Source organism: Steroidobacter sp., from assembly GCF_036402275.1.
Taxonomy (GTDB): domain Bacteria; phylum Pseudomonadota; class Gammaproteobacteria; order Steroidobacterales; family Steroidobacteraceae; genus Steroidobacter.
Map to the genome: position 1 here is coordinate 1 of NZ_DASWTF010000002.1, position 57,671 is coordinate 57,671.

Consider the following 57,671-nt stretch of genomic DNA (forward strand, 5'->3'; position numbering starts at 1 on the left):
TTCGGCGGCTGGTGACGTGGGAACGCTGAGCTGACACCCGTGACGCCGAACCCTCCGGCGCGCAAGGATCGCCATTTATTTCGACCTGTCCTCAGGTCGAAATAAATGAAGCGCGGCCGCCCATGTCCGCCCACCCACCCCGACCGCGCAGAGCCAGGACCCCTGACAACGTGCCACTCCGAAAATCACGCGCGCCGATTCAAGAACGCGGTCACGTCGTGCCGCCCTCTCTCCGGTCGATACGCAACGTGAGAGGGCGCGACTATCGCGCCCTGCCTTCCTTCCACGCCTGCAGCAACTGCTCATAAGAAACCGTCTCGCCCTTAGGCTTCTCGTTCGCAAGCTTCGCCCACGGCGCTGCATTGTTCGACAACCACGTCTTCGGATCCTTCGGTGGATTCAACTTGGGGGCGCAGTTCTTCATCCCCGCGCGTTCGAGCCGACCGAGGATCCGATCCATCTGATCGGCGAGATTGTCCATTGCAGCCTGTGGCGTCCGCTCGCCGGTCACTGCAGTAGCAACGTTCTGCCACCACAGTTGCGCAAGCTTCGGATAATCCGGAACGTTATTCCCCGTCGGCGTCCAGGCCACACGCGCCGGGCTGCGGTAGAACTCGATCAGCCCGCCATACCTCGCCGCATTCTTCGTGAAGTACTCGTGCCGGATGTCGCTGTCCCGAATGAACGTGAGACCGACGATCGACTTCTTCAGCGAAACAGTTTTCGAAGTCACGAACTGCGCATAAAGCCAGGCCGCCGCCAGGCGGTTCGGATCGTGCCCACGAAAGAACGTCCACGAACCCACATCCTGATAACCGTTCTGCATCCCCTCCTTCCAGTAAGGCCCGTGCGGCGAAGGCGCCATGCGCCACTTCGGCGTGCCGTCGGCATTCACCACCGGCAAACCTTTCTTGGTCATATCCGCCGTGAACGCCGTATACCAAAAGATCTGCTGCGCAATCTCGCCCTGGGCGGGCACCGGGCCGGATTCAGAAAACGTCATGCCCATCGATTGGCTCGGCGCGTATTTCTTCATCCAATCGATGTACTTCGTGAGCGCATAAACCGCCGCAGGCGAGTTCGCAGCACCGCCGCGAGCTACCGACGCTCCGACGGGCGTGCACTTGTCCGCAGCGACGCGGATGCCCCACTCATCCACCGGCATCCCGTTTGGAATGCCTTTGTCCGCGGAACCGGCCATGGATAGCCAGGCGTCCGTGAAGCGCCAGCCGAGGGAAGGATCTTTCTTCCCGTAATCCATGTGACCGTACACGCGCTTGCCATCGATCTGCTTCACGTCGTTGGTGAAGAACTCGGCGATGTCCTCATACGCGCTCCAGTTCACCGGCACGCCAAGCTCGTAGCCATACTTCTTCTTGAACCGCTCCTGCAGATCCTTACGCGCGAACCAATCGGCGCGAAACCAGTAAACATTCGCGAACTGCTGATCCGGCAGCTGATACAGCTTGCCGTCCGCCGCGGTCGTGAACTTCCGGCCGATGAAATCGTTGAGATCGAGCCCCGGATTGGTGAACGCCTTACCGCTGGTCGCGATGAAATCGGACAGCGGCAGAATCGCGCCGTAACGGTAGTGCGTGCCGATCAAATCGGAATCCGTGACCCAGCCGTCGTAGATGGACTTGCCGGACTGCATCGAGGTCTGCAGCTTCTCGACCACGTCGCCTTCCTGGATCAGATCGTGCTTGACCCTGATGCCCGTGATTTCACTGAACGCTCTGGCCAGAGTCTTGGCCTCGTACTCGTGGGTCGTGATCGTTTCCGACACCACGCTGATCTCTTTGACGCCTTTGGATCGCAGCTGATTCGCGGCCCCGATGAACCACTTCAGCTCCGCCAGCTGCTGATCCTTGCTCAACGTCGACGGTTGAAATTCCTGATCGATCCATTTCTTGGCCGCCGCCTCATCGGCAACCGAGACCGCGGCAAAACACCAACCCATCGCCGCAATCGCGAGACCTGCTACATGCTTGTTCATGATCCCTCGCCAGACTGACTGAACCTACCCCCAACGCATCACGCCCACGAGCCCGATCGCACCGATGGCCACGCCCCACCATTGAGAAAGGTCGGTGACGCCTGTCCACGCAAGATTGATATACGCCGCCAGCAACAGCCCGATGAACAGGCGATCGCCGCGCGTCGTGACCAGCGGCAACAGCCCCTTGCGCGCCACTGTCGGCGATCGCAGCTCCCAAAGCGACATCACGATCAACATCACGGCGATGCAAGCGAAAAAGATCGCCACCGGTCGCGTCCAGGCCATCCACGTCAGCAGGTCCATCAGACCCTCCCCATCGCGAAACCCTTCGCGATGTAGTGACGAACGAAATAGATGACCAGCGCTCCCGGCACAATCGTCAGCGCTCCCGCCGCCGCCAAAGTTCCCCAATCCATGCCTGCGGCGGACACTGTTCGAGTCATCGTCGCCGCGATGGGCTTGGCATCCACCGAGGTAAGCGTGCGGGCGAGCAGCAGTTCGACCCACGAGAACATGAAACAGAAAAACGCCGTTACGCCGATACCGGCCTTGATCAGCGGCACGAAAATCCGCACGAAGAAACGCGGGAACGAATAACCGTCGATGTACGCGGTCTCGTCAATCTCACGCGGCACGGCCGATATGAAGCCTTCGAGAATCCATACCGCCAGTGGCACGTTGAAAACCATGTGCGCCAGCGCGACCGCGATGTGTGTATCGATCAGCCCGAGCGCCGTGTAGAGCTGAAAGAATGGCAGCAAAAAAACGGCCGGTGGCGTCATTCGATTGGTCAGCAGCCAGAAGAACAGGTGCTTATCGCCCAGAAACGAAAAACGCGAGAAGGCGTACGCCGCGGGCAACGCGATCGTCACGGATAGCACGGTGTTGATCGTCACGTAAGTGATCGAGTTGATGTAGCCGTCGTACCACGATGGATCGGTGAGGATGTCGAAGTAGTTCGCCAACGACAAGGATTCCGGGAACCATGCGAACGCGCCGGTGATGGCTTCGTTGGTTCGCAGGCTCATGTGCACCAGCCAGTAGATCGGCGCCAGCGTAAAAAGGAGATACGCGACGAGCAGGATCTGCCGGCCCGGAAAAGAACGCGCGCTCATGATGGCGTGCCTCGTCGATCGTGCGCCCCCACCTCTTTGATGAAGTTGTAGAGCACGAAACACAGCAGCAGGATGATGAGGAAATACACCAGCGAGAACGCCGCCGCCGGCCCGAGATCGAACTGACCCACCGCCTTCTGCGTCAGGTACTGCGACAGAAATGTCGTCGCCGTGCCCGGCCCGCCGCCGGTCAGCACGAACGGTTCGGTATAGATCATGAAGCTATCCATGAGCCGCAGCAGCACCGCGATCATGAGCACACTGCGCAGCTTGGGTAGCTGCACATGCCGAAACACCGCCCACCGTGAAGCGCCATCGATACGAGCGGCTTGATAGTACGCCTCGGGAATCGCTCGCAATCCCGCGTAGGCGAGCAACGCGACCAGCGGCGTCCAGTGCCAAACATCCATGACTAGCACCGTCACCCAAGCGTCCCAGGGATCTTGCGCATAGTTGTAATCGAAGCCCAATCGCGTCAGCACGTATCCGAGCAGGCCGATGTCGGCGCGCGCGAAGATCTGCCAGATCGTGCCGACTACATTCCATGGCACGAGCAAAGGCATCGCAAGCAACACCAACACGAGCGAGGAGCGCCATCCCTGCGTCGGCATCGACAGCGCGAGCGCGATGCCCAGTGGAATCTGAATCGCCAGCACGGCAGCAGAGAACAACAGCTGCCGGAGGAGCGCGCTGTGCAGTTCGGGATCGCGAAGGACCTCCTTGTACCACTCCCAACCCACGAACACGCGTTGCGACGGACTCAGAATGTCCTGCACCGAATAGTTGACGACCGTCATCAACGGAATCAGCGCGGAGAACGCCACGCTCACCAGCACCGGCAACACGAACAACCAAGCGCGCTGGTTGACCGGCTTGGTGGAATTCATGCGACTCTCCGGTCGTTCGCGTAGAGCGCGCATTTGTCGGGCGGCATGTATGCGAACGCGGGGCCTGTGCTAGGCAGTTCGCGCGCGTCTCGAATCTTGCTCCAGGCCGTCCGCTTACCGATCTGAAGTTGCACCATCCACTGCGTGCCTTGATCACGAGCCGCCGTGACGATGGCGGGCACTCGATTCGGACCGGGCGATGAGTGCACCTGCAGATATTCCGGGCGAATGCCGACGGCAAGCGACGCGGTTGAATCGGGCGGCTGAGTGCTCGATGTCTCGATGGGCATTCCTTCGACAATGGGCCTGTCCTGCCATTCGACATCGAGAAAATTCATTCCTGGGCTGCCGATGAAGTGTCCGACGAATCGGTGCGCCGGCGATTCGAACAATTCTTCGGGCGTGCCCACCTGCACAACCTCGCCCTCCGCCATCACCACCACCCGATCCGCGAACGTGAGCGCCTCGGTTTGATCGTGCGTCACATAGATGAGCGACAGATTGAGTTGTTGATGAAGCTGCTTGAGCTTGCGTCGCAGGAGCCATTTCACATGCGGATCGATCACCGTGAGCGGCTCATCGAACAGGACGGCAGCGACATCCGGTCGTACCAGCCCGCGACCGAGTGAGATCTTCTGCTTCACATCGGCGGACAGCCCCTTCGCGCGCATCGGCAGATCGCCCTGCAGTTCGAGGATTTCGGCAATCTCGATGACGCGTTTGCGCACGTCGCCCTCCTTCCATTTGCGATTACGTAGCGGAAACGCGAGATTGTCGAAGACCGACATCGTGTCGTAGATGACGGGGAACTGGAATACTTGCGCGATGTTACGTTGCTGTGGTTCGAGCGACGTAACGTCGCGTCCATCGAATAGCACCGTCCCCTGTGTCGGCGTGGTTAGTCCGGAAATGATGTTGAGTAACGTGGTTTTGCCGCAGCCCGAGGGACCGAGCAGCGCGTACGCGCCGCCGTCAGACCACGACAGCGTCATCTTCTTGAGCGCCCACGCGAGCTCACCTCGGCCTTGGCCATATGCGTGAGCGATATCGATGAGCTCGATTCGTGCCATGTTGTTCTAGTGAGGTGCGAAGATCAGCTGGCCGCTCGCGTCGAAGCAGTAGATGTGACCGGGCGCGACATGCAGTGTGAGTCGCTCGCCGATGGTCAGCTCGTGCACCCCTGGAAGCTGCGCGACCAACGACAGGCCGTCCTGCGAAACGTGCACGTACGTCTCGGATCCACTGATCTCCGCGAGATCGATGCGACCGGTGATCGATGCCGCACCCTCTTCAGCGCCGATCCCGAATTGGTGAGCCCTGACGCCAAGAATGATCTCGCTCGAATGATCTCGAAGCGCCGACAACGCTGGGGCCGCGAGCGGCAGCTTCAGATCGTCTCGAACGATCGCTACACCGAGGTTTGGATCGACGCGCGCACGAATCTCGTTCAACGGCGGGTCACTGAATGCGCGCGCGGCGGCCAGCGTTGCAGGACGCCGGAAAATGTCCAACGTCTTGCCGTGCTGAACGAGGCGACCGGCCTCGAGCACGAGCGTTTCATCGCCGAGCTGCAAAGCTTCCTGGGGCTCGGTCGTCGCATAGACGACTGTGGCGCGACCTTGCGTGAACAGATTCCGCAGCTCGTTCCGCAGGTCCTCGCGCAGTTTGTAATCGAGGTTCACGAGCGGCTCGTCGAGCAGCACCAGATCGGCATCCTTGGCCAGCGCCCTCGCCAGCGCGGTACGTTGTTGTTGACCGCCCGAGAGTTCTGCGGGACGACGGTCGAGAAATGGAGTGAGGCGCAGGGTCTCGGCGATCATCTGCACCCGCTGGCGGACCGAGGCTTCCGGCTGTCGGGCGAGCCGCAAAGGCGAGGCAATATTCTCGTAAACGCTGAGCGAGGGGTAATTGATGAACTGCTGATACACCATCGCGAGATTGCGTCTGCGAACGGGTATCCCGGTGACATCTTTGCCGCCGACGAGGATTCGCCCGCTGGCGGGCTGCTCGAGCCCCGCCATCAGTCGCATGAGGGTGGTTTTACCCGCCGACGTCGCGCCAAGCAGCACATTGATGCCGGGCTTCAACGACGCGCTCATCGGGTACAGCCAAGTCGCCGATCCGGCGCGAAAACTCACATCGACCAACTGCAAGGTTCGTCCTTCGAGTTCGTCGGGCGCTGACCATACTATAGCGCAAGACGCGCCTTCGCCTGCGGCGCCTTCGGATGAACAGACGTCGGTGGCTCGCGCCCGCCGGAAGACCCACTGAAAAAGGGCCTTGGCCTGCTTCGACTATCTCCGGCGTGACCGGCAGGCGCATCGATGCCAAAATTGTCTCACTCGATGCCGGTTGAGCATGACTCGACAACGGCCACGAACCCACGATGCACGCACTATGAAAATAGCCGCCCGACTTCTGCTACTCCTGCTCACGGTTCTGTTGAATCCGTTCCATGCGGCTGCGGCCGACAGCCCACCCGTCGCGAGCGCCGATCGCCAGAAGGTGATCGAGGCGATGAAGCGCGCCACTACCTTCATGACCGACAAGGTCGCGTACAAAGGCGGCTACGTCTGGACTTACCTCCCCGACATGTCGCGTCGCTGGGGCGAAATGGAAGCACGCGAGACGATGATCTGGCTGCAGCCTCCGGGCACCTCGAGCATGGGCCACGTGTTCCTCGATGCGTACCACGCCACGGGCGACGAGTTTTATTACCGTGCTGCCGAACAAGTCGGCGCGGCCTTGATCTGGGGCCAGCACCCGAGCGGCGGCTGGAACTACGTGGTGGATTTCGGCGGGGATCGCTCGCTGCGCGACTGGTACGCGACCATCGGTCGCAATGCCTGGCGACTCGAGGAATTCCAGCACTACTACGGCAACGCCACGTTCGATGACGAAGTGACTTCGGACGCGGCCAAGTTCCTGCTGCGACTGTATGTCGAAAAACACGATCCGCGCTACAAGCCCGCGCTCGATAAAGCCATTCAATTCGTGCTCGACAGCCAGTACCCGATCGGCGGCTGGCCGCAGCGTTATCCGTTGAGCGAGGAATTCTCCAAGCACGGCCGGCCGGATTACACCTCGTTTCTCACCTTCAACGACGACGTGGCGGCGCAGAATATTTATTTCCTGACCCTGTGTTACGAAGCGCTCGGCGAAGAACGGCTGCTCGATGCGATCACGCGCGGCATGAACTTCTTCTTGAGCTCGCAGCAAGGGCCGCCGCAGCCGGGCTGGTCTCTGCAATACACGTTGGATGTTCGTCCCGCCGGCGCGCGCAGCTACGAGCCGCAGTCGCTCTCAACGCACACCACCGCGAGCAACATCGCTCACATGATCTCGTTCTACGAAATGACGGGCGATTCGAAGTTCCTCGCTCGCGTGCCCGAATCGATCGAGTGGCTGCAGTCGCTGCGTTTGCCTTCGAGCGATAAGGACCCACGCACGCTGGTGCCGACGTTCATCGAACTGGGCACCAACAAGCCGCTGTACGTGCATCGACGCGGCTCGAACGTGGTCAACGGCGAGTACTACGTCGATAACGACTCACGCCGCACGCTCGGGCATTACTCCGCCACACGCCGCATCGACGTCGTGGGTCTGCGCAAACGTTACGAAGCCGCCAAGGCGAAAACTCCGCAGGAACTGGCGAAGCAATCTCCGCTGTTCCCCGGTGCTGGCGCCAAAGAGTTGCCGCGCTTGTTCGCGACGGTTTACGAGCCGGTGCCGGAGGGCAACATCCAGACGCTCACCACGACAGCGCTCGGGTCCCTCAATGCCGAAGGTTACTGGGCAGCGCCGTTGCGCATGACGAGTCACCCCTACAAAGCCGACGGCTCGAAACAGGTGGCGAAAGGCGACTTCGCCAGCACGCACGTGGGCGACGAGACTGACACCTCGCCCTTCCCCGATCCGAATCCGCCCATGGGCATCTCGACGGCCGAGTACATGAAAAACATGAACGTGCTGATTCAGTGGCTGGAGACCGCGCCAGGCCAATGAAACTTCTCGACCGACGGACCTTTCTCAGCGCCGGTGCGGCCACGGCGCTGAGTCTGCATCGCCCCCTCGCCTTCGCCGCCCCGGCTCAGCAGGTGTGGACCTTCGATAATCTGCAGCGGATCGGCGGTCGGCCCGTTACGCTCGAAGGGCAGCCCAAGCTGGTGCCCAGTCCTTGGGGAAACGCGGTGGCTTTCGACGGCCAGGCTGACGCGCTCTTTATAGATGAGCATCCTCTGGCGGGTGCGGCCACCTTCACTTTCGAAGCTCTGTTCCGCCCGGATGGCGGCGCGTTCGAACAGCGTTGGTTTCACCTGGAATCCGATGAGCAGCCACCGGTTGCGCCTGGCAAAGGCGGCACCCGGATCTTGTTCGAGATCCGCGTCGTGCGCGACGAGTGGTATCTGGATGCGTTCGCGAAGGGCCCTGGGTACGCCCATGCACTGGTCGTGCCGGAGAAACTGTTTCCGACGCGGCAGTGGTATCACGTCGCGCAAACCTATGACGGCGAACGGTACCGCTCTTATGTGAACGGCCAGCTGCAAACCGAGTTCGCGCTCCCGTTCAAGGCGCAGGGCGCGGGGCGGGCGTCGATTGGCGTGAGAATGAACCGGGTGAGTTACTTCCACGGGGCGGTGCGTGAAGCACGATTTACACACGCTCCATTGCCCCCTGCCGAATTCTCTCTTCCCTGAGATCGCCGCCCGGAATCCAATCGGCTCCCCGGCCGAATACATCGTGAATGAACGCGGAAGTGCGACAAACCCCGGATGCCGAGGTCTGGGCGCAATGGGAAGGCCAGGTCGTCGGCGGCCTCTTTCCCCTGCGCCGGCTGCTCGGCTGTTCGAGCCATAGCGCGGTATTCCTTACCGAATACAAGGCAAAAAGCATTGCCGACGCCGCGATCAAGTTCGTGCGCGCCGAGGGCCCGCCAGCGAAAGCGCTGCTTGCGCAATGGGAGGCGGCCGCCGCGCTCTCCCACCCTCACCTGGTCCGTCTTTTCAGAGGCGGCCGGGTGCAGTTCGATGGGCGCGAATATGCCTTCGTGGCGATGGAACATGCCGACCAGACGCTCGCCGGTATCCTTCGCCACCGCCCTTTGAGTGCCGAAGAAGTGCGGGAACTGCTGGTTCCCACGCTCGATGCCTTGACCTTCCTGCACCGGCGTAACCTGGTGCACGGCCAGTTGAAGCCGTCGAACTTTCTTGCTGTGGGCGATGAGCTGAAGCTGGCCAGCGACATGATCGGTCCCGCCGGCTATCGCGACGACCCCGAGAGGTCTTCCTACGATGCTCCCGAACGGCTCGAGCACGGAGCCACCACGGCTGGCGATATCTGGAGTCTCGGCACGACCCTGGTCGAGGCGCTCACCCAGCGGTCGCCGACCGATCAAAGATATGAAATGGACTTGCCGGCCAGTGTGCCGGCGACGCTGGTCGATACGGTGCGACGCTGCTTGAGCCCGGCTCCTGCCAGTCGTCCCAGCGTCGTCGAGCTCAGAGCCGAATACAAAGCCGCGCCATCCGCGGCCTCGACCCCGGAACCTCAGCCGCCAGCTCGCCCGACGCAGCCTGAGTCCCCCGCGCCACAAGCACAGAGTGTCTCGCGCCAAGCAGCGCCATCACCAGCGGCTACTGTGTCGCGACCAGCTACGCCCACGTCAACAGAGCCTCCTGCAACGATCGTTTCGCGAGAAGCTGCTCAATCGTCTCCAGCCACTGCGCCGTCGGCGCCAGAACCTACTGTTTTGCGGCCAGTTGCTACGTCGGTCCCAGAACCCACTGTCTTGCGACAAATAGCGCCGTCGTCACCAGCACCCACTAACTCGCGAGAAGCTGCGCCACACTCAACAGCGGCCACTGCCTCGCGAGTAACGCCGCCTGCAGCAACTAGCGTCTCACGCGAAGTTACGCCGCCGCCGGCGCCCAGCGTCTCGCGAGAAACCACGCCGCCGGCAGCGTCCGTTGTGTCGCGTGAAATCACGCCGCCGTCACCGGCGGCCATTGACTCGTGTGAGACTACGTTGCTGGAGAGTGTTCCTACGCGGCGTCTGCCGCTGCCGGCAATTGCAGCCGGCGGCCTGATATTGATCATCGTGTGGTCCGGCATAAGTTTGTTCATGAGCTCGCCGGAGGTTGATTCGCAGTCCGCAGTCGTACCTACACCCGTTCCCCCTCCCACGCCTGCTACTCCTTCCGCCGTCGCCAAACCAGCGACGCCGGCCACGCAGCTCTCGCGGCCGGTATCTCGTGAGCCAACTCAACCTTCCCTCCCGGCTGCGGAGACGTCGCCCGGAGTGCTCCACGAAGTCATGCCGGACGTCCCGCGAGACATCCAGGACAAGATTCAAGGCCGCATCTACGTCACGGTGCGAGTGCTCGTCGAGCCTTCCGGCAATGTGTTCGCCGCGCTCATGGAAAACCCCGGGCCGAGCAAATATTTCGCGCGCCTCGCGGACAATGCCTCGCGTGAGTGGCAGTTTGCTCCCACAGAGGAGCAAACCGATCGAGTCTGGTTATTAACCTTCAAGTTCACCCGCGACGAAGTCTCGGTCCGCGCAACCGAGCAATAGCTCGCTCGAAAAGTACCAAAAGATCTAGTCGGGCTCGCGATTGCGCACGACCCCGGCGTGCCGTTCAACCGGACGATGTGGGTAAAGACCGCGCCGACGCTGTCGCAATGAGCTCGTGGTCCTCAAGGACCCGATTTCGTCTCTGCCCGTGCCGTCATCTGGCGAGTACGGGCGACTCGGATCGCGTCGGCGAGCTCCAGAACGGCGGTGGCGTAAAACGTCGAACGGTTGTAACGCGTGACCGCTTCGAAGTTGCCGAAGCCGGCGACATATTTCGAGGGCTTGCCGGGCGCTGGCAGTTCGACGACCGAGCACAGACCTTCCGGCAATTTCGAACTGGAGAACTTCACGCCGCGCCCCTGCAACTCGGCGACATCGTGTGCACGTTCCAAGCCCGTGACCAGGTCTGCCTCGCTGCCGGCGGGCAGCTTCACCGTCACGGTCGCCGGCTCACCTTCGTTCCAGCCGTAAGCTTTGAGATAACTGGCGACGCTGCCGATCGCGTCGGCCGGGCTACCGATGAGATCGATGGCCTGGTCCTGGTCGAAGTCGACCGCATAGCGCCGATAGCTGGAGGGCATGAATTGCGGCAGGCCCATGGCGCCGGCGTAAGAACCCTTGATCGCCAGCGGGTCGATGTTCAAATCCCGCGCGAGCAGCAGCAGCTCCTTCAATTCGTCGCGGAAGTACTCCTGTCGTCGCGGCCCGTCGAACGCAATGGTCGCCAACGAATCGACGACCCGGAACGATCCGGTGTTCTGCCCGAACGCTGTCTCTACTCCCAAGATGCCGAGGATCACTTCGGCCGGCACGCCGAATTCCGCCTCCGCGCGACGCAGATACTCCTCGTGCCTGTCCCAGTACCTGGCGCCGGCGGCGATGCGGAGATTGGTTAGAAACTTTGCACGGTAGCGGGGATACGAACGGACTGGCGGCGTCGATGTCTTGGGCCGTTCCGGTCCAATCAATCGCACGACGGTGGGCTGATGCCGAGCCTCACCTAGAACACGCTCGAGTTCCGCAAGGTCCAAGGCGTGCTCGGTCTGCATGGCCTCGATGAAAGACCGCACGTCCGGACGCGACAGATATTCGCTGCCGGCCACGGCGCAAGGCGCGGACAGCGCCAGGCTCACGAATGCGGTTCCAGCGCCAAGCCAGGCTGCTGCATTCCTCAAAAAACTGATTCGCATCGCTGCTCTCTGGGGGCGATTTGTGCCGTTGTTTGGTCATCGGCCAGGGACAAGCAACATAATCAGCAGCAAGCTCGGACGAAGTGACGTTTTTCACAATCTGTATCGAGGGCACGGCCGGTCGCCCTGGCTTCGGTAATGAGCGTTTGGATGAGGAACAGATCAGACCTTTCGGTAGACCCACGCAAGCAACCGACCGAGGCACGAGTGGACGGAACTACCGCAGCCACTCAGTGCTTGTACGTCAGCACATCCACGGAGACGGATCATGCGCGCCAAACGAATGGCATTGCTGGCCATGCCGGTCCTGTTGCTGTCCGCCGCATTCGCCGCGGCCCAGACTCGAACCTTCATCGAAGACGCGATACTCACCCCGCTGGACGGCGCACCCGAAGGCAATTTCGGCCGCTCGGCGGATATCGACGGGGACATCGCCGTGGTCGGCGCCACTTGGGGATCCCCCACTCCCGAGAACGCACGCCGTGGCGCCGCCTATGTTTTCGAGCGGGACCCGTCCACCGGACGCTGGCTTCAGATCGCCAAATTGCTGCCGCTCTACGAGCCGCCGCCACCGGAAGGCTGGGGATCGAGCAACTTCGGCACGTCCGTGGCCATCGAAGGCAACACCCTGGTCGTCGGCTCGCATTACAGCGGCCAGACTGCAATCTTCGAAAGAGCCGGCGGCATCTGGAGCCGCGCCGCCACGCTCACCGACACCAACGGTTATTACGTCGATATCTCCAACGGCACGGTGATCGCCTCTCATGAAGACGGCGGCGATCTGTACCGTCGAGGGTCCTCGGGCTGGACCAGAGTCCAGCGCATTGCGAACGGCATCCCGATGGGAGACATCGATTACTCAGGCGCACGCGTGGCGATCTCGCCAACGACGGCCATTCATGGCAGTTACGGCTTCGATGGCGGCGGCCCGCCCTATGACGTTCCCGGCACGGCTTACATCTATCGATTGAATGCGAACGGGGTTTGGGACGGCAGCGCCGTCGCCGCGATCACCCGACCGGGCGGCGGCACCGGCGCCGACGGCTTCTCGAGTGTTGTCGCCATCGACGACGAGAGGGCCGTGATCGGCGGCGGCACCGGCACTTATATATACGAGCGCGAACAAGGCACGTGGTACCTCGGACCGCAGATTCCGAACGGCGCCGCCGATGTGGAGGACGGCACCGTGGCCGTCACCACGCCGGACGGCGAAGTGTTTGTATATAAACAAAACTCGCCGCGTCGCTGGTCGCACATGGCCACGCTGGTCGCAAGCACCGGCGACCGGCTCGGCCGGCCGAGGATCAGGGGCAATCGCATCGTTGCCGGGGCGTACGTGTTCACGCTGCCGGAGGCATTCCCGCATCGGCCGACGTCGCAAGAAAATTTCGAAGACGGTGTCGCGAACGACTGGGCGCCGCAGGTCAACAGCACGTTCACTGTTGCTAACGTCGGTGGCACGAACGTCTACCGCCAGACGAACGTCAGCAGCGGCGCTAGCGCCATCTACCAAGGCGTTGACTGGGACAGTCAATCCATTCAAGCCGATGTCACACCTCGCGCCTACGCGACGCCATCGGGAGATCGATGGTTCGGACTGATGGTCCGCTACACCGATCCACAGAACTATTACTATGTCACCGTGCGTAACTCGAATCTCGTCGAACTGAAACGCATGGTGAATGGCAGCTACACCACGATCGCCTCGGCGCCGCTCGCGGTGGTGCTCAATCGAACTTATGTGTTGAGACTGGAAGCGCACAGCACCCGGCTGCGCGTGTTCGTCGATGGCAATACGCTGATCGACGTCGTCGACGACCCGACGGTTGTCGGCCCCGTACCGATGCATGGCCGTGCGGGCCTCGCCATGTTCAAGACGCAAGCGGACTACGACAACATCGTCGTCAGCGCCAACCCCAGCCGCTTGTTGAGTCAGGACAACTTCAACGCGAGCCGCACGCAGGCGACCTGGACCAACGTGTCGGCAGCACCGCAACAGTGGGTCAAGGATCCGACGGCGTTCGCGCAACCCAGCACCACCGGCGGCGCTCATGCCTACACCGGCGCTAGCGTTGGCGATCAGATCATTCGCGCGCGAATGAGAGCGACAGCGTTCGATGGCGCCGATCGCTGGTTCGGCATCATCGGCCGTTTCGTCAATGCCTCGAACTACTACTATCTGACGGTCCGGAGCAACAACTCCGTCTCGCTCAGGAAGCTAGCGAACGGCACCATCACCACGCTGGATACCGCACCGATGACTGTATCGCTCAACACTTGGTACGACCTGCGGCTGGAAATCGTGGGCGCTTCGTTGCGGGCGTATGTGAACAACCAGTTGGTGCTCGAAGCGACCGATTCGACTCATGCGACGGGCAGGTTTGGCTTCGGCAGTTACAAGACTGCGGCAGAGGCGGATGACCTCAAGGTCATCCAGCCCTGAGCACCTTCCGTTACTTCCAAGTCGTCGTCGCGGCCGAGACCAGGCATTCGAGCTGCTTGATTGCCGTCCGCAACCGACAGGCAGCGGCGCGGGTGCCGCGCTTGGGGCACAGATTGACGTCGATGACGATGGGGTCATGATCCGAGGTGCGCGCGGCATTGGGCTCGTACAGATTATTGCCGGTGGGTTCGGCTTCGAACGACGACTCACCGGTGGTGCGAACGGTATCGTTGTAATCGAACACCGGAACTTCGTCGGCGTTGATGGGCCATGAGGCCAGACAGGCGACCTGCGACGCCATCGAGGAATTTCCCAGCGCATGGTCAAGGTAGCCGAGCTGGCCATCGAAGACATATGAATACGCCTTCGGTCCCTCGAACAGCTGATGCAGGTCGACATAGCCCGCCTTGCGAATGGCCGTGATGGGCGCTTCGCCTCGATACGCGTTCAAATCGCCGAGGATGAGCACATCCGAATCGCCCTGACCGGTGGGATCGGATGGAATCCAGGTGTTGACCATATACTCGGCCGCCGTCGTGCGCGTCGCGTTCCACGCTGACTGGCCATCGAGCTGATCGGCGTCCGCGCCCACCGCTCCGTCCGCACCCTTCGACTTCAGATGGTTCACGACGATGGTGAACGCTTCGCGCTCGCGGCCGCTCGTTGTCTCGAACGTCTGCGCGATGGCCGGTCGATTGCGTTGCAGACCGGTGTTGTTTGGATCGGTGAACGCGGCTTCGGCCAGAATCGCGGCCGCGCCCTTGGGCTGCACTACCGCTGGCTTGTAGATGATGGCGACCGTAATCGCATCGGTCCCGACCACGCCTACGTCGATGTATCGATACGTCTCGCTACCGAGCGAGTTGTTCAGTCGAGTCACGAGCTCCGCAAGAGCGGTCGTGTTGTTCTCGATTTCCACGAGTCCGAGGACGTCGGCGTCGATCTTGGTGAGCGCCGCGATCAACTTCTCATTCTGACGGTCGAACTCGGCATCGCTATCGGCCCCGCGGCAATCGAGCGTACCCGTCGGGCCGCAGGGGCCGGTGGTGCTGCTCGATGTGGTGTCGATCGTCGAAAAATAATTGAGCACGTTGAACGTGGCGACACGAATGTCTCCACGTGAGGTTGGAGCCTTCGTGGGGCGCTCATTCTTGACCGTGAACTTCACGGGCGACGCTTGCGTCGGCCGCACGCGCCACGCGTCGGTGCCCGACTGTCCCGCGAACGACCAGTGCAACACGCCCGTCAGATTCTCGACAACGTCGCCGCCGCGGAAGTAATTCACGCCTTGGACACCGGTCGAGAGACCGCCCGGCTGCGGATGAAAGAAAGCGCCGCTCGGCAGCGGGGCGTTCTGCACGTTGTCGGCGTCATCGAGAATGATCCGACGCCGCTTCAGAGCGTCTTGAAAACCCGCATACTCCGCCGCCGTGGGCGTCGAATCGAGATGAGTGTATTGAAACGGCCGCCCGCCTTGCGTGAGAACGATCTGGCCGTAACGCGCCACTTCGAAGTACTCCGACACGGACAGCGGATCCTTGAACTGCACCCGCATGCCTTCGTACTTCTCATAAGAGTCGTCGATATCGCCCACGATGGGCAGATCGATCGTCGCGGCCGGCGGCAGCGGAGCCTCCGCGGCCACCAGCGTCAGGCTGCCGGCGGTCGTGGCGGTCAATTGAGTCATGCCGAAAAATTCGCTGACGCGGCCCGAGATGCAGACCTTCTGCCCTTCCTGCACGTCCAGCACCGGAGCGTTGCCGGTGAAGATGAAGAGACCTTCGGAGGTGCTCGGATCGGCATCCTGATCGCCCGCCTCTTCCTCTACAAAGAAACCGCGCAGCTCGCCAGAGCGGGTCGCCTGCGGAATCGATTGAAAATCGCCAACGACCACGCCCTCGATGACGACGGACTGGCCATTGAGCGGACTCACGTCGTCGTGAGCGCCGCCGGCAAGCTGGGTCGCGCCGTTACCTTGAATCGCGCCGATCGTGTGGGTCGGCGAGCAAGTCGTTTGTGCCGATGCCGAGAGTGAGAAGCCGAGACCCAAGGCCGTGAGTACTGCCGCGTTCACTGCCATCGCCTGCGCCATGCCCTTTTTCATTCTTTGCTTCCCGTTTGAATGCACCGATCCGGGGAGCTTGGGGCGAGCGTATTGTCACATTGATGAAAGACGTATGAAGGTTTCATGATTGGATATACTCGCGGCCCCGCGGATCCAACTCCAAAGAACATGGCTGTTTCCAAATCGATGTCGATGCTGGCAATCGCAACCCTGGGCCTGTTGGCAAGCTCGGGTGCGGTGGCCGAGGCTTCCTACTCGGAGACCATTCGCCTGGTGCGCTCGATGCGCGAAGACGAAATGATCATGGCGGGCCTGCAGGCGAAGTTCGCCCAGGAAATCAAGGCGGGAAACGGGCCTCAGCACGCCTCCTGCGTGGCGCAGCTCAAATATCCCATGCTCACCGGCTTGATCGCCTCGGGCATCTCCCCACGGCTCAGCGACGCCGAGGTGGCCGAAGCCATTCAGTTCTATCGCAGCCCGGTGGGCCGCAAGTTTCTGGAGCGGGGCTACCAGGAGCTCGCACAGAATTTGCCGCCCGATCCGGACCACCTCTCCACGGAGGAAAAAGTGGCGCTCGGCAAGTTCGGCAAACGGCCCGTCGGACGCAAGCTCCTGCAGGATCGCATCACCCTGAGCGAGCCGATCATGCAAAAAGCCATGATGCGCTTGAAGATGGCGTTCGACGATTGCGTAACCGAGATCGAAGGGATCGAAGGCGTCATCGTTACCAAGACCTGCACGACCGCCCCGGTCGTGACCTCCGACAACGCATGCTACGTCGAGCAAGTGCTCGAGGGCTATCCCAAACGGCCCGCGGAGGACGAGACTTCGATCAGAGCAAGATGCTCTGGCGATGGCCGAGGCCACAGCTATCCCATCGCTCGCTATCAGGGACACGTCAAGAACATCGACCTGCGATGGCTGGATGCACGCACCGTTGAGGTGACGGCGCCCACTGGGGCGAAGCCCGTCGGCGACGTTCGCCCAGGCGAAGTTCGAGCGCAGTTCAAACAACTGCCAGCCGCGAAGATCAAGCCACAGCAGTGTTGGAACGACGTTTCCTCGCTCCATCTCACCCGCATCGACATGGACGAGCTGCTGTCGCAGACCTACTGGATGTCCTACGGTGAAGCGGGCCGCTGCCTGCTCAGCAAGCGCATCGAGATGGCGCAGTTGCCCGGGGCGAATCGCAATTCGGTGGTGCAATTCCGCCGCGTGAAATCGCCCGAGTATCCCTATGCCACCGACCAGCTGGTGTTCTTCGAAACGTTCAGCACGCAGGTCAATACCCGCTCGGTACGCGTTCGCGGCGCCGGTATCGACGACGTCGAGCTCAAGCCTGGCGGCCGCATCGCCGGATTCCAGCTGGTCGGCGCGCATGCCGAGACGGTGTTGAAGCAGCTCGCTTCCGGGACCAAGCTCACCTTGGAAGTGCAGCCCGCCGCCGGAGCGGCATTCACGATCCCGCTGGACACAAACGATCTGGCGTGGGCGCACCAGGACTTCGCCACCTGCTTGAACACGTTGTGAGCCGCAGCAGGCGTTAACCTAGGTGGATCCGCCCGCTCTACCGTGAAAGTTCTACGCACAATCCCTGATCTTTCGGCACTCCCGATTCGATACATCTAGGACACTCAGCAAATCCAACGAAAACCTGGCCCGATCGCGTTTGCCGTTGAAGTGCCATGACTGCGCGCATCCTGCTCGTGGAAGACGAATTGCTCGTCGCGCTCTCGATACGGGAAGCGCTGATCGAAGCAGGCTTCGAGGTGGACTGCGCGCATAGCGGCAGCACGGTGCTCGAAGACAGGGCCGGCGTCCAATGGGCTGCCGCGCTGGTCGACATCGGCTTACCCGACCAGAGCGGCGCGGCGGTGGTCCGCCACCTGCGCCAGCGGCAACCTCTGTTGCCCGTCATCCTCACGACCGGCCTGGAAACACCGGAAACTCGCCAGTTCGCCTCCGATCTCGAGCTGACCATCCTGCCCAAGCCGTTCGACGAAACGACCCTCATCGAGCTCCTGAAATCGATGCTGGTCGCCCACGAGATTGCCGAGCGCATCACCCAACCGGGGACTGCTGCTCCGCATTCTTGATTCATTCCCTGCGCGCACATCACGGAAGGTTGTGACAGTCACTTGAGGTTCTTCATCGTCGCAAGCAGTCGCACGAGCCCATGCAACGCGTCCATGTTTGGCGTGGCCACGCCAAGCCTGAGTGCGATCTCGCGCGGTGCGGCGACCAGTGCGTCGATCTCGAGTGCTCGCCCCGCTTCAACATCCTGCAGCATGGATGTTTTGAACGCGCCCAGTTTGCGCGTGACCCTGGTGCGATCTTCGGGGCTTTCGGCGATGGGACAACCGAACCGCGCGCCGATGTCGGCGGCTTCAGCCATCACGCGCAGCATGAATGACTTCACGAGTGGATCATCCAGGATCTTGTCACTGGTCGCGCCCGTGAGCGCGGAGATGGGATTCATGGTCATGTTGCCCCATAACTTGTACCAGATGTCCTGCTGAATGCGCGGGCTGACCGTGACGTCGAAGTGTGCGTTCCGTAACGCTGCGACTACGGCATCGAGCCTGCTCGACGCGCTTCCATCCGGCTCACCGACAATCAGCCCGTTGCCGCTCTTGTGAATCGAACATCCTGGCTCGGCCACGGAGCATGCGGCATGCACGACACAGCCCAAGACCCGCGACGGTGGACACGAGCGGCTGATGACGCCCTCCTCATCGACACTCTGAAGGGTTGCGTTCTCCAACTCACCCTTGAGGCCATGAAAGAACCACCAGGGAATGCCATTCATCGCTGTGAGCACAACGCCGTCCGTGTCCAGCAGTGCTGACACTGCCGGAGCGACACTCGATAACGCATGACCTTTGACGGCCAGGATGACGAGATCGTGAACACCCAGTTCAGCCGCGCGATCACTGGCCTTGACGTTCGCGATGCGAGTCTTGCCATCGACCACAAGGCGCAATCCGTGCTGCTTGATAGCCGCGAGCGTTTGCCCGCGCGCCAGCACGCTCACCTCGAAGCCCGCGTCAGCGAGACGAACGCCGAGCCAGGCGCCAATCGCTCCCGCGCCAACAATCGCGATCCGCATCGTGCGCTCTCCTGAAGACATCACGTCGCCGCAACCATCGCCTGACGGATGGCTTCCGCCGCAGTGGACAGCTGCTGATCAGTACGCGTTATCAATCCGACCGCCTTTCGGATTGAAGGCCGCGACAACGGCACGCTGCGCGCACCCAACGCAATCATTTGCTTCTCGCACAGATGAGGAACCGCGCTCACGCCCAGCGACGACGCGACGAACTGCCCGATCGTGACGAGCTGATGACATTCGACTCCGACCCGCAACTCCATGTTCCTCTCGGCCAATGACGCCTCCAACAGACTTCTGACCGTCGACGGCCTTTGCAAAGCGATGAAGTTGTTGTCCAACAACTGCGCCCAGGTGATCGAGCGCGCCTCGGCGAGCGGCGATTGCGGCGGGACAATCGCCACGAAGCGGTCGGTGAAGAGCGGCTCGAAGCGCAGTTGATTCGCGCCGTCGGGCTCGAAACCGAATCCCAACTCGACCCGGCCCGTCGCCACCATCCGCACGACATCTTCGTGGATCACGTCGTGCACGCTGATTTCGATGTTCGGAAAGCGCCCCCGAAACTCCTGCAGGATCTTTGGCAGCACGTTACCCGCGAAGGACGGCATGGCCGCTATCGTCACGTGCCCTCGCCGCAGAGTGAACTGCTGGCGCGAGCGTTCGCGGACGTTGTCCCAGTCGGCCAACAGTTGCAGCGCCTGGGGCAGCAGCGCGGCGCCTTCCGGTGTCAGTTGGACCTGACGGGTTGTTCGGGACAACAAGCGCCCCCCCAGCGAGTCCTCCAGACTGCGGATCGCGAGGCTGAGCGCCGGCTGCGACATGTGCAGCCGTTCACAGGCGCGGGCGAAGCTCAGCGTCTGAGCCACGGCCACGAAGGCATGCAGTTGTCGGGGCGTCATGGATTCATTTACCCAGCAAAACAATCCTCAGGTTTTTCAAACTTAACAACTGAAATGCTCCGCGCCAAGCTGCACCGGTCCGGACAGCCCAGTCAGACAGCGGAGAACACAGCGGTGGCAGGCTTCGATAAACGGGTCGACAGTTACGAGGCGGCGCTGGCCGGCCTCCAGGACAACATGACGGTGATCGCCGGCGGCTTCGGCCTGTGCGGCATCCCCGAAAACCTCATCGCCCAGATCCGGCGCATGGGGGTCAAGGGACTCACGGTGGTCTCCAACAACTGCGGCGTCGACGACTTCGGCTTAGGGATCCTGCTCAAGGACCGCCAGATCAAGAAAATGATCGCGTCCTACGTGGGGGAAAACGCCGAATTCGAGCGCCAGCTGCTCTCCGGCGAGCTGGAAGTCGAGCTCACCCCGCAAGGCACGCTGGCCGAGAAAATCCGCGCCGGCGGCGCCGGCATCCCCGCCTTCTTCACCGCGACCGGCTACGGCACGCCGGTCGGCGAGAACAAGGAAGTGCGCGAGTTCAACGGCCGCAACTACATCCTGGAAACGTCCATCACCGCCGATTTCGCCATCGTCAAAGGCTGGAAAGCGGACTGGTACGGCAACGTGATCTATCGCCATACGGCCCAGAACTTCAATCCCGCCGCCGCGACCGCCGGCCGCATCACCGTGGTGGAAGTCGAAGAGATCGTCGAGCCCGGCACGCTCGAGCCCAGCCAGATCCATACGCCGGGCATCTATGTGGACCGGCTCATCCAGGGCCGCTTCGAAAAACGCATCGAGAAGCGCACTACGCGCGCCGGCTGAGGTGACCCATGGCACTGACTAGAGAACAAATGGCAGAACGCGTGGCTCGCGAGCTGCGCGACGGCTTCTATGTGAACCTCGGCATCGGCATTCCCACGCTGGTCGCCAACTACGTGCCGGCCGGCATGGAAGTGATGTTGCAATCCGAAAACGGCTTGCTGGGCATGGGCCCCTTCCCCACCGAGAGCGAAGTCGACGCCGACATGATCAACGCCGGCAAGCAGACGGTGACGGCGCGCGTCGGCGCCTCGATCTTCTCGTCGGTCGAGTCGTTCGCGATGATTCGCGGCGGTCACGTCGATCTCACCGTGCTCGGCGCATTCGAAGTGGATGTCGAAGGCAACATCGCTTCGTGGATGGTCCCGGGCAAGCTCGTGAAAGGCATGGGCGGCGCCATGGACCTCGTCGCCGGCGCGAGCAACATCATCGTGACGATGATGCACGCATCGAAGGACGGCGAGTCGAAGCTGCTTAATCGTTGCACCCTGCCGCTCACCGGCAGTGGTTGCATCAAGCGAGTGCTGACCGACCTCGCCTACCTGGAGATCGCCGATGGCGCATTCCACCTGAAGGAGCGCGCACCGGGCGTCAGCGTGGATGAAATCAAAGCCAAGACCGCGGGTCGTCTGGTAGTGCCGGCGTCGGTGCCGGAAATGAAGTTTTGATTCGAGTCTGTTATGCGTGAAGTCGTTATCGTCGCCGCCACCCGCACTGCCATCGGGGCATTTCAGGGCTCGCTGGGCAAAACTCCCGCCGTCGAGTTGGGTTCGTCCGTCATTCGGTGGCTGCTGTTGAAGACGGGGCTGGCCGCGGACGCCGTCGATGAAGTCATCATGGGTCACGTGCTCACCGCCGGCGCGGGTCAAAACACTGCGCGGCAAGCGGCGATCGACGCAGGTTTGCCGGTCACGACGCCCGCGATGACGATCAACAAAGTGTGCGGCTCCGGCTTGAAGGCGACGCACCTGGCGGCGCAATCGATTCTGCTGGGCGACGCCGATGTCGTCGTGGCGGGCGGCATGGAGAGCATGAGCCTGGCGCCGTACGTCGTGCCCGGGTTGCGCACGGGCCTGCGCATGGGCCACGGCCAGGTCATCGACACCATGATCGTCGACGGTCTGTGGGACGCCTTCAATCAATATCACATGGGCATCACCGCCGAGAACCTGGCGAAGCGCCACGGCATCACCCGCGAACAGCAGGACGAATATGCGGTGCTGTCACAGACGCGCGCGAGCGCCGCGATTGCCGCCGGCCGATTCATACAGGAGATCACGCCGGTCTGGGTCCCTCACGGCAAGGGTAAGAAGATCGAGTTCGCGGTCGATGAACAACCCCGCGCGGGCACCGATCTGGCCTCGCTTGCCAAGCTGCGCCCTGCTTTCGACAAGGAAGGCACGGTGACCGCGGGAAATGCATCGACATTGAACGATGGCGCAGCTGCCGTAATCATGATGTCAGCCGAGCGAGCCGCGCAGCTCGGCATGCCGGTGCTTGCGAAGGTCGTTGCTTACGCGAGCGCGGGCGTCGACCCGGCTTATATGGGCGAAGGGCCGATCACCGCCACGCAGCGCTGCTTGAAAAAAGCCAACTGGACGCTGGACTCGGTCGATCTGATCGAGGCGAATGAAGCGTTCGCCGCGCAGTCGCTCACTGTCGCGAAGAAGTTGGAACTCGATATCGAGAAGGTCAATGTCAATGGCGGCGCGATCGCGCTCGGCCATCCCATCGGCGCTTCGGGCTGCCGCGTGCTCGTGACGCTCATTCATGAGATGGCCCGACGCGACGTGAAGCGTGGCCTCGCCACGCTTTGCATTGGCGGCGGCCAGGGCGTCGCGCTCGCAATCGAACGGGCGTAACGCACTCAGATCGACAGGATCGCCGCCTGGTAGACGACCGGCCCGGTCGGCGCGCCTGTCGGTGAGCCCCCTGCCGGCTCCAGACTGACCGCGAGCCCTTGCGCGCTCGCTAACAGCGGCCGCAACTCGACGGGCAGTTCCGCATCGACGGCCGCCGTGCCTGTGGGCAACAAGCCGAGCGAACGTGGAGCCGCGCCCCCCGCCGGCAGAATCCACAACTCATATGAGTTGGTTGCCGCGGGCGCGGTCGCATTGATCGATTTGATCGTGAGCCGTCCCTGCTGAACATCGGCACGCACCAACCACAGCGGCTGCGACTGCTCGCCATTTACGACTGAGACAAATTGTTGGGCTTGTGGCGCGACCACTTCCGTTGGCGTGCGTGCAAGCAACACTGCGAGCACGACAGCCGCAGCCGTCGCAACCAGACTCAAGCCTCGCCACAAGCCAAGCCGCTCAAACCACGGCACGCGCGATGTTTCCTGCTCCGCCCGAGCCGCAGCCGCCGCACCTGTCCGCTCGAGAACTCGTTCCCAGACATGAGAACGCGGTTGCACGCTGGCCGCAGCTTCAGCGAGCGGATTGAGCTGCCGCTCCCAATGCCATACCGCGGATCGCACGTGATACGAGTCGGTCATCCACCTTTCGAAGCGGCGACGCGCACGGCCGGTCAACGTGCCGAGCACGTATTCGGCCGCAAGCCGCTGCACCAGTTGTGGGTTGCTGTATCTCATTGCTCGAGACACTTCTGCAGGCTGAGCAAACCGCGCCGGATCCAGCTTTTCACGGTGCCGAGCGGCATCTGCAATCTCTGTGTCAGCTCCGTGTGAGTGAGCCCCTCGAAGAACGCCAGCGTGACACTGCGCCGCTGCGTGTCAGTCAACGTGTCGAGGCAGCGATGCACGCGCGCCGCCATGTCACTGTTCATGGCCATCGTGGATGGATCCGGCCCCTCGAACGCCAGAGTGTTCGACACCTCCTCGTCCAATTCCTGGGTCGGCCGCTGTGAACGCAACTTGTCGAGCGCGAGATAGCGCTGGATTGCGTACAACCATGTGAGCACGCCTCCGCGCTCCGCCTGGTAGTCGGACGCGCGATGCCAGACCTTTACGAACAGATCCTGCAAAACATCCTCTGCCAATTCGCGGCGCTTCAGCATATGGACGCCCGCGCCGAGCAACTTCGGGGCCGTCAATTCATACAGACGAGCGAAGGCCTGGCGATCGCCCCGCGCCGTCGCCTGCAGCAGTCGAGCGAGTTCTTCCTGCTCTGCCATCGACCCTAGCTACTCCACATTTACTTCACTGGCCCGGCGACCCGGCCCGCCGTCCAGACTTACGCCCTAAGTACGCGGCGGCGCGCCAATCGGACGCAGCCAGCAATAAAAAATCTTCCGGGTGCATCCGTCGCTGCGCGTCGATCCGTACCCCTTCGCGAATCGCCCCCGAACTTATGTTCAGCTCGCCAGGAGGATACCTCACATGCGCAATTCAATTCGCCGGGCCGTGCTTGCCGCGATCGCGGCAGGAACCGCCCTGACCGCCGGCTTGCCGGCCCAGGCTTCCAGCCACCGGGAAGCGCCATTCATCTCTGCCATGCCGCGAGTGGACGGCACCGACTTCTACATGTTCCGCAGCTATGAGGCCGGCCGCGACGGCTTCGTGACACTGATCGCCAACTACTTGCCGCTGCAGGATCCGTACGGCGGCCCGAACTACTTCGATCTGGAAGCCGACGGCGCCATCTACGAGATCCACGTCGACAACGACGGCGACGCCCGCGAGGACCTGACCTTCCGCTTCAACTTCGCCGACGTCGTGGCGGATCTCAAGGTGCCGGCCGGCGATCGCATGGTGTCTGTACCGCTCAAGAACATCGGCGGCATCGGCCCCGGGCAGAACGATACGGCCGCGGTCAACGTGCGCCAGACATACACGATCGACTTCATCCGTGGCAATCGCCGCAGCGGCAATTCGCGTTCGATCACGTCGAATTCGGGCGAAACGCGGTTCCGCAAACCGGCCGACTACATCGGCACGAAATCCGTGCCCGACTACGAAACCTATGCCCGCGATCACATCTATGACGTCGTGATTCCGGGCTGCGGGAGCGGCCGCGCCTTCGTCGGTCAACGCAAGGAAGGTTTCGCGGTGAATCTCGGCCCGGTATTCGACCTGGTGAATCTGAATCCGCTCGGTCCGCCGAACGCGATTCCGAATCCGATCGGCAATCAGAACATCACGACTCTCGCGCTCGAAGTGCCGATTGGGTGCCTCACCGGTAGCAACGATCCGATCATCGGTGCGTGGACCACGGCGAGCTTGCGGCAGGCTCGCATCCTCAACCCGAATCCGATCTTCGACAACAACCGCAAACCGCAGATCACGGGTGGCGCTTGGACGCAGGTGTCGCGCCTGAGCGCGCCGCTGGTCAACGAAGTCGTCATTGGGCTCAAAGACAAGGATCGCTTCAACGCCAGTCAGCCGCGCGACGACGCGCAGTTCGCGGCCTATGTCACCAATCCGGCGCTGCCGGAACTACTCGAGATCCTGTTCAGCGGCGTCGCCGTCGCGCCAAACCTGTTCCCGCGCACCGATCTCGTCGCGGCTTTCCTCACCGGCGTGGAGGGATTGAATCAGCCTGCAAACGTGCGGCCCGCGGAGATGATGAGGTTGAACACCAGCATCGCAGCGAAACCGGCCGGCAATCAGCACACGTTGGGTGTGCTGGGTGGCGACACGTCGGGCTTCCCCAACGGCCGTCGTCCCGGCGATGACGTCGTCGACATCGAGCTGCGCGTTGCCATGGGCGCGCTGATTCCCGATGCGACGGTCGCGCCCAACAACACTGCGCCGCTGACCGATGGCACGCCAGTGAGCGCGGCCGACTTCGATGAGCGCTTCCCGTATCTGCGCGCGCCGAATCCGGGCGCGATGTAACACAGCGAAGGAGCACGACCATGAACTTCAATCGCAAGTATCTGGTGCTGGTCGCGCTGCTCGCAGCAGGCTGCGGCGGCGGAGGTGGCGGCTACGGCGGTAGCGACGGTGGCGGCGGAAACAATCCGCCGCCGGCCCCCGGACCTACGGGCACCGCGTTTACGGCATTCATAAAGGCGCAACTCACGCAGACCTCGGACACGGCGGAGCCCATCGACGTGAACGATCGTCAGTTCGAGTTCGACGAAAACGAGACTGCGTTCGATGACGTGCTTCAATAACAGTATCGTCACACCAGGGCGGCACATCTGCGCCGCCCTGGTCTTTCTAAGCCTCGCGCTCTCATCGGTGCCGGCGCTGGCTGCGCCGTATCGGCCGGCGTCGGATGCGGTGGTGCTAGCGACTGCTCCGGCGGGTGCACGCACTTCGATGAGCGGTCCGCGCGATCTTCAGAGTGCCGTAGCTCAAGCAGCAGCGGATGTTGAGTTGGCTCGGTCCAGCGGAGATCCGCGTTATCTGGGTTACGCGCAGTCTGCGCTCGGGAGGTGGTGGAACGCGAAGGATGCTCCGCTGACGGTGGTTCTTATCCGGGCGGAGATTCATCAGCACAATCATTCGTTCGCGGCGGCGATCGCTGATCTGGATCGAGCGCTCACGCTCGATCCGCGTAACGCGCAGGTGCGTTTGACTCGTGCTGCGATTCACCAGGTGCAAGGAAATTACAGCGCGGCGGCAGCAGACTGCCGAAGTCTCGCTCTGCTCGTAGAACCATTGGTGACTGCCGATTGCATGAGTCGCGTCAGCAGCCATCGTGGTGAGGCGCGCAGCGCATATCGGAAACTGCAGGCCCTGCGTGATCGTGCGGGTGAAATGGAACCGCGCCAGCGCAGGGAGATTGAGCTGACGCTCGCTGATATTTCGACTCGGCTGGGAGATGCCAAATCCGCGCGTCAACACTTGGAGCGGGCGCTCGCCGCCGCTGACGCGGATGCCTACACGTTACTCACTTATGCTGATTTCCTTCTCGATCAGCGCGAGTACGGTCAGGTCGCTGTGCTCTTCGACCGCTACTCTGAGTACGCGGACTTACTTCTCCGCACGGCGCTTGCGGCCAAGGCGACGAACTCGGCCCATGCGGGTCAATTGGCACAACGCCTTCGTGACCAATATGCCGCCCATCAGCGTCGCGGCGACTTCGCTCCATCACGCGACTACGCCAGATTCCTCCTCGACATCGAAGGCAAAGCCTCGGCCGCGCTGGATGCCGCGCTCTTCAACTGGCAGACGCAGCGCGAGCCCGCCGACGCGCTCATCGTCCTCCGCGCGGCAATCGCCGCGGGTCGACCAGCCGCCGCCGAACCGGTGGCAGCCTTCATTCGCCAGCATGGACTAGAAGATGTGCGCCTCGCTCGGCTGCTAACCCGAATCGCCCAGGAGCGACGCTCATGAGAATCTTCGTGCTCACGGTCCTGATGCTGCTCGCTCCACAGGTCTACGCGCACAAGCCGAGCGACAGTTACCTTCAACTCACGCCGACCGATCAAGGATTCACGGGCGAGTGGCGAATTGCGCTACGCGACCTTGAGCCCGCGATCGGGTTGGATCGCGACGCTGATCGAAAGATCACGTGGGGCGAAGTGCGCACACGACACGCTGAGATCGCAAACTACGCACTCACAAGGCTGGCCATCACTGGAAACGAAGCTCCATGCGAGATTCGCGCAGGAGCGCAGCTCGTGGACGATCTTAGTGACGGCGCCTACACCGTGATGCCGCTGGTCGTGACGTGCGAGCGCAACGCTGCTCCATGGACGCTCGACTATTCGCTGTTGTTCGACATCGACGCGACTCACCGCGGGCTGGTTACGGTCGCCGCCACAGGCGCACCGCAGACGTTCGCTCTATCACCGCAGAACAATCGCGCGACTTTGTCGGCCGGCGAAGCGGGTCCGTGGCGACAGTTCATCGACATGGCTCGTGAAGGCGTATGGCACATCTGGATCGGCTACGATCACATCCTATTCCTGCTCGCGCTTCTGCTTCCTGCAGGTTTGCGAGCACCCCGTCAACGTGATGAAAACGGCGGCTGGGCGCCCATGCTCAAGGACGTGCTAATGCTCGTCACCGCGTTCACGGTCGCCCACAGCATCACACTTTCTTTGGCGGCGCTGAAAATCATCTCCCTGCCGCCGCGCCTGATCGAAACCGCCATCGCCCTGTCGATCGTAGTGGCCGGAATGCGGCTGCGTTATGCGATCGCACGACCAGCGGCCTGGATCGCATTCAGCTTCGGCCTCATCCACGGCTTCGGCTTCGCCAACGTGCTGGCCGACCTGCAACTGCCACCCGGCTCGCTAGCCCTATCGCTGTTTGCATTCAACATCGGCGTCGAGTTGGGTCAGTGCGCCATTGTTCTGCTCGCCCTGCCGCTGATCAGGTACGCACAACGCCATACCTTCTACGAGCGCGCATTCATGCCGGTCGCGGCGGTGCTCATCTCCGCAGTCGGACTTGCGTGGTCATTGGAGCGTGGCGCAGGGATCTCGCTCCTTACAGCGTCGTCGCAGTGATCGTCGCGTCGATCGCATACCCCTTGCGCCCGTTGATGACAGTGCCGCCTCCTCCATTCGGGGTCGCGTCACGCAGCCGTGACTGCATAGCAAATCCGCCCGACAGACGACGCTTTCCGGTGACCCCTTGCTCGTAAAAGGTCATCGGCAGATTGAGCCATTGATCCTCATATAACGTCGGCGTCGCCTCCGCGGTGAGCCCGTCCGCGGCTTGGAAAGCGAACGACTGCCCATTACGCACAGTCTGTGTCACGACGACCGGCTCGGCGCCGTTGACCTTGAGGCGAATCTCGACCTGCATCTGAACATCGGCCGCAATGCGAGGTTGCTCCGGCTCCACCACCACCGACGGGTGCTCCGGAATCTTCGGATCCAATCCCGCCTGCTCACGCGCCGACTCGACCCAGCGCTGCAGCTTGGCCTGCTCCTCTTTGTGATATTTCGAAAGCTCCGTCAGTTGTGCGCGCGTAAGAAACGTAGCGGCCCGCGCTTCGATCTCTCGATCCGTGACTTGCCTGCGGCGCCATGACTCTTCATTCGCTGCGAGCGCACTCAGCTGCGAGTCGCGTTCTATCTGCTCACGTGAAGGCAATTCGCGCCCCTCCCAGCTTTGCAGCGTCCATCGCGATCTGTGCACAGACTCGGCGGTTTGACGAGTCCGCTCCTGCAGCAGCGCGACCAGACGATCCTCCTGATCCGAGCTCAATGCGTTACTCGGACCAAGGCGCTCGGAGAAGAGGCCGACCAGACGACGCTCGCCCAGTGACATCGTGTAGTCCAGAAATCGCTCCAGCCCTTCCTCGCCCAGCAGTTTACTCAGCGCATCCATGTGACGAGTCGTCTCCGCCGCGAGTCGCAGAGTATCGAACGGAGCACGCGGGCTCCTGTACATCTGCTCGAGCCGTTCCATCTGCTGATCGGTGAGCAACTCGATCAACGCGCGCTCCGTTGCCTCATCGAGGCCGAGCACGCGCCCTGCGTCGGTATGCTGTTGCTGAACTAACGCCCGTTGCTCAGCTCGAAACGCCACCCGCCGGGCAGGATCGGCCAGGCGTTCCTGCATACTCCGCGCGTGCTGCTCGGCCTCCTCTCCGGTGACGAATCGAAGCCGGTGGGTCGCGCTGTCGTCTTGCTCGGGCTGACCGTTGGTAATCATGGGCGTCAACTCCACTGCGCCATGTTTCACGATAGTTAACGGAGCATCGGCTGCGGCGGCAGGTTGTGTCTCCTCATTTGCCGCGACGGCCGACAGCCCTAATGAAAAGAGAACGCACGCCAATCCCGACCGGCACGCAACCGTCTTCATAAATCCATTCCCTGTGACCTGACGCCACGGGTTTTGAGTACGCGGGCCGCGCAATGTTCCGAGCCGAATCACATTGGCGCCAAGTCCGGCAGCTCAATTGCAATCGTCGCGGTGGACGACCCGGGCTTACCTTCCATGAACCGATCGATCGCCTCCTGCAGTTCGCTCGACGATTCGTCGAAAAGGTTGTGCCCGGCGTTTCTAACCGTGATCAGGCTTGCGTTCTCGAGTCCGGAAACCGCCTTTCGCTGGCTTTCGATGAATGTCCTGCCGTCGAGCGTGCCGCTCAGAACGAGTACGGGGACACTGCTCACAGGAGCGCGACGGAAAGCATCGCCCAGGTCGAGCTCGGGCGCCATGCCATCGAAATGGAACGTTGGGTCGAGATACGGACCTACGATCGCCTTCGTTGCCTGCTCGGCGACGACGGCCTGGTGCTTCCTCGTCATGCCCGACGCGATATCCATCGCCACAGGCATGCCGTCGAAGGAAATGGCGCCGCCGGGGTCGGCGAGGTTATCGGGGAGCAAACGCGCTGGTACACGTTCGAACGTCTCCAGGCTTCCGCGGTCGAGCTGCCGATAGATGTTGAGAAGTATGGCGGCACTGCGGGGATCGGCGCACAGCGAGGCCGCAAGTAACTGCATGTCTCTACGCTGTAGGAGATAGTCGACCTTCGCGCCGTCTTTGTTCTTCAGTTTCACGAGCACCGGCTTGCGATCGAGCTGCGCGTGCACGCGTCGCATGAGCGCTTTGATGTCGGGATAGGCAGCCTTCGCTGCGGGTTGGCGACCGACCGCCGCTTGCAGTCGCGTCAGATATGCATCGAAGCGCAACGGCAGCTTGATCGTTTGATCGAGTCCTTCGGCGCTCGATATGACGACTTTCGCAATGCTGCCTTCGATCTCCCGCAGCGCGGCCAGCGCCAGGTGACTGCCGTAGGACGTGCCCCAGAGAACGATTTTCTCCGCACCCAGATGGACCCGCAGCGCTTCCAGATCGTGCGCGTTCTCTATTGTGTTGTAACCGGCGAGATCGACGCCGTTCTGCCGCCAGAATTCGAGGCATTCCTGCAACGCCTGCCGATGATATCGGACGTAGTCCTCGTCGGAGGTCACCGTCGTGGTCGGCACGGCTTGCTTCGACTGGCATCGAGGCACGACATTGGAAGCGCCGGTTCCACGCTGATCCAGCGCGATGACATCGCCATGCTTTCTCATGGCCATGAACATCCGAAGTCGGTACTGGATCGCCGCGATGCCTGAGCCGCCGGGTCCACCGGCAAGATAGACGATCGGCGGTCCCGCCTCGTTGCCCGTCGCCCGAAGTCGCACGTACTTGATGGGGATCATGCGACTCCCCTCGGCGTTTCGATTCTCGGGCACCTCGAATGAGCCCCCGAACGCCTCGATTTTTTGTTTGGTCCAGGTCTCGAACACGAACTTCTGTTCGTCCGCCGCCCATGCCGGCGACCCGAGGCTGCCGAAAAATAGCATTGCAAGCGTCGCGGGGATTTTCGCTTTCATGGATCGGCGCCACAGTTGCGAGCTTAGCTCGTTGGACGCGCGATCCGGCCCGTTGGTTCAAACGCCCACGATCTGAGGCGCTAAGCCTCCGTCTCTTTCTCGAGCCACTTCGGATCGTCCAGATCGCGCTCATACTCTTCCTGACTGCCGAAGCCCAACTCGCGGGTGCGCTCGAAGTAAGGCGCCAGTTCCTCCGCGTCAGCCGCTTCCTCCCAGCGCTGCGCCTCGGTGTATTCTTGCCGAGGCGTATCTCACGGAGGATTCAGATGCGAACGGAGTTCAAGGGAAAAGTCGTTATCGCAATTCTCGCGACGGCGTTCTTCGGCGGCTGCACTCCCCAGCCGGAGGCGTTTTCCGTCAAGACGCCAGAGGAGCTCAAACAACTAATCGAAGTAACGAATCGAGTCGTTCTCCTCGCGCGCAGCATTGAGCAGGATTCCTTCGCGGCAGAGGCAGCCATGCGAGACGCGATTGCGGCCGTCGGCGTGGCGGGCCCACAGTATCGACGGCATGGCGATGCGATTACCGGCAAGACGAACGTCGACGCGATCGCCTGCGCTCGCGCGCAAGCCGTCGAGATCATGGATCTCGAAATCCTCATCGCGAGGCGAGAAGAAGCCTCGCAGCGCCAGGACGAAGCTTCCTCGAGACGTCGCAGGTCCATGATGAGATCGATGGCCATGGATGCAGGCCGATGCGCCGCTCTCAACACCGAACAACTCATCGACCGCGAAACACGTCGCGAGGCGCTCAAACACGGCGCAGTCTTGATCTCCGAAGCGTATGCCATCGCGGCAATCCTCAGCGCCGCAAACGACCTGCCGCTCGAACCGGTGTTGAGCGACCAGATCCGCGCCTATGAGTCCCTCGTCGCGAAGCTCGGCCCAAAGCACGACGTGCAGGTCGTCACGGACGCATTGCCAAAGTTGAAAGCGACCTTGGCGATTCTGGAAGAGAGCCGCTCGCGCCGCCTCAGGCCCGAGTGATTTCGGGCTCGGAGTTCCGCCACGATTGCCTGCTCCTCCACCTCAGCTAGCCGATGAATGGATGCGCTATTTAACATTCGGAGTTTCTGCAGAAACGGCCCCGCCCCATCGCTCGCGAAATTCACGATGAGCGACCAGTACATCCTCGCCACCTGCACCCGCGAGCTGCGATTCCCGGAAGCCGGAAGCAATCGCGATGACGCGAATCTCACGACCTTCGACGCTGAATCGAACGCGCCACTCTTTGACCGCTAGTTGCATGCCTTCGTCGGTCCGACGGATGCGTCGATAGGGATGTGGCGCTGGGCCGAGCGTCAGCGTCGCGCGAATTCGCTCCTCGATTGCGAGGCTCGTTCGCGCCTCGATCCACTGCGCTTGTTCCGTTGCGAGAGGCATGAATGTCACAGTGTAGGCACTCACAGGGTCCACAGGCTGAGTCGAGCTCGACGGAATCTCGACGTCGTAGAGCCAACCGGTGCCTGCATCGGGATGGGAGTCCGTGTACGCGACGTAGGGCTTGAGATCGAGAACGGGCGTGCCGTCGAGCATGTCGGCGTCGAGGACGTGGATGTTCAGACCGTCGACTCGCTCCAAGCGGACAACTGAAAGGCCGATCGGATTGGGGCGGTGTGGCGAGCGAGTAGCGAACACGCCTTTGCGCCCCGAAGTACTTCGGGGCGGTAGCACCTTGGGGCGCCAGCTGGAATTGTGATGAAACCAGAAGATCACCCAGATCAACTTCCAGCGCGACAGATCTTCCAAAGCGTGTTCGAAATTGCGGCCCGTAAACAGTTCGATGCGAGCACGTGCACCCTGCGCGGCCCGCGGCTGCCGCGCAGCTTCGACTTTGGTGGCAAGTGAGGTGCGGACGATTCCGATGGGCTCGAGAACGAGGCGCGATGGATCTTTATCTTCAACAGACGACATGAATCGAAGGATACGCTAACACCGGATCCGCGCGATGACTAAACCGCCATCGAGTCGCGGATCCGGTGGCAGCTCCCTACGCCGCCTTCCCTGCCGCTAGCGCGTGGACATCCGAGGCCTTCAGCGCCTTGCCGCCGATGGCCCAGTCGCCGCCTTCGAATTCGTTGACGCGAACCCAGGTGACGGGCCGCATGTTCTCGCCCTCCACGGCGATCATGGCTTCCGTGACCTTGGAAATGAGCTCCTTCTTCTGCGAGGGGGTAAACACGTCTTTGATCACGTCGATAGTAACGAGCGGCATAAGAGTTTCCTCAGGTTGGCTGGCGCGGACGATTCCGGCTCCAGTGGGGAAAGCGTGTCACGCCGGCGCTGGCGAAGCTTGCAGACGGCGTGGAGAAATCCTGGAGATTCTTGGGAAATCGCCGGGGAGTGCCTTATCCTAGGGAACGAGATGATTTACGCCTTCGATCGGTTCGAGCTGGATCTGGCGACCGTTGAGCTGCGGGCGGGCGGCAAGGTCGTGGACCTCGAACCGCAGGTCTTTGCGCTGCTCGCGCTGCTGGTCGAGAACGGTGAACGTCTGGTTTCCAAGGACGAGATCATCGAGAAGGTCTGGGACGGGCGTGTCGTCTCGGATGCTGCGGTGGCGAGCCGGGTAAAGACCGCGCGGCAGGCGCTCGGCGATGACGGGAAATCACAGCGCTTCATCAAGACGATTCACGGTCAAGGCTATCGATTCGTCGAGAAAGCGCGCACTGTGCGCCCGGCACCGGCGGTACAGATTCCCGATGTCGACTCAACCAGGACAAACCCTGCGCTGCTGGACATGGTCCATCGCCTGGACAAGATGTCCAGGCCCTCGCTGGCCGTGCTGCCGTTTCGATACATCGCTGGCGACGAGCGGTACGCGCCGCTGGCAAGCGCGCTGCCCGATGAGTTGATTACGGATCTGGCGAGACTGCGTTGGTTGCTCGTGACCGCGCGTGGATCATCTTTCCGACTACGTGCGACAGAAGGGAGCTTCAGCGATATCGGGCGGCTGCTGGGTGTCCGCTACTGTTTGTCAGGGACCGTCGAAGTCTCAGCCGACAGGCTGGTGATCCTCGTCGACCTGGTGGACACGACCGACGACGCGGTCATCTGGGCCGACCGTTTCTCGGGTCGCATCGACGACGTGCATGCGATCCGCGAAGAGATCCGGTCCAAGGTGCTCATGGCGCTAGAGATCCGGATTCCGCTGCACGAAGCTTCACTTGCCCGTCTCGCCGCCGTCGAGAACCTCGATGCGTGGGCTGCCTATCATCTTGGCCTACAGCATCTGTATCGGTTCAACCGCGTCGATAACAGCGCCGCGATGAATCTGTTTCAACGCGCGGTGGACTTGGATGCCTCGTTTGCTCGAGCGAACGCGGGCCTGTCGTTCGTCCACTTCCAGAGTGCGTTCATGCACTACACCCATGACATCGCCGACGCGATCAGCAACGCGCGCCGTTTCGCCGAGCGCGGGCTCGAGCTCGATCCCCTCGATCCGTTCGTCAACTTCACCATGGGGCGCACTTATTGGCTGGAAGGCGATCTCGACACGAGTTTGAGCTGGCTCGAACGCGCGACTGACATCAGCCCCCACTATGCGCAAGGCATTTACGCGCGCGCCTGGACAGAAGTGTTGTCGGGAAATGCACTCGATGGCCGGACGCACGTCGACTTGGCGATGCGCCTGAGTCCGCTCGATCCGCTCCATTACGCAATGCTCGCAACGCGAGCGTTTACTCACATGGCCTCGAACGAGGACGCGCAAGCCGCGGACTGGGCGGAGCGTGGCGCGCGCTCGCCCGGAGCGCACGTGTTGATTGGAATGATCGCCGCGGCGGCACACACGCTAACCGGCGACACCACTCGCGCAGCCTTCTGGGCGGACAACGTGCGCCGGCGCAACGATACAATCACGCGCGAGGTTTTCTTTCGGGCGTTTCCGATGAAGCTGGACTCAATGCGTGCTCGGCTGGATCGGGCGCTGTTACAAGTGGGCTTCCGTTAGATCACTCACCGCTATCACGAGATCGATCAGCTACTCGTCTTAGCCCGAGAACTTGCGTCGTCCGCGCTCGGCGGACATGCGGTGAGAGCCCGCCAAGGCAGTGCTGCGCGACTTGATCGTTCGCATGAACAACCATTCGCCGGTGACACGCTGCAGAGTGATATCGATCATCATGTAGCCGCGTTGGCTGGTGTCCGCCCAGACCAGCTCCGGATTCGATGCGATAAAGCCGCGAGCAACGTCTTTCGGATCGGCGCCGAATCCCCCTTCCATGCCAGGGGAAGTCACGGCATGACCGGCGAACTCGACGCCGGCGGGTCGCCCGTCTTCGGCCAATGAATACGCCCAGGCATTGTGACTATCGCCCGACAACATCACCAGATCGGCATCCGCTCGTTGAGCAGCCTGCAGCAGACGCGAACGAGCCGCGGGATAGCCGTCCCAGCGATCCATCCACATCGGCACGCCGAGTTTGGAACCTCGCACGTCCTTCTTGAACTTGTTCACGGTGCCCTCGCCCGAATCGGAGCGAAGCCAGCCCAGCGAAGCTTCCGGCATCACCGTGCGTCCGATGATCGTTCCCATGCCAACCATCTGCCAGTTGGAAGCAGGCGCGTTTCGCTTCAGTTCGTGGGCCAGCCAGGATTCCTGATCCGCGCCCAGCATCGTTGCCGCCGGATCACGCCAGGCACCATCACGGAAAGCGCGCAGCGCTGCATCCGGATCGCTCGCTTGGTGCGCCTTAGCCAACTCCGCGTATGCCGGTCGCGTACGTGCGAGAACGCGTGACTCTGTGCGATACAGCGTGGCCAGCGAGCCGATGTGATAAGCCTTCCACGGCTCCTCTGAAATGGGCATCCATTCGCGATATGCCTGCATCGCGGCCGCGCGGCGAGCGTTCCAATCGCCCTCGGTCTTCGGTTGGTGATTCGACGCGCCGCCTTCCCAACTGTCATTGGTGATCTCATGGTCATCCCAAACCGCGACCATCGGGGCGACCTGATGCAGCTTCTGCAGATCCGGATCGGCACGATAGCAAGCAAACCGCAGGCGGTAGTCGGCCAGGCTGATCATCTCGTGATCGTGCGCAGGCATGACCTCCCGATCGGCGACACGCTCGCTCTCTTTGTACGCAGCGATGCCGTACTCATAGATGTAATCTCCCACGTGCAGCCACAAATCGAGATCGTCGCGCGCCGCCGCGTGCGCGTAGGCGCTGAACCAGCCGAATGGCAGATTCGAGCAGGAAAACAGACCCAGGCCGAAGCGATCGACGGCGCCGACGGGCAGTGTCCTGGTACGACCCACCGGCGACTTGGCGCCATCCGGCGCAATGAATCGATACCAGTACGTCGTGCCCGGTTGCAGCCCATCGACGGTCAGCTTGGCCGTCCAGTCGCGATACGCGCCGATGCGCACGCTGCCGCCTGAAACCACGCGTGTGAAATCAGAATCCAGCGCGACTTCCACATCCAGGTGAGCTTCGTCCACGCCCGTCGGCGGAACATAGCGAGTCCACAGCAGCATCGAATCAGCGCCCGGCTCGCCACTAGCAACGTTGTGCGTGAACCCTTTGGCCCCCAGCACTGTGGAAGCGAGACTGCGGCCGACAGGAAGCGCCAACGCGCTCAAGCCGAGCGTCCCGCCAATCACAAGACGCCGGCGATCGATGTTCACGGTCATCGAAGGTCTTCCGTTTTCGCAGGAACCAAGGGCTGGTTCGCATCCGACGTCCATCGCATCAACGTGAGATCGGCCGTCTGCGCCCCTTTGCTGCCGGAGTTCATCGAGACGTAGAACAGCCCACCGCCGACCGGTTGGAACCCCACATCGCCCTTCTGATTCCAACCCCGCACACCCGTGGCAGCGTCCTTCAAGCCGTCATCGGCCAGATTGAGCAACTGCCCCTGCTCCAGGCCTTTGCCGTCGGCACGAGGCACGCCAATAAGATCGCTCATCCGTGGCTGCGTGCGCGCATCGACCGCGAACAGCAAATAGTTTGGGAACGATTTCTTCTTGCCCTGGTACACGCCCAGGAACCAGCGTTGCAATGAGTCGTCGTAAGAAAGGTTCTGCACGCCCCAGGTCGTGTTGCCGGTGCGCACGAAGTACTTACCTTGCAATGTCTCAGGACCCCTGTGGTGCAGGTCTGCTTCGTCGAGCGGCCTGGCGTACTTGCTCCAGCCACTCACGTCGTACTGAAGCAGCACTTGATGATCGTTGTCGTCGCGCTCGAGGTTGCTATAGACGCCATACCCGACAGTGAGATACCGCGGGCCATCGACACGGCCGAACGCAGGTCCAAAACCAACGCCATCGATGCCGGAGCAGCCGTATCGGTGATCCAGAGTATCGGCGACCGTGCCGGCGAATTTTCCATCGCCGTCCATGTCAGCGACGAAATCCTTCACCACTTCCGGCAGATAAACGATCCGGAACATCTCCGTCTTGCTCGCCTCGACCCCGACACGGTCGAGCCGACTCACGTCGATCACGGCAATATAGAAGGCGTGTTCCTTGCCGTATTCGAGCGAGCCGTAAACCTTGCCGTCGGCCGGGTTGAAATCGAGATCGCCGAGATGGCCCGTCCACCCCACCAGCGTGCCGATGAGCTTGCCGCTGAAATCGTACTTTGCCAGCAGATTGGTGAACGAGTAATAGATGTAACCGCCCTGCACGTCCACAGCGATGCCTTGCACGTGGCCCGAGGCCCACGTGCCGCCGTTCTGCTTCAGCGGCAAGCGGGCCAACGAGGTCGTGGCGACAGGCTCAGCCGTCGCCACCAAGGAGCATGCGAGCAGCGCCCCGGCTGCAATTAATGCGCGCATCATCATCAGAACGTGAACTTGACGCCGAGATTCCACATCGAGCCGTAGATCGTGTACTGCTGCCGCCGGCTCTCGACGTTGGAGTAGATGATGTCCGGCTCGTTGAAGATGTTACGACCCGCAAGTTGCACTTCCATGTTCTCCGAGTACTTGTAGCTCGCGCTGATGTTCCAAAGGTCGCGCGAGGTGTGATACAGGATGCCGTTGTTCGCGGTGGTCGGAGTGTTGCCCAGGGCGCTGACGCGATACTCCGATTGATAGTTGCCGTTGATCCTGAAGTCGAATTTGCCGTAGTTGTAGCCAATGCCCCAGTTGGCTGCCCGCTCGGGCGTGTTGACGCGCTCGCCGTCCGGGTTGATCTCGGTGATCGAGCCAAACACGCTCAGGCCCCTGAACGCGCCAGGCAGGAAGGTCAGCTGCTGGCTGTACTCGAACGTCAGGCCCTCGTTGGTGCTGGTGCCGGGAACGTTCTGCGCGGTCTGGAAGAGTTCGAAGGGGGCATAGTCTTCGGGCCTGAAGCCGATATCCACGGGATTGACCGGCTGCCCGGCCACCTGCATGTCCTTGATGTCCAGCTTGTAATAGGACAGACCGACCAGACCGGAGGGCTCGAGGTAGTACTGCAGACTCGCGTAATACTTCGTGGAGCGCTCCGGCTTCAGCTCCGGATTCGGAATCGTGACGATGCCGGTGTTTTCGTTCACCGTGACGACGCCGCCGAGATTGCCGTAATCGGGGCGAAGAATGGCCTCACTGAAGGCGAGCTGGCCGACCAGCCTTTGCGTGAAGTCGTATTTGACGCCGCCGCTCAGGAAGAAATCGTCATATTCGCCGCGGCGCTTCGAATATGCGCCATTGTAGTACTGGTACATCAGACCTTCGACGGTGTTGACTGACAGACCGGCGTTGCGCACTTCCTCGGCCGTGCGAACGTTGGCGACCCTCGCAGCGGTTTCTGTCTTCTCGAAACGCACACCGAGATCGAAGCGCGCGTCGCCGACGCGTGTTTCGGCTTCGATGTAGGCGGCGCTGATCTCTTCTTCGATGCGCTTGTTGCCTTCGAGCTCGCGCCTCAAGTTGCCGAGCGTGTCGGGCACGAAGTACTCGGGGTGCGCCCGGTAAATGTCGTAGACCGCGTAATTGTTGTCCGCGCGCCAGTTCAGGGAATTCATGTTGCCGGCGTTGAAGCCGATGATCTCGAAATCGTAGTTCTGCGTCCACGGAATCACGGCGGCCGGATCGCGCTGACTCAGATCGCCGTTGGGGCCGACATACTGGAACTGCTCGTAAGACCCCTCGTCGGTCCTCCAGTCATTCTTGCGGCTGCCCACGCCGCCCATCAGCGTGACCGGCAGGTCGGCGACGAACAGTTCCTTCTTCAGATCCAGATTGACGCCGTACTGTTCGTTGATGGCGTCGGACTCGGCGCTGCGAATGTTGTTGCCGATGTCCGCGTCGAGATTGAAGTTCCTCGGGTCGCTCCAGTCGCGGCCGGCGGTCTGGGTGATGTTCCAGGCGTTGGAATCCTCCGACGGGCGGTCGAGCGTGAAGCCGATGCCGGTCAGCCACGTGTCCGTGCGCTGAAAGAAGCCTTTGTCGTTGTCACGGAAATTGAATTCGGAGCGTGAGTAGCTGGGGCGCAGCGTGGCCTCGACAGTGTCGCCTTTGAATTCGAGCTTCGGAGCGATCGTGTAAGTCGGAGTGCCGGCATAGCGATGCGAATACTCGGTTCTGAAACGGGTGTTGGTGCCGTTGGGATTCACGACGATGTGGGTCGGCGTGGAGTCCGGCGTGGCGTAGGACTGCGTGGTGGTGCCGAAGTACAAGAACGTGTACTGATTGAAATACTCGACGTCGTACAACGAGTAGGTGCTGCGCAAAGAGAGCACGAGCTCGTCGGTCAGCTGGTAGTCCGCGCTCAGGTTGGCGGCGGTGCGGCTCGTCATCTTCGGGCCCGGTCGCCACATCACGCGATAAGGCATGACCCGGCCGTCGGGAAGATACGACCAGTCGGTCTGGATGCGATCCTGCTGAACGTAATTGGCGTTGTAGCTGGTGTTGAACGCGACGCCCAGGCGGCCGTCCATGAAGATGTCGCCGTAGCCAAACTGGGCCGACGGATAGATGGTCGAATGTTTCTTGTCGTCGGGGAAATACTTCCGCCACGACGTGGAGTCGGAGGTGCCGACGGCGCCGACCTGCAAAATGAGCTCGCGATCGGTGCGATCGAAGGCGTATTTGCTGCGCAGGTTGATCTGACCGCCCGGAGAGTCGGCGTCCATGCGGGCCGTGAGCGTGTTGTTGAGCTCGATGGCTTCGATGCCGGTGATGGACATCTGCTCGAACGAGTTCTGGCGGCCGGTGTTGTTGTTGGACGTGGCGGTGGCCATGCGGGCGCCGTCGATGGTGAACGTCGAGTACTTCGGATCGAGGCCGCCGATGCGCACGGCGGTGGCGTCCACCTCCGTGTAGTCGAGCGAAATGCCCGGCATGGACTTCATGAACTCACCCACGTCGCCCATGGTGAGTGCGCCGAAGTTGTCGGCGGCGACGACGTTCTTAGCGTTCATGGCGGCGCGACGCTCCATGATGGCGCTGGCCTGGCCTTCGCGCTTCGCGGTGACGACCACCATGTCCAGCGCATCGGCATCGCTCGTCGCGGAATAGGAAGGCACTCTCAACTCGAAATCGAGCGTAACGACTTCGCCCGCGACGACGTTGGCGACGGCCTTCGCTTCCTGCAGACCGGTGTATCTCACTACGACAGTGATCTCACCCGCCGGCACGCTGTTGATTCGAAAATTACCGCCATCCGCGGAATAAGTAACGATCGTCGTGCCTTCGACACGAATCTCGGCATTGCGAACGTACTCGCCGGTTGCAGTGTTGAGTACGCGACCACGGAGTCCGCCTGTGCCCACGTGTTGACCCGCCTGCGTACGCGCGGCGCTACCGCCCGCTTGCTCCAACAGGATTACGTTGCCTTCATCGGACTTGATCGTCAGGCCCGTGCCGGCCAGCAACGTGCGCAAAGCTTCACGAGCATCCATCTCGCCATCGATGGCTGGTGTGTCGATGCCTTCGAGCGAGCCCGCCGGCGCGATGATTTGCACCTGTGCCTGTCGGGCCAGCTCCGGGATGGCGGTGACCGCAGGCTGCGCGGGCACTTCGAACTTGCGCTGTTGCGCCATTGCAGGAGACGCGGAAGCCAGTGCGGTGGCAATGGCGCTGGCCAGCAGGACGTTCTTGTAACGATTCATGTCTGTTCTCAACAAGCTCTGAATGGCTGAGTTGAGAACAGAGAGCCGCGATGAATGCGTTTCCGTTAGTTTGTCATCAAAAATTCAAAGTACGCGCGCGATGACGATCTGGCCGTCTTCCTGTCGCACTTCTGCGCCGAACACCTCAGCAACGGCGCGGCTGAAGCCCAACGGATTGTTGACCGCGAACAGTCCCGTGACCGGCAATTGCGCCAATTCCGAATCGGCGATGACGATGGACGTGTCGCTGTAGCGGGCATACACGGCGACGGCTTCGGCGAGGGACTCGCCTTGGAAGGCGATCTTTCCTTCGCGCCATGCCAGCTCGCGCCCCAGTTGTCCGTAAGAGAGCGCGCTCAACTGCCAGCCGTGTTCTTCGCCTTGGAGCAGCGACGCACCTGTATTCGCTTCGACAGGTAACGCTGGGGAGTGAGCCGTTCCAGCCTGTGTCTCCTCAGCCAGCACGACGCGGCCATCCTGCACCAGAACCTGCGCCGGCCGATCTTTGAACTTGCGCACGATGAAGGTGGCCGCCGCTGTCGCTTCCACGTGGCTGCCGTCGACTTCAACCAATGTCGGCGCTTCCGCTCGGGATTCGACCAGCACTTCGCCCTGCAGGACGTGTATCCGTCGTCGCCCTTCGTCGTCGTAGACCTTGATGCGAGTATCGGTGTTGAGCGTCACCGTAGCGCCATCTCCCAATGGCACCATGCGCATCTCGCCTTTCGCCGTGGCGTAAGCCGTGGGCATCTGCAACGTTGCCACCAGCATCACGACGACGATCAGCGACGCGGCCAGGGCGCCACTCCATTTCACGAAGCGCCCGCGGCGTTCGACAGGAGCAGGCGGCGGTTCGGCCACCGTGGATTGAAAGTCGGCCGGATCGTACTGCGGACCGAGGGCACGAGCGGATTCAGTGCGCATCCATATGGCTTTGGCGCGCATGAAGGCGCCGCGGCGGCGCGGATCGACTGACAACCACTGTTTCAACTCGGCGCGCTCGCTTGCAGACAGCGGCGCACGATCCATCCTGGCCACCCATTCGGCAGCAGTTCGGTCAATGTCCTGGCTGGTTTCGCGCTCGTCCACTAGCACGCCTTTTTTCGGGCTCGAACTTATTAGAGGTTTTAGCGGGTGGGTTTCCGCCATTGGCGAACCAATCTCCCAACCAGCGAATGCCGCGAACGATGTGCTTCTCGACCGTGTTCTCCGAAAGACCCATTTGGGAAGCGATCTCGCGCTGGGATAAGCCACGGACGCGACGCAGGACAAAAGCCTCACGCGTTTGCCCGGGCATGCTGGCGATCACCGTCGCGAGTTGGCGCAAGTCGTCATGCGCGATGGCGTTTTGTTCCGGAGTGGCGGCGTCGTCGGGTAAGTCCACTACCCCGAGATCTTCGACGGCGAGGATGGGCACGATCCGCGCCCGGCGGATGTTACGAACCACCAAGGAATGGGCCACCTGAAAAAGGTAGGCGCGCGGATTCAATATGTCGTCGAGGCGCTCGCGCTCGGCCAGCAACGCATAGCTTTCCTGCACTATGTCATCGACATCGAAGGCGCCTGGCGCCCGCCGGCGCGACAGCCAGCCTCTGAGTGCGGGCTCATGCGGCAGGATGTGACGCATGAACCAGCGCGCTCTGTCGACATCATCCAGGGCGACGTCGAGGTCATCCCCTATTTCCGTACGATCGGACACCGGCTCCCCAACACCCGCCACCAGGCAAAAATATCGGCGGATGTTACGGGGTGCATATGACGGCTATGTTTCAGCCCGCCCGAGGATCTAGGAGCTCGCAAGGTCTCGCAGGAATTCTCGCATCGTGCGCGGCGGGCGGCCGAGAATGGCTCGCAAGGTCAGGTCGTTGCCGCCCAAGCCGTGCGCGGCGTAGTGCTCGAAGACCTTCGCAAGGAGCTGCAGTTGATCGACGTTGTACGGCGGCGAATAGCGCGCCACCCAGGCATCGAAGCTCAGCTCCTCGGCTTCGATCGAGCGCCCGGCGAACTCGGTCATCATGGCAGCGATTGTTTTACGATCGATCATCTCGGACATCAGCTCGTAGCTGCCGAATCTAAGTGCATCTTCGGTCAGCGCCCGTGCCGCTACTTCGGCAACGTCGCGATAGTCGACGCGGGCGAGACGTGTATCGACGGGAAAGGGCTCGGCGAACACGCCGTCCTGCAATGCTTTGCGCCAGGCTCCGGCCACGTTCTGCATGAAGTTGGCCGGATGCAGAATGGTGTACTCGAGTCCCGATCGAAACAACGCAGCCTCCACCGGAATCTTACTCGTGTGATTGGTCAGGTCCGTGTTGGTCGGTTGGATGACGGAAGAGAAAACAAACTTTCGCACGCCCGCTTCACTGGCAGCTGCCACCACGTTCAACCCGAGCTGCGCCTCGTCGGGTGCGAACGCGGGGCCAATGTGAAATACGCCGTCGATGCCGCGCATCGCACGTCCAAGACTGCGAACGTCCCGGAGATCACCGACCACCGCTTCATGACACCCGCGCGCGCGTGCGCGACCAGCGGCGGCGTCATCACGCACCAATCCTCGAACACGCGCCCCACGACGCACCAGTTCGGGAACCACCAGACCGGCAAACTTACCGGCTGCACCTACGACGAGAATGTTGGCTGTCATTCGAAGATCGTGCCCGCGCCGCGCGCTTTGATCAGCCCCTGCCGTGGACTAGGATCTACAACCGTTGGTTGCAGATCGAGTCGGCTGGATGGATCGTTTCGCAAGTTTCGCCACTTTCGTGCAGGTTGCCGATACAGGCAGCTTTTCCGCAGCGGCCCGCAAGTTGAACCTCTCGCCCGCGGCGGTCGGCAAGCAGATTGCGACGCTAGAAAAATGGCTCGGTGCGCGACTGTTCGATCGAACGACGCGGCACTTACGACGAACCGATGCCGGCAACGACTTCTACGGTCGGTGCACGCGCATCCTGGCGGAACTCGAAGGTGCGCAACGCGCTGCCAGCGCAGCCCAGGCCGAGCCGCGCGGCATCCTGCGCGTCAGCGCTCCGGTGTCGTTCTCGGCCTTGTATCTTGGCCCCGCGCTGTCGAAGTTCTTGATGGCGCATGCCCACGTGAGCGTCGATCTCCAGCTCGACGATTCGAGATTGCAGCTGGTCGAGAACGGGTTCGATTGCGCCGTGCGCGTTGGCGAGGTGACGGAAACCAACGTGATCGCGCGACGCGTGGGTTCGAGCAACTTCGTGCTGTGCGCGGCGCCCGCTTATCTCAAACGTCGAGGCGAACCCAAACGTCCCCAGCAATTGCTGGATCACGATTGCCTGCGGTACACGCTGGGAATGTCGCGCTGGCAGTTCACCTCGCCCGAGGGCAAGGATGAATCCGTCGACGTGAGCGGCCGATTGAGGTCGAACAACGGCATGGTGCTCGCGGCAGCCGCCGTCGACGGCTTCGGCATCACTTATGCGCCGGAGTTCGTGGTCGCGAGCGCGCTGCAGTCGAACCAACTCGTGCGCTTGTTGACTCGATATGAGACGGCGTCCCTGCCGATCTATGTCGTGCACGCACCCGGCCGGCACGTGCCGACCAAGGTGCGGAAGTTCATCGACTTCGTTGCCCGCCGCGTGAGCGAGTTACGAGACGGCTCAGACTGACCGAGTGATCCACCCAAACCGATCGGGCGTCTCCCCGCGCTGGATGGAAACCAGAGTCGCGCGGAGTGCGCGAGTCACTTCGCCGACGTCGCCGTTACCCACTCGATGGTCCTCGCCTTGATGGATCAGGACGCCGACGCCTGCCAGCACCGCCGCTGTGCCGGACAAGGCCGCTTCGCCTTCCTTGATCCACTCCAACATCTCGCGGAGCTCGATCCTACGTTCGTCCACCTTGTATCCCTCGCTCTTCGCCAGCGTGAGCAGCGAGTCGCGAGTGACGCCATGCAGGATGGCAGAGTCCAACTTACGAGTGAGCAACTGACCCTTGCGAATCAGAATGAAGTTCGCCGCACCGGTTTCCTGAACCTCACCGCCCGGCGCGAACAACACTTGATCGGCCTGATAACGACGTCGCGCTTCGAGCGTCGGGCCGAGAGCGGCTGCATAGTTGCCGCCTGTCTTCACACTGCCCATCAGCGTAGCGCTGCGCGCGTGCGCGTCGTCGACATAGATGCGCAGCGGCTTCAATCCGAAATAGTCCCAGACCGGGCTTGCCAGCACGATCAGCAAAGCTTCTTCGGTGGGCGTTCCTGCCGCGCCGATGTTCGGCGTGGTTCCGAACAGCACCGGGCGCATGTACAACGCGCCAGGCGCCTCGGGAACCGTTTCGTGATTCACCTTGACCGTGGCATGAATCATTTCCGCGAGCTGCTTTGCATCCGGTTCCGGCAACAGCAGCGATCGCGCACTCTGACGCATGCGTTCGACGTGACGATCGACACGAAATAAGTTGATGCTGCCGTCCGCCCAGCGATAGGCCTTGAAGCCCTCGAAACACGTGCTGGAGTAATGCAGGACGTGGGCCGCCGGATGCAGTTCGATGGCTCCGGTGGGCCGCATCTCGTACGGTTGCCACTGGCCGTTCTGGAAACGAGCAACAGCCATGGTCGGAGCCAGCACGGTTCCGAACGGCGCGCGTGACGCCGGCACTTCTTTGGACGTTTGCATGAGCGTGAAAATCCCCACCTCGCCGGGGGTGGCGAGATTGCAGTTGGAGCCCCCAATTCGCGAGTCGGCCATTATACGCTACCCGGTAAGGTCCGCCCTCCCGGGCGAGTTCCACCCCCTCGAAGCAGGTCGTCAGCCCCCTATTCGAGCCCCACCACCTGCGGTCACCAGCGGCGCCCGCACGTCGAGCGGCAGGTAGACCGAATCCTGAAAGGGCATATACATCTTGAACGCATAGTAAGTCGGCGTAAGCACCATCTCCGCGCCGTCGGTAAGGATCACCGCTTGCAACACGTTCACGGTCTGCGCGATGTTGGCCATTCGCACGCGTTCGGCATGTTTGTGGAAGATGTTGAAGTTGGCCGCGGCCACCGCCCCACCAGTTGTTTTTCCTGACGGGGCGCCTGTCACGCGGCCCGATGCCGTCGCGCCAGATGTATTCGTCGGCGAAGCAGCCGCCCGGCCAACGGATCACCGGCACTTTGATCGCCTTGAGAGCTGCGATCACGTCATTTCGAATGCCACGGGTATTGCCTGTTTCAGCATTTTGTTTCTTTGTGAATCAACGTTTGGATCTTGGGTAGTACAGCTTCGGCGCGCGCGGCTATTAGTCAGACAATTATCGTTGCTGCGCGAATTTGCCGACTTTCGACTTTATTTGCAACTGCGGTGAATACATCAGCGGGGGGACACCGGGAGATTGCCGCTTCCTGCGGTCCAATCCCCGGCGAATGGTCAACTTCGATCAGAATTGCTAACCGGGCTTCAGTCGAAAATATCGAAGATCGAGCGCTTCTTGCGATAGCCGTAGCCGTATTCGCCTCGCTCGCCATACTCGCCGCGCTCGCCGCGTTCTCCATGCTCGCCGTAGCCGCGATTCCATTGTTGTGGCGGCGGTTGCGGCGGCTGCATTCCCTGCGGGGGAGCTTGCGGAGGGGCGGCGCCTGCCTCCTCGGCGGTGGCAGCCATCAGTTTTTCGAGCTCGCCGCGATCCAGCCATACCCCACGGCACACCGGGCACATGTCAAACTGCACGCCGGCGCGAGTCACCGTGGTCATGGAGCTATTGTCGTTGGGACATAGAAGCAAGGGCATTGTGCTTTCCTCTCGAATGAAGGCGGAGAGCACGAACGCGTCGCAAACACGTGGGCCTCACGCCTGAATAGTTGCGTCCGACATCACGGCGCTTTGTTGGCGTCGTCAGAGGGGCCCGGTCCGCTCGTCACACCATATGAGAGGACGGAACGTAAAATCAAGGGCTCCCCTCTTGTGACAGAGCAGTCTTGTGAGAGATCGGATGATGGTGCTCGACGATGTATTGAGTCCTGTTGAAGTAACGCGCATTCGCGAGAGCCTGGCTCACGTACCGTTTCGCGACGGGCGGCTCACTGCTGGCGCGGCTGCGCGCTCCGTCAAAGCCAACGAACAGGCCGACGGCAGCGATCCCGAAGTCGTGGCGCTCGCCCGTCTGATCAGGATCGCGCTCGAACGTCATCCGACTTTTTACGCTCTGGTGCGGCCCGTTCGCTGGTCCAACCTGATGTTCTCGCGCTACGGCTCCGGTCATCGATATGGCGCGCATACCGACGATGCCTCCATGCTCGACGAGCACGGCTGGCCGCTCCGCACCGACCTGAGCTTCACTTTGTTTCTATCGGATCCGAACGATTACGAAGGCGGCGCGCTGAGATTCGTCGGCGATGCGAGCGACAGGAGCTTCAGGCCAGCCGCCGGATCCGCAGTCATCTATCCCACTGGCGTGCTGCATGAAGTGACGCCGGTAACGCGCGGCGTGCGCCTGGCCTGCGTGGGCTGGGTGCAAAGTCTGATCCGGCGAGCAGACCAACGCGACGTCCTGTTCGACCTGGAACGTGTTCGTTCCACCTTGAGCGGAGGCGACGCTCAGCTGCAGCTCGACAAGGCGATCGGGAATCTCCTGCGCATGTGGGGCGAGAGCTGATTCAGAGGTCACCCCGATCCAGTCTCGCTATGCGGCGCGTCCACCGGTTTGGATTCCGGCGAGCTGCGCTGGCGCAGGAAAATACTGAACACCACCATCACCGCCAGCGACAGGAACTCGCTCTGCCAGTTCTGGAACGATTCGAACCAGAATTGCGAGCTGTGCATATATTCCAGCACCGTGACGGTATGCCCGCCGTGAGTCAGCTCCTCTTCATTGTGGGCTGCAGTACCACCCACGGCGTGCAATCCGAACGAGATCAGGAACAGCAGCACGAACGCCAGCGACAGCGAGTTGGAATACAGAGCGAGCACCCATCCGCCGCGACGCACAGGCCACGGCGCGTTCCGCTTGTTTCGCGACAGCTTGGGATCGCGGTCGACCGGTTCCGATTCGCCGATCTTCTTGGATTCCGCCGAGCCGCGCTGAAACAGGAACACGGTAAATAAAGCATACGCGGCCATTTGCAGGAATTCGCTCTCCCAATTCTCGGCGGTGGCCGACCAGAACGGCCCGCTACTCACATATTCACTCAGGGAGACCGTCGGCTGGCCGTGTTCGATCTGCTCCTCGTTGTAGTGACGCTGGCCTGCGAGCGCCTGCCCGACGATGAACACAATGAACAGCACCGTCAACGTCAACGACAGGCCGTTGTCGCGTAACACACGACCCACTGTCCTCCGATCCGAGGCATTCAATGCTTCGGTGACCACGTATTACCTCTGAATACGCACCAGTATTGGTGGGGGAACGTATGTCAGTCAGCTGAGTTCCTGCTGCGCCTCTCCTATGTTGTTGCTGGAACCGTGGAGAACTGGGAACAATGCTGGGGCGGAACCCCCAGAGAGCATCATGGCGCAACCGACACGCATCGGCCGCAACGCGGCGGCAACGTCCGGAGAACGAACCATCGAATCGTGGCTCGACCTCGCTCACGTGATCGATGAGCTGGCCCGCCAGGGGACGACTTGGGTATTTCGCGGCGAACCGGCAAACGCGTACGAGCTTCGCCCCGCGGCGGGGCGCGAAGGGCCGGACGATCACTCCGCGCGCACGCTCAAGTACGACATCGATCAGGAACGCGCCGCGCTCCGACGGTTCAAGCACGATGCACAGCCTTACGTTGGCTTCAGGCCGCTGTCGGATCTCGAATGGCTGGCCATCGCTCAGCATCATGGCATGGCGACCCGCCTGCTCGATTGGACAGAGAGTCTGCTCGTCGCCGCCTTCTTCGCGGTGGAGCACGCCGGCAGCAAAGGCCACGCTCTTATCTATGGCATCCGCGATCTACCCGTGCTCGATCCCGACGAGCAGCACGATCCGTTCGCGCTCAAAGAGGTGTTCATCTACCGGCCGCGCCATTTGAACGCACGCATATCCGCGCAACGAAGTGTGTTCACGGTGCATCCGGATCCGACTGCCGCGCTCGACACCGACCGGCTGCAACGCTGGACGATCTCCCAGAATGCGTGCCAGGACCTGAAGCTCGTCCTGGATTCGTGCGCCATCAACTATGCGTCTCTCTTCCCCGATCTGCACGGACTGGCGCGACACGTCGGCTGGCGCTATAAGTGGGGACTGCCGCAAGGGCCCGTCAGCTGAATCGGTAACAAATAATGATCTGCTGATCGCCGGTTTGCATGAGGTGTGACCGGTTCGTCACCGGCCCGCGACTGATCCCTTACTGGCAACCTCCTACGATGCCTCCATCGAGGCAGCTAGGAAAAAATGAATGCGTGTACGGGAGAATGGCGAGTCGCGGACCTATACCGCGCTGCTCGCTCTGTTGATTGCGAGCGGCACGAACACTGCTCAAGCCGCGGAGGGAGATGCTGACGCAAACGCCACGGCGGATTCTCAGATCGAGAACGTGACCGTCACGGCACGCCGCCGTGAAGAAGCTGTGCAGGACGTGCCGCTGGCGGTGTCAGTGCTGAACGCCAACACCATCGAATCGACCGGCACCATCAACGTCGGCCGTCTCACGCAGCTGCAGCCTTCGGTGCAGTTCTATTCCAGCAATCCGCGTAATTCGAGCGTGAACATTCGCGGCCTCGGCACGCCATTCGGTCTCACGAACGACGGCATCGAACCTGGCGTCGGCATCTACATCGATCAGGTCTATTACAATCGTAACGCCACCGCGACGTTCGACTTCCTCGACGTCGAACAAGTCGAAATCCTGCGCGGCCCGCAGGGCACGTTGTACGGCAAGAACACCACCGCCGGCGCGGTGAACATCACCACTCGCAAGCCGACGTTCACACCCGAGGCGCGCATCGAGTTGACTCGCGGCAACTACGATTACGTTCAGAGCAAAGCCTCTGTGTCCGGCCCGCTGGTCGGCGAGACACTCGCTGGCCGCTTGAGCACTTCGTACACTTCGCGTGAAGGCACGATCTACAACGTCACCACTGGCCAGCACATCAACGAGCTGGACAATCTGGGCGTCAAGGGACAACTGCTGTGGCAGGCCAGCGACGCGTTCAAGGTGACCTTCTCCGCAGACTACACCGAGCAGGATCCGATCGGCTTCGGGCAGGTCTGGGCGAGAACTGGCTCGACGCAACGGCCGCTCAACCGTCAGTACGACGCGCTCGCTGCCGCGTCCAACAACTATCGCCCGCCGAGCTTCAATCCTCACGATCGCCTCACCGATCTGGACTCGCCACTGACTGCCATCCAGCAATTTGGCGGCGCTTCGGCGCTGGCCGAGTGGAACGTGGGTTCCGGCACGCTCACCTCGGTGAGCGCTTATCGCAAATGGGATTGGGGCCCGTCGAACGATCGCGACTTCATCGGCCTGCCGATCACCACCGTGTCCGCGAATCCGTCGAAGCAGCGCCAGTACTCACAAGAGCTGCGTTATTCGGCCTCCGGCGACAAGATCGACTACGTCGCCGGCGTGTACGGGTTCTACCAAACCGTCGATACGGCCGGCGTGCAGGAGCAAGGGCCGCTCGCGAGCCGCTGGCTGCTGAGCGGTGCGAACGCCAACAACCCAGCCATTCTGGATGGCCTGCGCTCCGAGAACGACATCGGCTTGAAGAACACGAGTGTCGCGGCCTTCGGCCAGCTCACCTGGCACATCACGGACGACCTGCGCGTGCAGCCGGGCTTGCGCGTCAACTGGGACAAGAAGGAAGGTAAGTACATCGCCACTGTAACGAATGCGACGAACACTCCGCTCACGGCCGCGCAGCTCGGCGTTCTCGCGCCGCAGAGCTACCAGCCCGAGTTCGACGACACCAACGTCTCCGGCGATTTCACCGTCTCGTACGATTTCACCGATGACGTGCTCGGCTATGTGACTTACGCGCGCTCGTTCAAGTCGGGCGGCATCAATCTGTCGGGTCTGCCGCTGGATGCGAACAGCCAGCCGATCACGGCGGTGGAAACAGTGGATCCCGAAAAGACCAATCACTACGAAGCCGGTCTGAAGACCCAGCTGTTTTCACAAAGCGTGACGCTCAATCTGTCCGCGTTTTGGACCGACATCAGCGACTACCAGGCGACCGTCACCAACAGCCAGGCCAACGTGATCCGCGGCTACCTCGCGAACGCCGACAAGGTGCGCGTGCGCGGCCTCGAGCTCGAATTGAGCACGCGGCCCATCGAGCATCTGAACGTGTTTCTCAGCGGCGCCTACACCGATCACGAGTACGTCAAGTTCCCGGATGCACCGTGCCCGCCGGAGTTGTCGGGTGGTACGGCTGCAAGCGCGGCTAATCCGCCCAGTGCACCGGGCACACCTGGCGGTTTCAGCCCGCCGTCCTGCGATATTTCCGGGCAGTGGTTGCCGGGCATCTCGAAGGTCGCGTTGTCGTACGGCTTGGAATATGACTTACCGCTGAGCGCGCTCGGTTCCGACGGTGGGGCGTATTTCGCCTTCGATGGCAGCTATCGCACCAAGTTCTCTTCCAACCCCTCGCGCTCGATCTACACCGACGTGTCGGGTTACGCGCTCGCCAACTTCCGCGCCGGCGCGCGCTTCGGCGAGGGATGGAATGTGTATGGCTGGGTTCGCAACGCGTTCGACAAGGAGTATTTCGAGTTCCTTTCCACCCAGTCAGGCAGCACTGGCCTGGTCGTGGCGCAACTCGGCGACCCGAGGACGTACGGCGTGACAGTCAATAAGTCGTTTTGAACCAGGGGCGCGCGGTACTGGTGGCCGCGCGCCTTCAACTCAGGTTGGAACGACGAGCATTACGCATAGCGAAGCGACGCCAGTCACCGCAATTGCGCCACCGCTCCACTTGCGCAGCGCTGCTTGCGGTAGCGGAAGTAATGTCTTCGTCGTGAGCAGCACGCCAACGGCGTGCAACAGGGCCGTCGCCAGCATGAAGCCCAATGCGTACGGCATTGCTGAGAGATCCGCGCCCATCTCCGTCCCGTGCGCGTGCCCATGAAACACCGCGAACCCGGCGGTTAGCGCGACCAGCACCGGTGCGCTCGAGAACTGTCTCGAAACAAGCACCCACCCGAAAGCGATGAGTGACAAAGCAATTGCCACCTCGACGAACGGCACCCCGACGCCGTTCGCCCCCAAGCCCGCGCCCATCGCCATCGTCGCCACAAAGGCCGCCGGCAACCCCCAACGCATGTGGCCACCCGTGCAGCCGGCCAGCAAACCGACCGCCAGCATGGCCAGCAGATGATCCAGCCCGCCCAGCGGATGCAACGCGCCCGCCATGAAGCTGTGCGCGCCCGCGCCGGTGTGCGCCATGGCCGCCGTTGGTAACGCCGAACACAGCAGTAGTCCCAAGGAGGATAGATAGCGTGACATAGATGCGAGGATGCCTTCGATTCTCCCCTCCCGCCCTGAGTCAAATGACGTAGGCGGCCCACGACCGAACCATACGATACTGAAGCAGAGGCAATACGCGAGGAAGCATTCGATGTCCAGAGCCGAGGTGTTGAGACTGGGAGTCGGCGGCCCGGTCGGGTCCGGGAAGACCGCGCTCGTGGACAGTCTTTGCAAACGCATGCGCGAGCGCTTCAACATCGCCGTCGTCACCAACGACATCTACACTCGCGAAGACGCCGAGTTTCTAATCCGCAGCCAGGCGCTGCCGCCCGAACGCATTCGCGGCGTGGAAACCGGCGGTTGCCCGCATACGGCCATCCGGGAAGACGCGTCCATGAACCTCGCCGCCATCGACGGTCTCATGCAGGAATTCGACGGCCTGGACATGATCATCGTCGAGAGTGGCGGCGACAATCTCGCCGCGACCTTCAGTCCGGAGCTCTCAGACCTGACCTTGTACGTCATCGACGTCGCCGCCGGAGACAAGATTCCGCGCAAGGGCGGGCCCGGCATCATGCGTTCGGACCTGCTGATCATCAACAAGATCGACCTGGCGCCTCACGTCGGCGCTTCGCTCGAAGTCATGGACCGGGACGCCCGCAAGATGCGCGGCGAACGACCATTCGTGTTCACGAACCTGAAGACGGGCCAAGGGTTGGACCAGGTGATGGCCTTCATCGAGCGCGAGGGAATGTTGAAGGCCAGCGCAACCGTCTAACGCGCCAAGGTTCGAACGGCCCGCGCGGCGGCCGCGGCGCGATTCTCCACACCGAGCTTCACGAACACCTGCTCCAGGTGTTTGTTCACCGTGCGTGGGCTGATGTGCAGAATCTCGCCGATCTCGCGATTGGATTTCCCCCGACTGATCCACAGCAGCACTTCCGCTTCACGCGTAGTGAGCGACAACGCACGCTGCAAGAGTTGCTCATCGTTCCGCGTACCGACTTCAGCGAGCCGGAACAGCAACTCATCCGGCCCGATGCGACTCAACACCGAAATTTCCAAGCGTCGCGAGCCGATTTCCATCGTCGCACTGCCGGTCGCCTTCGGCCCCTCGCCTCTCAACCGCATGAGTTGCTCGACCAACTCCGCCGGCAAGCTCGCCGCTCGTTCGTTCTGAGCCGGAAAGAGCTCGGCGAGCAGCGCTCTGGCTTTCGGCGTCCACCACAGCAAACGGCCACTCAGATCGGTCGCCAACAAGAAACGTCCGGTCGCGTCCAGCGCCGCGTGCGTTCCGTACGCGATCCTGGCGTTGGCAAGATGCACTCGGATGCGAGCTAGCAATTCGTCCACGACGATGGGCTTGGTGACGTAATCGACGCCGCCCGCCGCCAGCCCCTCCACAACGTGCTCTGTGTCACTCAGACCCGTCATGAAAATCACAGGCAGATGTGACAACAGCTTCTCCCGCTTCAACCGCCGGCAAGCCTCGAAGCCGTCGATCCCCGGCATCACCGCGTCCATCAGCACCAGATCCGGCGTGATCTGATCGACCAGTTCCAACGCGCTATCGCCGTCGGTCGCGATCAGCACGGTAAAGCCGGCCTGATCGAGCGTGTCAGTGAGAAAACTGAGCGTCTCCGGCGTATCGTCCACGACCAGCACGGTGTCGCGCCGCGCGCTTTCGTTAGAGGTCATCATTGCGCATGGTTTCCAGCACGTTCATGTAACGCTTCAGGTCGAAGTTGGCAACGAGCGCCTGCAGGTGCGCGGTGAAAGCTTTGCTCGCGGGATCGTCCGCTTCGATCTGACGCAGCTTCGCCTGGATGCCACGCACGTGCCCGATCCGGCCGAGTTGATACAGATCGTTGATGTGATGTCGCGAATGGCTCGGCAGCTCGCATGCTCCCGCGAGCTCCTCTACTGTCTCGCCCCCAGCCTCGTAGATCCATTGCAGGCCGAGCAGGCTGGCGATGCAGTCGAGCAACGAGTGCATATCGACAGGCTTCATCACGAACCCGTCGTGCGGGTAATCGGGGCCGCCAGGGCTGTACTCGTGCGCATTCGCGGACACCATTGCGATCTTCATCGACCTCAGCGCTACGTTATCGCGCAACTGCTTAGCCACCTCCCATCCCGACAGGTCCGGCATGGAAATATCGATCATGACCAGCGCCGGACGATGCTCGGCAGCGAGCGCCAGCCCCGTTTTGCCATTGGGCGCCGTGACGATATCGAATCGCAGTGGCTGCAGCAGGCGCTGAACGATGTCGAGGTGCGCAGGATCGTCGTCGATGAGCAGGAGTTTGAGAGGAGGTCCGTCATAGCCAGTGATGCGACCCGGCGGTGTCGATTGCTGAACTGCGTGCATCGCTTCAGACAGTAACAATCGCACGGTGAACGTCGTGCCCTCGCCCACCGTACTGCGAGCGAGCAGCTCGCCTCCCATGATCTGCGTGAGCAGCTTGGTGATCGTGAGTCCGAGGCCGATGCCTGGAACCGCGCGCACTTTCGGCGTCTCACCGCGTTCGAAAGGTTGGAACACCCGCTCGAGATCGGCTTCCGCAATGCCGACGCCGGTATCGGAGATCTCGAACTCCGCGACTTGGTTTCGATAACGAACCACCAGGCTGGCGTGCCCCCGCTCGGTGTACTTGATCGCATTGGACAGCAAGTTGATCAGGATCTGCCGCAGACGCTTCTGATCGGTGTACACGTGCGCAGGCAGGTGCGGTGGCCGCTGGAACCGAAACTCGATGCCGCGGTTCGATGCCTGCAGCCGGAACATGTCGACGATCTGGTCGAGAAACTCCACCAGCTGCACTTTGTCGCGGTTCAATCTCAGCATGCCGTTCTCGATGCGCGAGATGTCGAGCAAGCCGTCGATCAAGTTGGTGAGATGCTCGGCGCTGCGACGGATCACGCGCGCGGCGTTATCGGCGGGACCTGCCATATCGCGCTCCAGCAGCTGCGCATAGCCGAAGATCGCATTGAGGGGCGAGCGGATCTCGTGGCTGATGCCGACGATGTAACGTGTCTTGGCGACATTGGCGGCTTCGGCGACCTCCTTTGCCCTCTGCAGGGCCGCGTCGGTGCGCTTGTGAGCTTCAATTTCGTCCATGAGCATCGCCGTCTGTCGCGCCGACTCCGCCTCGGCACTGCGCCGGCTTTCGTGCGCCAGAACGATGAGCCACGCGGCAACACCGGTCAGAACGAACAAGCTGATGAACACCAGCCACAACGTCATGCGGATCGCCTCGCGATCCGCCGGCGTCGTGCCGCCATACTGATGATAGATAAGAGATAGCAGCAGACCGATGGCGAGGTTGAACACGATCAGCAAGCCGAAGAAATGTCCCCCCCGAGTGTTCAACGCCAGCGCCGCGCGCTCGGGCAGGATACTCACGAAAAAGCCGTGCAGTTGCTCGGTGAAGCGGCTGTTGGTCTTACACAGATCGTGACAACGCGCCTCCAGCGTGCAACACAACGAACAAATCGGCCCGGAGTAAGCAGGGCACATCGCCATGTCATTCCGACTGAACACGTTCTCGCAGATCGTGCACCGGATCTCCGCCTCGTTCTCCGGCAATCCCTCGGGTTGGCGAGCCAGGTAATAGCGGCCTTTGGTGGCCCAGGCGATCAAAGGCGCGGCGACAAATGCGACCAGCAGCGCCACGAACGGCGAAAGAATCTGCGGAAACTGGCCGAACACTCCGAGGAATGCGAGGCTGGAAAACACGATGGACAGCAACAGTGCACCGACGCCGACCGGGTTGATGTCGTAGAGGTGAGCGCGCTTGAACTCGATGTACGGCGGGCTGTGGCCCAGCGGCTTGTTGATGACGAGGTCGGCGGTCAGCGCGCCGATCCAGCCCGCCGCGAAATTCGCATAGATAATCAGGATGCTCTCGATGGCATTGAAAATGCCCGTCTCCATCAAGAGCAACGCCAGCAGCACGTTGAACACCAGCCACACCACGCGGCCCGGATGGCTGTGCGTCAGGCGCGAGAAAAAATTCGACCAGGCGATGGAGCCGGCGTAGGCATTGGTCACATTGATCTTGAGCTGGCAGACGATGACGAACACGCCGGTCAACACCAACGCGAACGTGGGCGACTGGACGGTTTCGCGAAAGGCGAGGAAGTACATGCCGGTGGGCTCGTCCGCCTGCGCCGGCAACACGCCGTGGCGCAAAGCCAGAAACGCGAGGAACGAACCCGCGAGCAGCTTGAAGCCGCCCATGAAGACCCATCCCGGCCCGGACGCAATCAACGCCGTCCACCAGGCGAGCCGATTGCGCCGATCTCGATTGGGTAAAAAGCGCAGATAATCCACTTGCTCACCGATCTGCGGCAGCAGCGACAACAGCATGGACACCGCCATTCCGAACAGCAGCAGGTCGAGCGAGCCGTCGGCGGAGCCCTGCTCTCCCGTGAACCCGGTCCAGGCGGCGACTTCAGACGGAGAGTTCCAGGCGATGTAGGCGATGGGCAGGAACTGCAACACCAGCCACACGGGCTGCGTCACCAGTTGCATCCTGCTGATCAGGCTGAAGCCGTAGATCGCGATGGGAATGACGATCAGCGAGCTGATCAGATGGCCTATGGCCAGTGGAATGCCGAACAGCATCTGCAACGCCAGCGACATGATGCTCGCTTCGATTGCGAACAGCAGGAACGTGAAGGATGCGTAGATCAACGACGTGATCGTCGATCCCATGTAGCCAAAGCCCGCGCCGCGCGTGAGCAGATCGATATCCACGCCATAACGCGCGGCGTACGAGCAAATCGGCAAGCCGATTAGAAACATCAGCGCGCAGAACGCCACGATTGCCCACGCCGTGTTGGGAAAACCATAGGCAATCGTCAGCGCGCCGCCGATCGCCTCGCAGGCAAGAAAGGCGATAGGACCGAACGCCGTATTGCCGACTCGGAACGAGGACTTGCGCGCGCGATCCGCCGTATAGCGCAGCGCATAGTCTTCGAGC

The 57,671-nt window shown here is 61.8% G+C and carries 48 protein-coding genes and 1 pseudogene (1 of these 49 running past the window's edge); 20 read left to right on the plus strand and 29 right to left on the minus strand.

Features of this window, described 5'->3' with window-relative positions; translation table 11 throughout:
• Window positions 1-262: 262 nt before the first annotated feature.
• The 6 genes from VGD45_RS00155 to VGD45_RS00180 are packed head-to-tail and all read right to left on the minus strand — an operon-like array spanning window position 263 to window position 6,154.
• Window positions 263-1,996, minus strand: a complete 1,734-nt coding sequence (locus VGD45_RS00155; protein WP_331153228.1) for an ABC transporter substrate-binding protein — start codon at window positions 1,994-1,996, stop codon at window positions 263-265.
• Between the two features lie 24 nt (window positions 1,997-2,020).
• Entirely contained in the window at window positions 2,021-2,302 is a 282-nt protein-coding gene (locus tag VGD45_RS00160) for a DUF2160 domain-containing protein (RefSeq protein WP_331153229.1), read from the minus strand.
• On the minus strand, window positions 2,302-3,114 hold the full coding sequence (locus VGD45_RS00165) for a carbohydrate ABC transporter permease (protein WP_331153230.1): 813 nt from the start codon (window positions 3,112-3,114) through the stop codon (window positions 2,302-2,304). The genes VGD45_RS00160 and VGD45_RS00165 overlap by 1 nt, the downstream gene beginning before the upstream one ends.
• Window positions 3,111-4,001 carry a sugar ABC transporter permease gene (locus VGD45_RS00170; RefSeq protein WP_331153231.1) on the minus strand — a complete coding sequence of 297 codons (891 nt, stop codon included), beginning with the start codon at window positions 3,999-4,001 and terminating at the stop codon, window positions 3,111-3,113. Before VGD45_RS00170 ends, VGD45_RS00165 begins: the two co-directional genes overlap by 4 nt.
• Window positions 3,998-5,071, minus strand: coding sequence for an ABC transporter ATP-binding protein (locus VGD45_RS00175; protein WP_331153232.1), 1,074 nt, complete (start codon window positions 5,069-5,071; stop codon window positions 3,998-4,000). Before VGD45_RS00175 ends, VGD45_RS00170 begins: the two co-directional genes overlap by 4 nt.
• 6 nt (window positions 5,072-5,077) lie before the next feature.
• Complete coding sequence (locus tag VGD45_RS00180; protein ID WP_331153233.1) at window positions 5,078-6,154, minus strand: ABC transporter ATP-binding protein; 1,077 nt, start codon at window positions 6,152-6,154, stop codon at window positions 5,078-5,080.
• Between the two features lie 244 nt (window positions 6,155-6,398).
• Here VGD45_RS00180 and VGD45_RS00185 point away from each other — a divergent pair, with 244 nt between their 5' ends.
• Genes VGD45_RS00185 through VGD45_RS00195 form a run of 3 tightly spaced genes read left to right on the plus strand, consistent with a single transcriptional unit; the run spans window position 6,399 to window position 10,575 of the window.
• Complete coding sequence (locus VGD45_RS00185; protein ID WP_331153234.1) at window positions 6,399-8,006, plus strand: pectate lyase; 1,608 nt, start codon at window positions 6,399-6,401, stop codon at window positions 8,004-8,006.
• Window positions 8,003-8,698 (plus strand): LamG domain-containing protein, encoded by a 696-nt coding sequence (locus VGD45_RS00190; protein WP_331153235.1) that lies wholly within the window; start codon window positions 8,003-8,005, stop codon window positions 8,696-8,698. The genes VGD45_RS00185 and VGD45_RS00190 overlap by 4 nt, the downstream gene beginning before the upstream one ends.
• Before the next feature lie 47 nt (window positions 8,699-8,745).
• Entirely contained in the window at window positions 8,746-10,575 is a 1,830-nt protein-coding gene (locus VGD45_RS00195; protein WP_331153236.1) for a serine/threonine protein kinase, read from the plus strand.
• Between the two features lie 122 nt (window positions 10,576-10,697).
• On the opposite strand, the gene mltB is transcribed toward VGD45_RS00195, so the two are convergent.
• Window positions 10,698-11,765, minus strand: a complete 1,068-nt coding sequence (gene mltB, locus VGD45_RS00200; RefSeq protein ID WP_331153237.1) for a lytic murein transglycosylase B — start codon at window positions 11,763-11,765, stop codon at window positions 10,698-10,700.
• 268 nt (window positions 11,766-12,033) lie between these two features.
• Between mltB and VGD45_RS00205 the strand changes: the two genes are divergently transcribed.
• Window positions 12,034-14,208, plus strand: coding sequence for an FG-GAP repeat protein (locus VGD45_RS00205; protein WP_331153238.1), 2,175 nt, complete (start codon window positions 12,034-12,036; stop codon window positions 14,206-14,208).
• 10 nt (window positions 14,209-14,218) lie between these two features.
• Here VGD45_RS00205 and VGD45_RS00210 read toward each other — a convergent pair whose 3' ends face one another.
• Complete coding sequence (locus tag VGD45_RS00210) at window positions 14,219-16,312, minus strand: ExeM/NucH family extracellular endonuclease (RefSeq protein WP_331153239.1); 2,094 nt, start codon at window positions 16,310-16,312, stop codon at window positions 14,219-14,221.
• Between the two features lie 129 nt (window positions 16,313-16,441).
• On the opposite strand from VGD45_RS00210, the gene VGD45_RS00215 reads away from it, so the two are divergent.
• The gene (locus VGD45_RS00215; protein WP_331153240.1) at window positions 16,442-17,803 is read left to right on the plus strand and encodes a DUF2059 domain-containing protein; all 1,362 of its coding nucleotides are present in this window, start codon (window positions 16,442-16,444) and stop codon (window positions 17,801-17,803) included.
• Between the two features lie 176 nt (window positions 17,804-17,979).
• Entirely contained in the window at window positions 17,980-18,369 is a 390-nt protein-coding gene (locus tag VGD45_RS00220; protein ID WP_331153241.1) for a response regulator transcription factor, read from the plus strand.
• A gap of 38 nt (window positions 18,370-18,407) precedes the next feature.
• Here the strand turns inward: VGD45_RS00220 and VGD45_RS00225 are convergent, their stop codons facing one another.
• Together VGD45_RS00225 and VGD45_RS00230 are read right to left on the minus strand one after the other, a co-directional pair.
• Entirely contained in the window at window positions 18,408-19,382 is a 975-nt protein-coding gene (locus tag VGD45_RS00225) for a 2-dehydropantoate 2-reductase (protein ID WP_331153242.1), read from the minus strand.
• Window positions 19,383-19,402: 20 nt separating this feature from the next.
• Window positions 19,403-20,281 (minus strand): LysR family transcriptional regulator, encoded by an 879-nt coding sequence (locus VGD45_RS00230; protein WP_331153243.1) that lies wholly within the window; start codon window positions 20,279-20,281, stop codon window positions 19,403-19,405.
• Between the two features lie 114 nt (window positions 20,282-20,395).
• Between VGD45_RS00230 and VGD45_RS00235 the strand changes: the two genes are divergently transcribed.
• The 3 genes from VGD45_RS00235 to VGD45_RS00245 are packed head-to-tail and all read left to right on the plus strand — an operon-like array spanning window position 20,396 to window position 22,956.
• Window positions 20,396-21,097 (plus strand): CoA transferase subunit A, encoded by a 702-nt coding sequence (locus VGD45_RS00235; RefSeq protein WP_331153244.1) that lies wholly within the window; start codon window positions 20,396-20,398, stop codon window positions 21,095-21,097.
• A gap of 8 nt (window positions 21,098-21,105) precedes the next feature.
• Window positions 21,106-21,762: a CoA transferase subunit B gene (locus VGD45_RS00240; RefSeq protein ID WP_331153245.1), complete on the plus strand. Its 657-nt coding sequence runs from the start codon at window positions 21,106-21,108 to the stop codon at window positions 21,760-21,762.
• 12 nt (window positions 21,763-21,774) lie between these two features.
• On the plus strand, window positions 21,775-22,956 hold the full coding sequence (locus tag VGD45_RS00245; protein WP_331153246.1) for an acetyl-CoA C-acetyltransferase: 1,182 nt from the start codon (window positions 21,775-21,777) through the stop codon (window positions 22,954-22,956).
• Window positions 22,957-22,961: 5 nt separating this feature from the next.
• Here the strand turns inward: VGD45_RS00245 and VGD45_RS00250 are convergent, their stop codons facing one another.
• A complete protein-coding gene (locus tag VGD45_RS00250) occupies window positions 22,962-23,690 on the minus strand; it encodes an anti-sigma factor (protein ID WP_331153247.1) in 729 nt (242 codons plus the stop codon).
• Complete coding sequence (locus VGD45_RS00255) at window positions 23,687-24,232, minus strand: sigma-70 family RNA polymerase sigma factor (protein WP_331153248.1); 546 nt, start codon at window positions 24,230-24,232, stop codon at window positions 23,687-23,689. Before VGD45_RS00255 ends, VGD45_RS00250 begins: the two co-directional genes overlap by 4 nt.
• Before the next feature lie 205 nt (window positions 24,233-24,437).
• Here VGD45_RS00255 and VGD45_RS00260 point away from each other — a divergent pair, with 205 nt between their 5' ends.
• From VGD45_RS00260 to VGD45_RS00275, 4 genes are all read left to right on the plus strand, one after another.
• On the plus strand, window positions 24,438-25,895 hold the full coding sequence (locus VGD45_RS00260) for a DUF4331 domain-containing protein (protein ID WP_331153249.1): 1,458 nt from the start codon (window positions 24,438-24,440) through the stop codon (window positions 25,893-25,895).
• A gap of 20 nt (window positions 25,896-25,915) precedes the next feature.
• A complete protein-coding gene (locus VGD45_RS00265; protein ID WP_331153250.1) occupies window positions 25,916-26,176 on the plus strand; it encodes a hypothetical protein in 261 nt (86 codons plus the stop codon).
• A gap of 508 nt (window positions 26,177-26,684) precedes the next feature.
• On the plus strand, window positions 26,685-27,344 hold the full coding sequence (locus VGD45_RS00270; protein WP_331153251.1) for a hypothetical protein: 660 nt from the start codon (window positions 26,685-26,687) through the stop codon (window positions 27,342-27,344).
• Window positions 27,341-28,465: a HupE/UreJ family protein gene (locus VGD45_RS00275; protein WP_331153252.1), complete on the plus strand. Its 1,125-nt coding sequence runs from the start codon at window positions 27,341-27,343 to the stop codon at window positions 28,463-28,465. Before VGD45_RS00270 ends, VGD45_RS00275 begins: the two co-directional genes overlap by 4 nt.
• On the opposite strand, the gene VGD45_RS00280 is transcribed toward VGD45_RS00275, so the two are convergent.
• Window positions 28,446-29,621, minus strand: coding sequence for a hypothetical protein (locus tag VGD45_RS00280; protein WP_331153253.1), 1,176 nt, complete (start codon window positions 29,619-29,621; stop codon window positions 28,446-28,448). The genes VGD45_RS00275 and VGD45_RS00280 overlap by 20 nt on opposite strands.
• Window positions 29,622-29,839: 218 nt before the next feature.
• On the minus strand, window positions 29,840-31,297 hold the full coding sequence (locus VGD45_RS00285) for an alpha/beta hydrolase (protein ID WP_331153254.1): 1,458 nt from the start codon (window positions 31,295-31,297) through the stop codon (window positions 29,840-29,842).
• A gap of 266 nt (window positions 31,298-31,563) precedes the next feature.
• Between VGD45_RS00285 and VGD45_RS00290 the strand changes: the two genes are divergently transcribed.
• On the plus strand, window positions 31,564-32,283 hold the full coding sequence (locus VGD45_RS00290; protein WP_331153255.1) for a hypothetical protein: 720 nt from the start codon (window positions 31,564-31,566) through the stop codon (window positions 32,281-32,283).
• A gap of 66 nt (window positions 32,284-32,349) precedes the next feature.
• On the opposite strand, the gene tsaA is transcribed toward VGD45_RS00290, so the two are convergent.
• A complete protein-coding gene (gene tsaA / locus VGD45_RS00295) occupies window positions 32,350-33,210 on the minus strand; it encodes a tRNA (N6-threonylcarbamoyladenosine(37)-N6)-methyltransferase TrmO (protein WP_331153256.1) in 861 nt (286 codons plus the stop codon).
• Between the two features lie 76 nt (window positions 33,211-33,286).
• The gene (locus tag VGD45_RS00300; RefSeq protein WP_331153257.1) at window positions 33,287-33,511 is read right to left on the minus strand and encodes a tautomerase family protein; all 225 of its coding nucleotides are present in this window, start codon (window positions 33,509-33,511) and stop codon (window positions 33,287-33,289) included.
• Between the two features lie 150 nt (window positions 33,512-33,661).
• Between VGD45_RS00300 and VGD45_RS00305 the strand changes: the two genes are divergently transcribed.
• Entirely contained in the window at window positions 33,662-35,248 is a 1,587-nt protein-coding gene (locus VGD45_RS00305) for a winged helix-turn-helix domain-containing tetratricopeptide repeat protein (protein ID WP_331153258.1), read from the plus strand.
• A gap of 39 nt (window positions 35,249-35,287) precedes the next feature.
• Here VGD45_RS00305 and VGD45_RS00310 read toward each other — a convergent pair whose 3' ends face one another.
• The 6 genes from VGD45_RS00310 to VGD45_RS00335 form a co-directional block, all read right to left on the minus strand.
• Window positions 35,288-36,931 carry an alkaline phosphatase D family protein gene (locus VGD45_RS00310; protein WP_331153259.1) on the minus strand — a complete coding sequence of 548 codons (1,644 nt, stop codon included), beginning with the start codon at window positions 36,929-36,931 and terminating at the stop codon, window positions 35,288-35,290.
• On the minus strand, window positions 36,928-38,031 hold the full coding sequence (locus VGD45_RS00315) for a hypothetical protein (protein WP_331153260.1): 1,104 nt from the start codon (window positions 38,029-38,031) through the stop codon (window positions 36,928-36,930). The genes VGD45_RS00310 and VGD45_RS00315 overlap by 4 nt, the downstream gene beginning before the upstream one ends.
• Before the next feature lie 50 nt (window positions 38,032-38,081).
• Window positions 38,082-41,336: a carboxypeptidase regulatory-like domain-containing protein gene (locus VGD45_RS00320; protein ID WP_331153261.1), complete on the minus strand. Its 3,255-nt coding sequence runs from the start codon at window positions 41,334-41,336 to the stop codon at window positions 38,082-38,084.
• An 84-nt stretch (window positions 41,337-41,420) separates the two neighbouring features.
• Window positions 41,421-42,425: a FecR family protein gene (locus VGD45_RS00325; RefSeq protein ID WP_331153262.1), complete on the minus strand. Its 1,005-nt coding sequence runs from the start codon at window positions 42,423-42,425 to the stop codon at window positions 41,421-41,423.
• Window positions 42,394-43,035, minus strand: coding sequence for a sigma-70 family RNA polymerase sigma factor (locus VGD45_RS00330; RefSeq protein ID WP_331153263.1), 642 nt, complete (start codon window positions 43,033-43,035; stop codon window positions 42,394-42,396). The genes VGD45_RS00325 and VGD45_RS00330 overlap by 32 nt, the downstream gene beginning before the upstream one ends.
• Before the next feature lie 87 nt (window positions 43,036-43,122).
• Entirely contained in the window at window positions 43,123-43,980 is an 858-nt protein-coding gene (locus VGD45_RS00335) for an NmrA family NAD(P)-binding protein (RefSeq protein WP_331153264.1), read from the minus strand.
• 88 nt (window positions 43,981-44,068) lie between these two features.
• Between VGD45_RS00335 and VGD45_RS00340 the strand changes: the two genes are divergently transcribed.
• Window positions 44,069-44,968 (plus strand): LysR family transcriptional regulator, encoded by a 900-nt coding sequence (locus tag VGD45_RS00340; protein WP_331153265.1) that lies wholly within the window; start codon window positions 44,069-44,071, stop codon window positions 44,966-44,968.
• Here the strand turns inward: VGD45_RS00340 and VGD45_RS00345 are convergent.
• The 3 genes and pseudogenes from VGD45_RS00345 to VGD45_RS00355 all read right to left on the minus strand — a co-directional run bounded on the left by VGD45_RS00345 (window position 44,960) and on the right by VGD45_RS00355 (window position 47,071).
• On the minus strand, window positions 44,960-45,976 hold the full coding sequence (locus VGD45_RS00345) for a branched-chain amino acid aminotransferase (RefSeq protein ID WP_331153266.1): 1,017 nt from the start codon (window positions 45,974-45,976) through the stop codon (window positions 44,960-44,962). The two genes, VGD45_RS00340 and VGD45_RS00345, sit on opposite strands and share 9 nt — an antisense overlap.
• 153 nt (window positions 45,977-46,129) lie before the next feature.
• Window positions 46,130-46,508: pseudogene (locus VGD45_RS34020) on the minus strand (alpha-L-arabinofuranosidase C-terminal domain-containing protein); the annotation flags it as partial.
• Between the two features lie 233 nt (window positions 46,509-46,741).
• A complete protein-coding gene (locus tag VGD45_RS00355) occupies window positions 46,742-47,071 on the minus strand; it encodes a zf-TFIIB domain-containing protein (protein ID WP_331153268.1) in 330 nt (109 codons plus the stop codon).
• A 190-nt stretch (window positions 47,072-47,261) separates the two neighbouring features.
• Here VGD45_RS00355 and VGD45_RS00360 point away from each other — a divergent pair, with 190 nt between their 5' ends.
• Window positions 47,262-47,936, plus strand: a complete 675-nt coding sequence (locus VGD45_RS00360) for a Fe2+-dependent dioxygenase (protein ID WP_331153269.1) — start codon at window positions 47,262-47,264, stop codon at window positions 47,934-47,936.
• Window positions 47,937-47,944: 8 nt separating this feature from the next.
• On the opposite strand, the gene VGD45_RS00365 is transcribed toward VGD45_RS00360, so the two are convergent.
• Window positions 47,945-48,649: a DUF6766 family protein gene (locus tag VGD45_RS00365; RefSeq protein WP_331153270.1), complete on the minus strand. Its 705-nt coding sequence runs from the start codon at window positions 48,647-48,649 to the stop codon at window positions 47,945-47,947.
• Between the two features lie 139 nt (window positions 48,650-48,788).
• Here VGD45_RS00365 and VGD45_RS00370 point away from each other — a divergent pair, with 139 nt between their 5' ends.
• Window positions 48,789-49,538, plus strand: a complete 750-nt coding sequence (locus VGD45_RS00370) for an FRG domain-containing protein (protein WP_331153271.1) — start codon at window positions 48,789-48,791, stop codon at window positions 49,536-49,538.
• Window positions 49,539-49,668: 130 nt separating this feature from the next.
• On the plus strand, window positions 49,669-52,083 hold the full coding sequence (locus VGD45_RS00375; protein WP_331153272.1) for a TonB-dependent receptor: 2,415 nt from the start codon (window positions 49,669-49,671) through the stop codon (window positions 52,081-52,083).
• 39 nt (window positions 52,084-52,122) lie between these two features.
• On the opposite strand, the gene VGD45_RS00380 is transcribed toward VGD45_RS00375, so the two are convergent.
• Complete coding sequence (locus VGD45_RS00380; protein ID WP_331153273.1) at window positions 52,123-52,722, minus strand: HupE/UreJ family protein; 600 nt, start codon at window positions 52,720-52,722, stop codon at window positions 52,123-52,125.
• Window positions 52,723-52,834: 112 nt separating this feature from the next.
• On the opposite strand from VGD45_RS00380, the gene ureG reads away from it, so the two are divergent.
• Window positions 52,835-53,461 carry an urease accessory protein UreG gene (gene ureG / locus VGD45_RS00385; RefSeq protein ID WP_331153274.1) on the plus strand — a complete coding sequence of 209 codons (627 nt, stop codon included), beginning with the start codon at window positions 52,835-52,837 and terminating at the stop codon, window positions 53,459-53,461.
• On the opposite strand, the gene VGD45_RS00390 is transcribed toward ureG, so the two are convergent.
• Together VGD45_RS00390 and VGD45_RS00395 are read right to left on the minus strand one after the other, a co-directional pair.
• Window positions 53,458-54,384 (minus strand): response regulator, encoded by a 927-nt coding sequence (locus VGD45_RS00390; protein WP_331153275.1) that lies wholly within the window; start codon window positions 54,382-54,384, stop codon window positions 53,458-53,460. The two genes, ureG and VGD45_RS00390, sit on opposite strands and share 4 nt — an antisense overlap.
• Window positions 54,371-57,671, minus strand: partial view of a hybrid sensor histidine kinase/response regulator gene (locus VGD45_RS00395; protein ID WP_331153276.1) — the 3' portion only. The gene runs 65 nt beyond the window's last position; only the last 3,301 of its 3,366 coding nucleotides appear in the window; its start codon lies beyond the right edge, outside the window — the gene reads right to left on this strand; the stop codon is at window positions 54,371-54,373. The genes VGD45_RS00390 and VGD45_RS00395 overlap by 14 nt, the downstream gene beginning before the upstream one ends.

Excerpts from the sequence above, each read along its gene's own strand:
- VGD45_RS00155 (WP_331153228.1), bottom strand. The coding sequence starts at position 1,996 with ATGAACAAGCATGTAGCAGGTCTCGCGATTGCGGCGATGGGTTGGTGT.
- VGD45_RS00160 (WP_331153229.1), bottom strand. The coding sequence starts at position 2,302 with ATGGACCTGCTGACGTGGATGGCCTGGACGCGACCGGTGGCGATCTTT.
- VGD45_RS00165 (WP_331153230.1), bottom strand. The coding sequence starts at position 3,114 with ATGAGCGCGCGTTCTTTTCCGGGCCGGCAGATCCTGCTCGTCGCGTAT.
- VGD45_RS00170 (WP_331153231.1), bottom strand. The coding sequence starts at position 4,001 with ATGAATTCCACCAAGCCGGTCAACCAGCGCGCTTGGTTGTTCGTGTTG.
- VGD45_RS00175 (WP_331153232.1), bottom strand. The coding sequence starts at position 5,071 with ATGGCACGAATCGAGCTCATCGATATCGCTCACGCATATGGCCAAGGC.
- VGD45_RS00185 (WP_331153234.1), top strand. The coding sequence starts at position 6,399 with ATGAAAATAGCCGCCCGACTTCTGCTACTCCTGCTCACGGTTCTGTTG.
- VGD45_RS00190 (WP_331153235.1), top strand. The coding sequence starts at position 8,003 with ATGAAACTTCTCGACCGACGGACCTTTCTCAGCGCCGGTGCGGCCACG.
- VGD45_RS00195 (WP_331153236.1), top strand. The coding sequence starts at position 8,746 with ATGAACGCGGAAGTGCGACAAACCCCGGATGCCGAGGTCTGGGCGCAA.
- mltB (WP_331153237.1), bottom strand. The coding sequence starts at position 11,765 with ATGCGAATCAGTTTTTTGAGGAATGCAGCAGCCTGGCTTGGCGCTGGA.
- VGD45_RS00205 (WP_331153238.1), top strand. The coding sequence starts at position 12,034 with ATGCGCGCCAAACGAATGGCATTGCTGGCCATGCCGGTCCTGTTGCTG.
- VGD45_RS00210 (WP_331153239.1), bottom strand. The coding sequence starts at position 16,312 with ATGAAAAAGGGCATGGCGCAGGCGATGGCAGTGAACGCGGCAGTACTC.
- VGD45_RS00215 (WP_331153240.1), top strand. The coding sequence starts at position 16,442 with ATGGCTGTTTCCAAATCGATGTCGATGCTGGCAATCGCAACCCTGGGC.
- VGD45_RS00225 (WP_331153242.1), bottom strand. The coding sequence starts at position 19,382 with ATGCGGATCGCGATTGTTGGCGCGGGAGCGATTGGCGCCTGGCTCGGC.
- VGD45_RS00230 (WP_331153243.1), bottom strand. The coding sequence starts at position 20,281 with ATGACGCCCCGACAACTGCATGCCTTCGTGGCCGTGGCTCAGACGCTG.
- VGD45_RS00240 (WP_331153245.1), top strand. The coding sequence starts at position 21,106 with ATGGCACTGACTAGAGAACAAATGGCAGAACGCGTGGCTCGCGAGCTG.
- VGD45_RS00245 (WP_331153246.1), top strand. The coding sequence starts at position 21,775 with ATGCGTGAAGTCGTTATCGTCGCCGCCACCCGCACTGCCATCGGGGCA.
- VGD45_RS00250 (WP_331153247.1), bottom strand. The coding sequence starts at position 23,690 with ATGAGATACAGCAACCCACAACTGGTGCAGCGGCTTGCGGCCGAATAC.
- VGD45_RS00255 (WP_331153248.1), bottom strand. The coding sequence starts at position 24,232 with ATGGCAGAGCAGGAAGAACTCGCTCGACTGCTGCAGGCGACGGCGCGG.
- VGD45_RS00260 (WP_331153249.1), top strand. The coding sequence starts at position 24,438 with ATGCGCAATTCAATTCGCCGGGCCGTGCTTGCCGCGATCGCGGCAGGA.
- VGD45_RS00265 (WP_331153250.1), top strand. The coding sequence starts at position 25,916 with ATGAACTTCAATCGCAAGTATCTGGTGCTGGTCGCGCTGCTCGCAGCA.
- VGD45_RS00270 (WP_331153251.1), top strand. The coding sequence starts at position 26,685 with ATGAGTCGCGTCAGCAGCCATCGTGGTGAGGCGCGCAGCGCATATCGG.
- VGD45_RS00275 (WP_331153252.1), top strand. The coding sequence starts at position 27,341 with ATGAGAATCTTCGTGCTCACGGTCCTGATGCTGCTCGCTCCACAGGTC.
- VGD45_RS00280 (WP_331153253.1), bottom strand. The coding sequence starts at position 29,621 with ATGATTACCAACGGTCAGCCCGAGCAAGACGACAGCGCGACCCACCGG.
- VGD45_RS00285 (WP_331153254.1), bottom strand. The coding sequence starts at position 31,297 with ATGAAAGCGAAAATCCCCGCGACGCTTGCAATGCTATTTTTCGGCAGC.
- VGD45_RS00290 (WP_331153255.1), top strand. The coding sequence starts at position 31,564 with ATGCGAACGGAGTTCAAGGGAAAAGTCGTTATCGCAATTCTCGCGACG.
- tsaA (WP_331153256.1), bottom strand. The coding sequence starts at position 33,210 with ATGTCGTCTGTTGAAGATAAAGATCCATCGCGCCTCGTTCTCGAGCCC.
- VGD45_RS00300 (WP_331153257.1), bottom strand. The coding sequence starts at position 33,511 with ATGCCGCTCGTTACTATCGACGTGATCAAAGACGTGTTTACCCCCTCG.
- VGD45_RS00305 (WP_331153258.1), top strand. The coding sequence starts at position 33,662 with ATGATTTACGCCTTCGATCGGTTCGAGCTGGATCTGGCGACCGTTGAG.
- VGD45_RS00310 (WP_331153259.1), bottom strand. The coding sequence starts at position 36,931 with ATGACCGTGAACATCGATCGCCGGCGTCTTGTGATTGGCGGGACGCTC.
- VGD45_RS00320 (WP_331153261.1), bottom strand. The coding sequence starts at position 41,336 with ATGAATCGTTACAAGAACGTCCTGCTGGCCAGCGCCATTGCCACCGCA.
- VGD45_RS00335 (WP_331153264.1), bottom strand. The coding sequence starts at position 43,980 with ATGACAGCCAACATTCTCGTCGTAGGTGCAGCCGGTAAGTTTGCCGGT.
- VGD45_RS00340 (WP_331153265.1), top strand. The coding sequence starts at position 44,069 with ATGGATCGTTTCGCAAGTTTCGCCACTTTCGTGCAGGTTGCCGATACA.
- VGD45_RS00345 (WP_331153266.1), bottom strand. The coding sequence starts at position 45,976 with ATGCAAACGTCCAAAGAAGTGCCGGCGTCACGCGCGCCGTTCGGAACC.
- VGD45_RS00355 (WP_331153268.1), bottom strand. The coding sequence starts at position 47,071 with ATGCCCTTGCTTCTATGTCCCAACGACAATAGCTCCATGACCACGGTG.
- VGD45_RS00370 (WP_331153271.1), top strand. The coding sequence starts at position 48,789 with ATGGCGCAACCGACACGCATCGGCCGCAACGCGGCGGCAACGTCCGGA.
- VGD45_RS00375 (WP_331153272.1), top strand. The coding sequence starts at position 49,669 with ATGCGTGTACGGGAGAATGGCGAGTCGCGGACCTATACCGCGCTGCTC.
- VGD45_RS00380 (WP_331153273.1), bottom strand. The coding sequence starts at position 52,722 with ATGTCACGCTATCTATCCTCCTTGGGACTACTGCTGTGTTCGGCGTTA.
- ureG (WP_331153274.1), top strand. The coding sequence starts at position 52,835 with ATGTCCAGAGCCGAGGTGTTGAGACTGGGAGTCGGCGGCCCGGTCGGG.
- VGD45_RS00390 (WP_331153275.1), bottom strand. The coding sequence starts at position 54,384 with ATGATGACCTCTAACGAAAGCGCGCGGCGCGACACCGTGCTGGTCGTG.